55 protein-coding genes and 1 pseudogene (2 of these 56 running past the window's edge) are annotated in these 56754 nt (G+C 63.8%); 26 read left to right on the top strand and 30 right to left on the bottom strand.

All coding sequences use genetic code 11. From position 1 onward, the window contains the following. Together G8O24_RS04410 and G8O24_RS04415 are read left to right on the top strand one after the other, a co-directional pair. Positions 1–236 carry the final stretch of an FAD-dependent oxidoreductase gene (locus tag G8O24_RS04410; protein ID WP_188096831.1) on the top strand. The gene continues 1360 nt to the left of window position 1, outside the view, so the window shows 236 of its 1596 coding nt (coding positions 1361–1596); the start codon falls outside the window, past its left edge; it ends in the stop codon at positions 234–236. Further along, complete coding sequence (locus tag G8O24_RS04415) at positions 233–619, top strand: 4Fe-4S dicluster domain-containing protein (RefSeq protein WP_188096833.1); 387 nt, start codon at positions 233–235, stop codon at positions 617–619. Before G8O24_RS04410 ends, G8O24_RS04415 begins: the two co-directional genes overlap by 4 nt. An 11-nt stretch (positions 620–630) precedes the next feature. Here G8O24_RS04415 and G8O24_RS04420 read toward each other — a convergent pair whose 3' ends face one another. Continuing rightward, positions 631–1029, bottom strand: coding sequence for a VOC family protein (locus G8O24_RS04420; protein WP_188096835.1), 399 nt, complete (start codon positions 1027–1029; stop codon positions 631–633). A gap of 208 nt (positions 1030–1237) precedes the next feature. Here G8O24_RS04420 and G8O24_RS04425 point away from each other — a divergent pair, with 208 nt between their 5' ends. Together G8O24_RS04425 and G8O24_RS04430 are read left to right on the top strand one after the other, a co-directional pair. Continuing rightward, positions 1238–2230, top strand: coding sequence for an NAD(P)-dependent oxidoreductase (locus tag G8O24_RS04425; protein WP_188096837.1), 993 nt, complete (start codon positions 1238–1240; stop codon positions 2228–2230). Positions 2231–2246: 16 nt separating this feature from the next. After that, entirely contained in the window at positions 2247–3029 is a 783-nt protein-coding gene (locus G8O24_RS04430) for a class II aldolase/adducin family protein (protein WP_244645729.1), read from the top strand. Here the strand turns inward: G8O24_RS04430 and G8O24_RS04435 are convergent. Both G8O24_RS04435 and G8O24_RS04440 read right to left on the bottom strand, forming a co-directional pair. Next, entirely contained in the window at positions 3022–4380 is a 1359-nt protein-coding gene (locus tag G8O24_RS04435) for an FAD/NAD(P)-binding protein (protein WP_188096840.1), read from the bottom strand. The two genes, G8O24_RS04430 and G8O24_RS04435, sit on opposite strands and share 8 nt — an antisense overlap. Positions 4381–4536: 156 nt before the next feature. Next, positions 4537–5484: a LysR family transcriptional regulator gene (locus tag G8O24_RS04440; protein ID WP_244645730.1), complete on the bottom strand. Its 948-nt coding sequence runs from the start codon at positions 5482–5484 to the stop codon at positions 4537–4539. Between the two features lie 53 nt (positions 5485–5537). Between G8O24_RS04440 and G8O24_RS04445 the strand changes: the two genes are divergently transcribed. Beyond that, positions 5538–6461 carry a hypothetical protein gene (locus G8O24_RS04445; RefSeq protein ID WP_188096842.1) on the top strand — a complete coding sequence of 308 codons (924 nt, stop codon included), beginning with the start codon at positions 5538–5540 and terminating at the stop codon, positions 6459–6461. Continuing rightward, the gene (locus tag G8O24_RS04450; protein WP_188096844.1) at positions 6458–7471 is read left to right on the top strand and encodes a DUF2891 domain-containing protein; all 1014 of its coding nucleotides are present in this window, start codon (positions 6458–6460) and stop codon (positions 7469–7471) included. The genes G8O24_RS04445 and G8O24_RS04450 overlap by 4 nt, the downstream gene beginning before the upstream one ends. Before the next feature lie 45 nt (positions 7472–7516). Here G8O24_RS04450 and G8O24_RS04455 read toward each other — a convergent pair whose 3' ends face one another. The 6 genes from G8O24_RS04455 to G8O24_RS04480 all read right to left on the bottom strand — a co-directional run bounded on the left by G8O24_RS04455 (position 7517) and on the right by G8O24_RS04480 (position 14237). After that, positions 7517–8092, bottom strand: coding sequence for a cysteine dioxygenase family protein (locus G8O24_RS04455; RefSeq protein ID WP_188096845.1), 576 nt, complete (start codon positions 8090–8092; stop codon positions 7517–7519). After that, on the bottom strand, positions 8089–8715 hold the full coding sequence (locus G8O24_RS04460) for a nitroreductase family protein (RefSeq protein ID WP_311972278.1): 627 nt from the start codon (positions 8713–8715) through the stop codon (positions 8089–8091). The genes G8O24_RS04455 and G8O24_RS04460 overlap by 4 nt, the downstream gene beginning before the upstream one ends. 279 nt (positions 8716–8994) lie before the next feature. Next, complete coding sequence (locus tag G8O24_RS04465) at positions 8995–10713, bottom strand: ABC transporter ATP-binding protein (protein WP_188096847.1); 1719 nt, start codon at positions 10711–10713, stop codon at positions 8995–8997. After that, positions 10692–11540: an ABC transporter permease gene (locus G8O24_RS04470; RefSeq protein WP_188096849.1), complete on the bottom strand. Its 849-nt coding sequence runs from the start codon at positions 11538–11540 to the stop codon at positions 10692–10694. Before G8O24_RS04470 ends, G8O24_RS04465 begins: the two co-directional genes overlap by 22 nt. After that, positions 11537–12547 carry an ABC transporter permease gene (locus G8O24_RS04475; RefSeq protein WP_188096851.1) on the bottom strand — a complete coding sequence of 337 codons (1011 nt, stop codon included), beginning with the start codon at positions 12545–12547 and terminating at the stop codon, positions 11537–11539. Before G8O24_RS04475 ends, G8O24_RS04470 begins: the two co-directional genes overlap by 4 nt. Positions 12548–12584: 37 nt before the next feature. Next, positions 12585–14237, bottom strand: a complete 1653-nt coding sequence (locus G8O24_RS04480) for an ABC transporter substrate-binding protein (protein ID WP_188096853.1) — start codon at positions 14235–14237, stop codon at positions 12585–12587. Between the two features lie 818 nt (positions 14238–15055). Here G8O24_RS04480 and dusA point away from each other — a divergent pair. Continuing rightward, on the top strand, positions 15056–16051 hold the full coding sequence (gene dusA, locus G8O24_RS04485) for a tRNA dihydrouridine(20/20a) synthase DusA (protein ID WP_188096855.1): 996 nt from the start codon (positions 15056–15058) through the stop codon (positions 16049–16051). A gap of 70 nt (positions 16052–16121) precedes the next feature. Here dusA and G8O24_RS04490 read toward each other — a convergent pair whose 3' ends face one another. From G8O24_RS04490 to G8O24_RS04510, 5 genes are all read right to left on the bottom strand, one after another. After that, a complete protein-coding gene (locus G8O24_RS04490) occupies positions 16122–16676 on the bottom strand; it encodes a TIGR02281 family clan AA aspartic protease (protein WP_188096857.1) in 555 nt (184 codons plus the stop codon). 28 nt (positions 16677–16704) lie between these two features. Further along, the gene (locus tag G8O24_RS04495; protein ID WP_018645472.1) at positions 16705–16908 is read right to left on the bottom strand and encodes a DUF1289 domain-containing protein; all 204 of its coding nucleotides are present in this window, start codon (positions 16906–16908) and stop codon (positions 16705–16707) included. Positions 16909–16952: 44 nt separating this feature from the next. Further along, positions 16953–18548: a sensor histidine kinase gene (locus G8O24_RS04500; RefSeq protein ID WP_188096859.1), complete on the bottom strand. Its 1596-nt coding sequence runs from the start codon at positions 18546–18548 to the stop codon at positions 16953–16955. Between the two features lie 139 nt (positions 18549–18687). Then, positions 18688–19965, bottom strand: coding sequence for a sodium:proton antiporter NhaD (gene nhaD, locus G8O24_RS04505; RefSeq protein WP_188096861.1), 1278 nt, complete (start codon positions 19963–19965; stop codon positions 18688–18690). 21 nt (positions 19966–19986) lie between these two features. After that, a complete protein-coding gene (locus tag G8O24_RS04510) occupies positions 19987–20919 on the bottom strand; it encodes an NAD(P)-dependent oxidoreductase (protein WP_311972281.1) in 933 nt (310 codons plus the stop codon). A 129-nt stretch (positions 20920–21048) separates the two neighbouring features. Between G8O24_RS04510 and G8O24_RS04515 the strand changes: the two genes are divergently transcribed. The 7 genes and pseudogenes from G8O24_RS04515 to G8O24_RS04545 all read left to right on the top strand — a co-directional run bounded on the left by G8O24_RS04515 (position 21049) and on the right by G8O24_RS04545 (position 27629). After that, the gene (locus tag G8O24_RS04515; RefSeq protein WP_188096865.1) at positions 21049–21486 is read left to right on the top strand and encodes a VOC family protein; all 438 of its coding nucleotides are present in this window, start codon (positions 21049–21051) and stop codon (positions 21484–21486) included. Positions 21487–21540: 54 nt separating this feature from the next. After that, the gene (locus G8O24_RS04520) at positions 21541–22683 is read left to right on the top strand and encodes an Mrp/NBP35 family ATP-binding protein (RefSeq protein WP_188096866.1); all 1143 of its coding nucleotides are present in this window, start codon (positions 21541–21543) and stop codon (positions 22681–22683) included. A 199-nt stretch (positions 22684–22882) separates the two neighbouring features. After that, the gene (locus tag G8O24_RS04525) at positions 22883–23974 is read left to right on the top strand and encodes a TRAP transporter substrate-binding protein (protein ID WP_188096868.1); all 1092 of its coding nucleotides are present in this window, start codon (positions 22883–22885) and stop codon (positions 23972–23974) included. Between the two features lie 343 nt (positions 23975–24317). Further along, a pseudogene (locus G8O24_RS46335) lies at positions 24318–24512 on the top strand (YunG family protein); the annotation flags it as partial. A 300-nt stretch (positions 24513–24812) separates the two neighbouring features. After that, positions 24813–25901 carry a TRAP transporter substrate-binding protein gene (locus G8O24_RS04535; RefSeq protein ID WP_188096872.1) on the top strand — a complete coding sequence of 363 codons (1089 nt, stop codon included), beginning with the start codon at positions 24813–24815 and terminating at the stop codon, positions 25899–25901. A 208-nt stretch (positions 25902–26109) separates the two neighbouring features. Beyond that, positions 26110–26583, top strand: a complete 474-nt coding sequence (locus tag G8O24_RS04540) for a hypothetical protein (RefSeq protein WP_188096873.1) — start codon at positions 26110–26112, stop codon at positions 26581–26583. A 188-nt stretch (positions 26584–26771) separates the two neighbouring features. Further along, the gene (locus G8O24_RS04545) at positions 26772–27629 is read left to right on the top strand and encodes a gluzincin family metallopeptidase (protein ID WP_188096875.1); all 858 of its coding nucleotides are present in this window, start codon (positions 26772–26774) and stop codon (positions 27627–27629) included. Between the two features lie 163 nt (positions 27630–27792). On the opposite strand, the gene G8O24_RS04550 is transcribed toward G8O24_RS04545, so the two are convergent. The 3 genes from G8O24_RS04550 to G8O24_RS04560 form a co-directional block, all read right to left on the bottom strand. Beyond that, on the bottom strand, positions 27793–28323 hold the full coding sequence (locus G8O24_RS04550) for a VOC family protein (protein WP_188096877.1): 531 nt from the start codon (positions 28321–28323) through the stop codon (positions 27793–27795). A gap of 103 nt (positions 28324–28426) precedes the next feature. Beyond that, positions 28427–29275 carry an alpha/beta fold hydrolase gene (locus tag G8O24_RS04555; protein ID WP_188096879.1) on the bottom strand — a complete coding sequence of 283 codons (849 nt, stop codon included), beginning with the start codon at positions 29273–29275 and terminating at the stop codon, positions 28427–28429. A gap of 51 nt (positions 29276–29326) precedes the next feature. Next, positions 29327–30151, bottom strand: coding sequence for an oxidoreductase (locus G8O24_RS04560; RefSeq protein ID WP_188096881.1), 825 nt, complete (start codon positions 30149–30151; stop codon positions 29327–29329). Between the two features lie 224 nt (positions 30152–30375). Between G8O24_RS04560 and G8O24_RS04565 the strand changes: the two genes are divergently transcribed. Then, the gene (locus G8O24_RS04565; RefSeq protein WP_188096883.1) at positions 30376–31230 is read left to right on the top strand and encodes a LysR family transcriptional regulator; all 855 of its coding nucleotides are present in this window, start codon (positions 30376–30378) and stop codon (positions 31228–31230) included. Between the two features lie 109 nt (positions 31231–31339). Here G8O24_RS04565 and G8O24_RS04570 read toward each other — a convergent pair whose 3' ends face one another. From G8O24_RS04570 to G8O24_RS04585, 4 genes are all read right to left on the bottom strand, one after another. Continuing rightward, a complete protein-coding gene (locus G8O24_RS04570) occupies positions 31340–32200 on the bottom strand; it encodes an NF038132 family protein (RefSeq protein WP_188096885.1) in 861 nt (286 codons plus the stop codon). 214 nt (positions 32201–32414) lie between these two features. Further along, the gene (locus G8O24_RS04575) at positions 32415–33227 is read right to left on the bottom strand and encodes an ABC transporter permease (RefSeq protein WP_244645732.1); all 813 of its coding nucleotides are present in this window, start codon (positions 33225–33227) and stop codon (positions 32415–32417) included. Beyond that, positions 33217–33981, bottom strand: a complete 765-nt coding sequence (locus G8O24_RS04580; protein ID WP_311972280.1) for an ABC transporter ATP-binding protein — start codon at positions 33979–33981, stop codon at positions 33217–33219. The genes G8O24_RS04575 and G8O24_RS04580 overlap by 11 nt, the downstream gene beginning before the upstream one ends. A 45-nt stretch (positions 33982–34026) precedes the next feature. Then, a complete protein-coding gene (locus G8O24_RS04585) occupies positions 34027–35079 on the bottom strand; it encodes a cytochrome-c peroxidase (protein ID WP_244645733.1) in 1053 nt (350 codons plus the stop codon). A gap of 687 nt (positions 35080–35766) precedes the next feature. Between G8O24_RS04585 and G8O24_RS04590 the strand changes: the two genes are divergently transcribed. From G8O24_RS04590 to G8O24_RS04605, 4 genes are read left to right on the top strand one after another with little or no spacing between them, the layout of a single operon-like run. Further along, the gene (locus tag G8O24_RS04590) at positions 35767–36537 is read left to right on the top strand and encodes an EAL domain-containing protein (RefSeq protein WP_188096889.1); all 771 of its coding nucleotides are present in this window, start codon (positions 35767–35769) and stop codon (positions 36535–36537) included. A gap of 43 nt (positions 36538–36580) precedes the next feature. Continuing rightward, positions 36581–36766 (top strand): hypothetical protein, encoded by a 186-nt coding sequence (locus G8O24_RS04595; protein ID WP_188096891.1) that lies wholly within the window; start codon positions 36581–36583, stop codon positions 36764–36766. 57 nt (positions 36767–36823) lie between these two features. Then, positions 36824–37093, top strand: coding sequence for a hypothetical protein (locus tag G8O24_RS04600; RefSeq protein ID WP_188096894.1), 270 nt, complete (start codon positions 36824–36826; stop codon positions 37091–37093). 34 nt (positions 37094–37127) lie between these two features. After that, positions 37128–37886 (top strand): sulfite exporter TauE/SafE family protein, encoded by a 759-nt coding sequence (locus tag G8O24_RS04605; protein WP_188096896.1) that lies wholly within the window; start codon positions 37128–37130, stop codon positions 37884–37886. Between the two features lie 73 nt (positions 37887–37959). Here the strand turns inward: G8O24_RS04605 and G8O24_RS04610 are convergent, their stop codons facing one another. Genes G8O24_RS04610 through G8O24_RS04620 form a run of 3 tightly spaced genes read right to left on the bottom strand, consistent with a single transcriptional unit; the run spans position 37960 to position 44030 of the window. Further along, a complete protein-coding gene (locus tag G8O24_RS04610) occupies positions 37960–39522 on the bottom strand; it encodes an efflux transporter outer membrane subunit (RefSeq protein WP_244645734.1) in 1563 nt (520 codons plus the stop codon). 10 nt (positions 39523–39532) lie between these two features. Next, positions 39533–42784 (bottom strand): efflux RND transporter permease subunit, encoded by a 3252-nt coding sequence (locus G8O24_RS04615; protein WP_188096899.1) that lies wholly within the window; start codon positions 42782–42784, stop codon positions 39533–39535. Between the two features lie 46 nt (positions 42785–42830). After that, the gene (locus G8O24_RS04620; RefSeq protein WP_244645735.1) at positions 42831–44030 is read right to left on the bottom strand and encodes an efflux RND transporter periplasmic adaptor subunit; all 1200 of its coding nucleotides are present in this window, start codon (positions 44028–44030) and stop codon (positions 42831–42833) included. Between the two features lie 263 nt (positions 44031–44293). Between G8O24_RS04620 and G8O24_RS04625 the strand changes: the two genes are divergently transcribed. The 4 genes from G8O24_RS04625 to G8O24_RS04640 all read left to right on the top strand — a co-directional run bounded on the left by G8O24_RS04625 (position 44294) and on the right by G8O24_RS04640 (position 48265). Then, on the top strand, positions 44294–44968 hold the full coding sequence (locus G8O24_RS04625) for a response regulator transcription factor (protein WP_188096901.1): 675 nt from the start codon (positions 44294–44296) through the stop codon (positions 44966–44968). A gap of 1 nt (position 44969) precedes the next feature. Beyond that, positions 44970–46322 carry a sensor histidine kinase gene (locus G8O24_RS04630; RefSeq protein WP_188096903.1) on the top strand — a complete coding sequence of 451 codons (1353 nt, stop codon included), beginning with the start codon at positions 44970–44972 and terminating at the stop codon, positions 46320–46322. Positions 46323–46473: 151 nt separating this feature from the next. Beyond that, complete coding sequence (locus G8O24_RS04635; protein WP_188096905.1) at positions 46474–47103, top strand: PEP-CTERM sorting domain-containing protein; 630 nt, start codon at positions 46474–46476, stop codon at positions 47101–47103. Positions 47104–47173: 70 nt separating this feature from the next. Further along, a complete protein-coding gene (locus G8O24_RS04640; RefSeq protein WP_188096907.1) occupies positions 47174–48265 on the top strand; it encodes a phospholipase C/P1 nuclease family protein in 1092 nt (363 codons plus the stop codon). A gap of 76 nt (positions 48266–48341) precedes the next feature. On the opposite strand, the gene G8O24_RS04645 is transcribed toward G8O24_RS04640, so the two are convergent. From G8O24_RS04645 to G8O24_RS04670, 6 genes are all read right to left on the bottom strand, one after another. After that, positions 48342–49625, bottom strand: coding sequence for a M20/M25/M40 family metallo-hydrolase (locus tag G8O24_RS04645; RefSeq protein ID WP_188096909.1), 1284 nt, complete (start codon positions 49623–49625; stop codon positions 48342–48344). A gap of 266 nt (positions 49626–49891) precedes the next feature. After that, complete coding sequence (locus G8O24_RS04650) at positions 49892–51493, bottom strand: TRAP transporter large permease (RefSeq protein ID WP_188096911.1); 1602 nt, start codon at positions 51491–51493, stop codon at positions 49892–49894. Next, complete coding sequence (locus G8O24_RS04655; RefSeq protein ID WP_188096913.1) at positions 51490–52029, bottom strand: TRAP transporter small permease subunit; 540 nt, start codon at positions 52027–52029, stop codon at positions 51490–51492. Before G8O24_RS04655 ends, G8O24_RS04650 begins: the two co-directional genes overlap by 4 nt. Before the next feature lie 312 nt (positions 52030–52341). Then, the gene (moaA, locus tag G8O24_RS04660) at positions 52342–53376 is read right to left on the bottom strand and encodes a GTP 3',8-cyclase MoaA (protein ID WP_188096915.1); all 1035 of its coding nucleotides are present in this window, start codon (positions 53374–53376) and stop codon (positions 52342–52344) included. A gap of 106 nt (positions 53377–53482) precedes the next feature. Next, entirely contained in the window at positions 53483–53950 is a 468-nt protein-coding gene (locus G8O24_RS04665) for a hypothetical protein (RefSeq protein ID WP_188096917.1), read from the bottom strand. Between the two features lie 158 nt (positions 53951–54108). Beyond that, complete coding sequence (locus G8O24_RS04670; RefSeq protein ID WP_188096919.1) at positions 54109–54798, bottom strand: HAD-IA family hydrolase; 690 nt, start codon at positions 54796–54798, stop codon at positions 54109–54111. A 155-nt stretch (positions 54799–54953) separates the two neighbouring features. Here G8O24_RS04670 and rpiA point away from each other — a divergent pair, with 155 nt between their 5' ends. The 3 genes in view from rpiA to gor are tightly spaced (at most 47 nt apart) and all read left to right on the top strand, a layout consistent with a single transcriptional unit that may run on beyond the window. Beyond that, a complete protein-coding gene (rpiA, locus tag G8O24_RS04675; RefSeq protein ID WP_188096921.1) occupies positions 54954–55667 on the top strand; it encodes a ribose-5-phosphate isomerase RpiA in 714 nt (237 codons plus the stop codon). Between the two features lie 2 nt (positions 55668–55669). Further along, on the top strand, positions 55670–56191 hold the full coding sequence (locus G8O24_RS04680) for a DUF2059 domain-containing protein (RefSeq protein WP_188096923.1): 522 nt from the start codon (positions 55670–55672) through the stop codon (positions 56189–56191). 47 nt (positions 56192–56238) lie between these two features. Continuing rightward, on the top strand, positions 56239–56754 hold the beginning of the coding sequence (gor, locus tag G8O24_RS04685) for a glutathione-disulfide reductase (protein WP_188096925.1). The gene runs 873 nt beyond the window's last position; only the first 516 of its 1389 coding nucleotides appear in the window; the start codon lies at positions 56239–56241; the stop codon falls past the right edge of the window.

Here is a 56754-nt window from a genome sequence, read left to right on the forward strand (position 1 = left end):
ATAAAGGCACTATCGCCTCGCGCGAGACGGCGGCTCTATTGGCAACAGCGCGCTGGTCCGTCGCCACGGCGGGGGCACGCAAGGAGAGCAGGGGCCTTCATCGCCGCGAGGATTTTCCCTCCCAGGATGCCGGATTTGCTACTCGCTTGCTCAGTGGGGGTCTCGACCAGGTCTGGGTGACTGCCGATACGACGTCCGTAACCGCCAAAGCGGGCCGGCTCGAGGCGGCATCATGATCGAGCTCATCGTCGCGGACCGCTGCACGGATTGCGGGGCATGCATTGAGGTTTGTCCAGCTAATGTGCTCGACGCCGGGCAAGGCGGCCTGCCGGTCCTCGCGCGTGCCGAGGATTGCCAGACCTGCTTCATGTGCGAGCTCTATTGTCGGGCGGATGCCATCTACGTCGCACCCGATTGCGACCGCCGTGTTGCCGTAAGCGAGGCAGAAGTGCTGGCGTCCGGCCGTCTCGGCCAATACCGCAAGCACTCCGGTTGGAACGAATGGGCGGAACACTATCCCAACGAGCAATGGCTGATGGAGACCGTCTTCCGCCGCGCCGGCGAGGCTGCGGCGCAAACGCGGGCAGTGAGGCCTGAGGGCCTTGGCGGAAAGGAATAGAAGCAGTCAGATCAGCGGGAGGCCGACGACAGCACATCTGCCGGATGCTTGTCGGTGTGCTCGACATATTCGACCAGCGTCTGGTCCGGATGCCGCACCAGCATGTTGCGGCCGGTCGGCACTGGCTTTGGTGCCTCCAGGATCGTCGCGCTGACCGTCGGCAGATGCGCGGCAAAGGCCTCAATGTCCTCTACCATGAACGTCATGTGCGTTGCGGTGAACCGGCTCAGGCTTTGTTCGGTTCCGGCGATGAACAGGATCGAGGCGACCTGCGCGAGCCGTAGATCGTACTCGGGATAATCAAAGCGGAGGCGCGCTTTCTGGCCGATCAGCGTTTCGTAAAAGGTGACGGCCGCATCCAGTTCTTCCAGCGGCAGGCACCGCCGGGTCAGGATGTTGAGGATTTCCATGGGTGAGCTCCTTGATCTGCAGTCAAGATCGGATCGCTCGTGACGTTGTCAAGCTGCGAGCGTACCGACCGGCAACGAGCAGAGACGATTCCTTATGCCTCGATCGGAGCTGTCGTCCTGTTGTTGCCCGATGCCGATGATCTTTGAAAAGACTATCTTTTGCCAAGCGCTTAGCATGTCACTTCGTTATCATCTCGAGCGTCGCGACATGAACACTCCCCGCATTGAAAGCAGGCATGCCTCCACCAGCGTGCGGTCGCCGATCATCGTCAATCAGCTCGGCGCAGAGGTTCGTGCCGTCCTGGCCGATCATTGGTCACGTCCGCTGATCATCGATCATCCTGCCGATCGCGTACCATGGGAGATCGCGCCCGAGGCTGACGTGTTGCTGACGCGGCCGTTGGCGGGTTGGCAAGGCGCGCCCAAGGAGAAGCCGGCCGGCTGGCCGTTTGGCCTGCGCTGGATCCAGACCGCCTCGACGGGCGTCGATTTCTTTCCGGCGTGGCTGCTCGATGGGCCCGTGGTAACGGTCGGCCGCGGCATCTCGGCCGATCCGATCGCCGAATATGTTCTCGCGGCAATCCTCGGCTTCGAAAAGCGCATTCACGCGCTCCGCCCGCGCAGCCGCGAGCAGTGGAAGATCGCCCCACTGGGGTCGCTCAGCGGCAAGACAATCGGCATCGCAGGTTTCGGTTCGATCGGCCGTGCCGTCGCCGAGCGGGTCAAGCCGTTCGGCGTCAACATCAAGGTATTGCGGCGCTCGGCCTGGCCTTACGTTCTGCCGGGCATCCAGCCTGTGGACAGCATCGAGCAATTGGTCGAGGTCTCCGACCATCTCGTCCTGGCGCTGCCGGCGACAACGAAGACCGCCCGCCTGATCAATGCCGACGTGCTGGCGCGGGCCAAAAAATCGCTGCATCTGATCAACGTCGCGCGCGGCAAGATCATCGATCAGAAAGCTCTTCTGCAGGCGCTCGATGACGGACGGATCGCCGGCGCCACGCTCGATGTTACCGATCCGGAGCCGCCGCCGGATGGCGATCCCATTTATAACCATCCCAAGGTCGTCCTCACTCCGCACGTCTCGTGGACGGGTGGCGAGGACGCTAGGCGGCTGGCCGACAAGACGCTGGTGAACCTCGACGCCTATGCGCATGGCGTGGCGCTGGCCGATGTCTTCGACAAGAATCTCGAATACTAGAAAAGGAGCCGCAACAATGAACAAGGTCGTCGAGAAGCCCAAAAAGTACTCTCTGGTCGAGCGCACACCGGCCGCGACATTCGCGGAAGAGCGGCTGCACCGCAAGCAACGGCTTGCTGCGACGTTCCGGCTGTTTTCGCGTTACGGTTTCGATCAGGGCCTCGCGGGCCATGTCACCGTGCGAGATCCGGAGTTTCCGGAACGGTTCTGGATCAACCCGTTGTCAAAGCATTTCAGCCAGATCAAGGTGTCCGACCTTCAGCTGGTCGACCACGACGGCAACATCCTGGTCGGTGACAAACCGATCAATCAGGCCGGCTTTGTCATCCATTCTGCGATCCACGCTGCGCATCCGGAAGTGATCGCAGCGGCCCACACCCATTCGACTTACGGCAAGGCCTGGTCGGCGCTCGGCCGTCTGCTCGATCCGCTGACGCAGGATTCCTGCGCCTTCTACCAGGATCACGTGCTGTTCGATCCCTTCTCCGGCGTCGTGCTGGAGGCCGAGGAGGGCCGCAAGATCGCACAGGCGCTGGGATCGAAGAAGGCGGCGATCCTGCAGAACCACGGCCTGCTCACGGTTGGGCCGACCATCGAGGCGGCCGCGTGGTGGTACATCGCGATGGATAACGCCGCGCGCGCCCAGTTGCTGGCCGAGGCCGCCGGCACGCCAAAGCCGATCCCGCACGAGATCGCCAGCCTGACCTCGCGGCAGGTCGGCACGCACAAGGGCGGCTATTTCAGCTTCCAGCCGCTCTGGGACTGGATCACCGAGGCGGAGCCGGATTTGTTCAACTAATGCCGTCGAAGGCGCGGAGACGCGCAGCCAGCTCCGCGCATTGCTGTCGGATGTCGGGAACGGCAATGATCTCCCAGAACGCGGCCCGCGTCAGCGGGCCGACGGCGTAGAGACGGCGAGAGGGGGACCCGTCGCGATTGACGATCGCGCAGTCGCGCGTGACGTCGATCCCAATCCGCAGCGGGTCGATGCGGGCAAGGCCCTCGTCGAGCAGGCTGCGCACGGCCGGGTTGGTGCTGGCGCGGGGATCGCGGACGATACCGGTGCAGTCGATGATGGCTCCGACCTGCAACTCGGACGTCTCGGCTTGGCCGCGCCGGCGATAGCGAACGAGCGCACCGCCGGCGTTCGGTGTGACGGCAGCGAGCTTGCCGGCGATGACCGTCAGCCGCCCCATCGCAAGGGCCTCCGCAATGCGAGCCTCGACCTCCGGCGCGGTGCGGTGGCGATGCACATCCCACCAGGCGCGGGCGTGTTCGAGGAAACGGCGCCTCGAGCTCATCGGCAGTTCGTACCAAAGCCGTTGGGTGAAAGGCCGGATCGCGTCGATGGCGCCGCGCCAGTCGCCGCCTTCGGCGACATGTCTCTCGATGCGGCGGCGAAACCAGCGGAGCAGCGTTCCTATCTCGGCGCCGAACGGAATTTCGCTCTCGGCAAAGCGCATGGGATCGACGCGCCGATGCGCTCGCGGCAGCAGGCCGCGCCGCGACAGTGCGACGATCCGCCCCTGATGTCCGCAACGGAGCAGCGACAGCACATAATCGACCATCGAGAGACCCGTGCCGAGAATGAGCACGGTGGCCTTCGTTTCGATGCCGGCGTCGGCGGGTGAGGCCCAGGGTTCGGCATGGCCCGCCAGCAGCGGCACTGCGGCGTCATGGCCGGTCGCGAGGATGGCCGTGCTCCCGGTGATGCATGTTCCGTCGGAAAGGGTGACGGCGACGTCGGAGGGATTTTCGCGGATCGATACGCACTCGCCGCGCACGATGGTCAGGCCTTGAGATCCGTCGCGAGATTTCAGCGGCGCAATCAGTTCGGCGAGATAGTCGCCGTAGGTTTGCCGCGGAACGAAGCAATAGGGATCCGGACACAGCGGCCCGCCGGGCCGTGCACATAGCCAGTTCCAGAAATGGTCGGGATCTTCGGGCAGCGCGCTCATATTCGTCACGCGCACATTGAGGAGATGTTCGGGATTGCCTGCATGATAGGCAAGTCCGCGTCCGACTTCTGGCCGCTTCTCGATCAAGGTCACGCGGAGATCGGATGGATTGGTCTTCAGAAGCTGGAAGGCGAGAAGGACGCCGCTGGCGCCTCCCCCGATAACGATCGCGTGCCGCCCCTCCGGACCCATCGTGCGTCCCCGTTCTGATCGTTCAGCCAACGTCGCAGGATCGGGCAAGTTCTACAGCTCAAATGCGTTGATAGTCAGACGAGTGCAATATTCTATTGTTCATCAAATCAAGAGTAGCGATGCTCCGTTGAGGCGCCATTTGCTGGAATGATTCTGTCAAATTTCCTTGCAAACGCGACCGACCACTTCGATGAACCAGCGCAGCGCCGGATCCGCCGCGGCGCGACGGGTATGGAGCAGGTCGATATTGAACGCGTCGACATCGTAGGGAACCGGAACGACGGATACACCGGCAGTGGCCGCGAAGCGGCGCGCGATGCGCTCGGCCATGGTCGCTACCAGATCGGTGCCGGCAACGGCAAACGGCACCGCGACGACGTGGGCGAGCGTAATCGCCGTCCTGCGTTTGCGGCCATGGCGGCTGAGCATCGTGTCGATAGCGCCAGGAAGTCCGTCGCCGCCGGCGGATGAGAACAGCACATGCGGAAGACGCGCGTACTCGTCCTTTGTGAGCCGTTTCCCTTTGGCGCGCCTGGCGTCGCGAATGCAGACGAAGTTCTCCGCGAACAGCGTGTATCTGGTGATGCGCGGGGAGGCGGGAAGGTGGCCGCCGATCAACACGTTGACATCGCCGCGCTCGAGGCTGGCGACACTCGCGGCCGGATCGATGATGGGGCGCACCACGAGATCGATCCTTGGCGCCTCCCGCCGCAGCGCCTCGACCAACCGAGGCACCACGATGAGGTCGCCGTAATCGGTCGCGGCAATCGCCAGGCGACGGTGGGATGTTGCGGGGTCGAACATCGATTTGGGCGCGAGCGCGCTTCGGATCTGCGCCAACGCGTCGCTGATCGGTTGGGTCAGCGCCAACGCTCTGGCCGTCGGTTGCATGCCCGAAGCCGAACGCAGGAAGAGCGGATCGTCAAACAGCGCGCGCAGCCGCGTCAGCGCGCTGCTCATTGAAGGTTGCGCGAGGCCGATGCGTTCCCCGGCGCGGGTCACGTGGCGTTCCTCCATGAGCGCCTCGAAGGCGACCAGGAGGTTGAGGTCGACGGAAGCCAAATTCATATGAGCGATAATAGATATGGTAATAATCGATTTCAAGAATGACGCGGGATGTGGTCTATCGACGGCGAGGATATGATTGGACGAGGCGTATGCGACCTTCACTCCTGCGCGTCATCCCGCGCGGACCGACACTGCTGGCGCTCGGCGTCCTGCTCGGATTGGCCTTTCCGGCTCTTGCGGACCTCGCTCGCCCCTTGATGCCAATGACGATCTTCCTGATCGTGCTCGGAACGCTGCTGCGGATCGATAGCCAGGCTGTGATCGCCGCGCTGCGGCGGCCATCGCTCTCCCTGCTGCTTCCCGCGATCGTCATGGTTGCCTGTCCGGTGCTGGTCGGTGCAGCCGGATACGGCCTGAACCTTGCTCCGGAAATCACGCTTGCAATCGTGCTCGCCGTCTCGGCGCCGCCGTCGAGCGGAACGGCGGCGGTGGCGCGCATGCTCGGCCTCGACGGTGCGGTACCGCTCGTGGTGACGGTATTGTCCATGGTGCTGGCGCCGATCACCGTGCCGCTTCTCGCGAGCTGGTTCGGCGGATTGGAGATCAGCTCGCTCGAGCTCGCGCTGCGTCTGGCGCTGCTGATCGGCAGCGCCGAAGGCGTCGCGCTCCTGGCCCGGCGGCAAGCGGCCTCGATGCTGGCGGCCCATGGCGAGGTGGTTGACGGGATCATCGTCATGGCGCTCCTCGTCTTTGCCGTCGCGACCATGGCCGGCATTCGCGCGCAGATCGCTGCCGATGTGCAAGCCGCCCTGCTGTGCCTCGGGCTCGCCTTTGCCTGCAATCTCGGCCTTCAGGCGACGGGCGTCTTGCTGCTGCCGGGCAACCTCGGCCAGCGCCTGACCGTCGGCCTCATCCTCGGCAATCGCAATGTCGGCCTCGTCTGGTCGGCGCTGGGTACTGCCGCCTCGCCACGCATCGCCCTATACTTCGCCGCGGCGCAATTTCCGATCTACCTCCTGCCGCGCCTGATCGAAACATTGATCGGCCAAGATACTGGAAAGGCCAAGCTGTGACCACGTTCCATCTCACCCTCGATCACGCCCAGCACTTCGCCCGCATCGCGCTCGGCCATGTCAGGCGGGAGTACCCCAACAATGTGGACCACGCGCTGGCCGAACCCTCGGACGCCTGCACGCCGAGCCAGCTGCACCCGATCTTCTACGGCAGCTATGACTGGCACTCCTGCGTCCACAGCTACTGGATGCTGGCGCGACTGCTGCGCCGCTATCCTGATTTTGCGCCAGCAGCTGACATCCGCGCGCTGTTCGACACGCAGTTCGTCGCCGACAAGGTCGACGCCGAGCGTGCTTATTTCGCTCGTCCAACTGCCCGTGGTTTCAAACGGCCCTATGGCTGGGCCTGGCTGTTGAAGCTCGCGACCGAGCTCGCGCTCCACCGCGACGATCGCTGGAGCCGCAATCTCGCACCGCTGGCCGACGTCATCGCGCAGCGCTTTCGCGACTTCCTGCCGCGTGCAACATATCCGGTACGGGTCGGCACGCATTTCAACACCGCGTTCGGCCTGCGCATGGCGGCGGACTATGCCGGCGTCACAAGGGACGAAGCGCTAGCCACGTTGCTACGCGAGACCGGCCAGCGCTGGTATGGCGAGGATCGCGATTGTCCGGCCTGGGGTGAACCGAGCGGTGACGATTTTCAGTCGTCGGCCCTGATCGAGGCGGAGTGCATGCGGCGCCTGTTGACGCCGAACGAGTTCTTGCCCTGGTTCGATCGGTTCCTGCCGCGATTGTCCGAGCGGCAGCCGGAAACGCTGTTCCGGCCTGCCTCGGTCAGTGATCGCACCGATGGCAAGATCGCTCATCTCGACGGACTCAATCTTAGCCGGGCCTGGTGCTGGCGTTCGCTTGGCAACGCATTGCCGGCAGCCGATCCCCGTCGCGCCCTAGCTCACGAAGCCGCGCGCGAGCATCTGGCCGCAGGTCTTCCTCATATCGCCGAGCATTACATGGGCGAACACTGGCTGGCGAGTTTTGCTGTGCTGGCGCTTGAGGATGAGGATTAGGCGCGCGACAGCGAGAATAGACCTGCAGACGATCCCCGGCGGGCCTCAGACCCAGAGATTGGGCACGAACTCGTTGGAATATCCCGAGACGAACTCGTGCTCGGCTCCGGTCGTTGCATCGAAGACGGAGCGGTGAATCCTGCCGATGTTGCCGCCATAGACGTGAATGCTGATCGACGACTTGTCCGCCAAGCCGTTCGAGATGGCATGAATGTCGCCGATGTCGGGCGAGACGGCGGCCACCGTGCCTTTGGCCAGGCGCTCGGTGGGGCCGGGCCGCAACGAGCCATCGGGTTGCCGCGCATAGCTCACCGAGAGTTCTTCCCCCCGCAATACGCCCACCAGTCCCCAGACCCGGTGGTCGTGGATCGGGGTGCCCTGTCCGGGCCCCCAGACGAAGCTGACGATGGAGAAACGGTCGAGCGGATCGGCGTAGAGCAGGTATTGCCGATAGGCCTTGCCGTCAGCCGCAGCGTAAGCGTCCGGCAGCCAGTCGTCCGCGGTGACCAGTTCCTTGAGCTTCGGCGCAAGCCGAGCAAGGGTCGCGCTCTCATCCAGCTTCGCATCGACGATCTGGGCGACCTCGGCGACGAAGGTCCGGAGTTTGGGCAGGCCGGTCATCGTGCCACCTCGAACCGCTGTGGAAACAAACCACGCGCGGCGAATTCATCGACGGAGGCGCGCGGGCTTGGTTGTTCGCGCTGAAGCAGGGCTGGCGCCAGATGCGCTCCATCGCCCTTGCGACCGAGCGCGACCACAATCTCGATGTCAAATCCCTGCGGGACGCCGAAGAGCGTGCGCGCCTTCTCGACGTCGAACCCGCTCATGCCATGAGCGGCCCAGCCGCTGATTGCAGCCTGATTAGCAAAATTGGCCCATGCGGCGCCTGCATCGAAGGAATGGGTTCGCGAAAATTGTGCTTCGGTCTTGCCAGGCGGCGTGAACTCCTTCTTGGAGAGAAGATAGATCAAGGCCGCCGCATGTTGAGCCCATCCGCGATTGAACTCGATCAACGGAGCAACAAAGGTATCAAAATCCGCCTCGCCTCTGAGAGCGTAGAGAAACCGCCAGGGCTGCGAGTTATAGGCGGAGGGTGCCCACCGCGCGGCCTCGAACAACGTCCGAAGTTCGCCTTCCGAAATCTGCTCCTGAGAAAATCCCCGGGGGGACCAGCGATCGACGAAGATGCGCTCGGCTGGGTGGTCAGCGACGCGGTTCGTGCGCGGCGATGTCTGGACTGTCACGGTATCTCTCTCATTGCAACGAGGCATGTTCAACATGGGGTGCACGAGCAGATATCATGGCCAGCATCGCGCCGGACACTGCAGACTCGCGACGGAAACAAGTTTGGCAGGATCTCCGCGAGCGCGACAAGTTCTTGAGAACGACATTTCTGCATTGGCCACATGCGGGACAATTCTTTGCCGCCGCCGCAGGCAGGCACGACGATCGTCGGTGGTATTGTGTTACAAGCAGCGCATGAAGCGTAATTGCGGCGATCGAGTTAAGTCCTTTTGCGGACTTCAGCCCGCGGTCACGCGCGGACGTGCATGCGCCGGCTGCGCGACACCAGCGCCTCCCGACGGAATGGATTCCAGCAACGACCTCGTATAGGGCTGCTGTGGATTGTCGAAGATCTCGGCGACGGTGCCGTGCTCGACGATGCGCCCACGGTGCATGACTGAAACGGTGTGAGCGAGCTGGCGCACCAGCGCCAGATCGTGCGAGACGAACACATAGGTCAGGCCCAGATTGGCCTGCAGCGTGAGCAGGACTTCGATGATGCCGGCCTGGACGCTGACGTCGAGTGCGGAGGTGGGTTCGTCGAGCACGATCACGTCAGGCTTGAGCACCAGCGACCGCGCGATGGCGACGCGCTGGCGCTGGCCGCCTGACAGGGCTCCCGGTTTGCGGGACAGCAGGTGCTCGCCGAGCCCGACGTCGGCCGACGCTTCGCGCACCCGCTCGTCGCGCTCCTCGCGCGCTCCGACCTTGAAGCGGTCGAGCGGCTCGCGCACCAGCTGCTCGACCGTCCAGGTCGGATCCAGAGAAGTGAACGGGTTCTGGTAGACCAGCTGAAGGTGGCGCCATGCCGAGCGCAGTGCCTCCGGCGACCGACCGGTGACCTGCTCCCCTCCGACCGAGATGGTCCCGCTGTCGGGTTGCTCAAGCCCGAGCAGAAGTCGCACCGCCGTCGTCTTGCCCGAGCCGGACTCGCCGACCAGCGCGTGTGTGGTGCCGGCCGGAACGGTGAACGACAAATCGCTGGCGGCCGTCAGCGTCTTGCCGTCGACGGTGAAGGTCTTCGTGACGGCGTTGACATCGATCTTTGGTGTTGAAGCGTCGCCAGTCTTGAGGGTGTGGAAGCGTACGTCGCGCAGCGGGGCGTAGCGGTCAGGATTGAGCGCCGGAACGTCGGCGCGCAGCTTTCTCGCGTAGCTAGACGCCGGCGAGGAGAAGACCGAAGTGGTCCGGCCGGCCTCCTGAATGACGCCGTCCTTGAGCACCACCAGCGCGTTCGCCCGTTCGGCGGCAATGGCCAGATCGTGGGTGATGAGCAGCAGGCTGATCTTGAGGTCGTGCTGCAGCCGCGTGAGCAGGTCGAGGATGCGCTTTTGGATCGTGACGTCGAGCGCCGACGTTGGTTCATCCGCCACCAGCAGTGCCGGCCGCGGAAGGATGGCAAGGCCGATCAGCACGCGCTGGAGCATGCCGCCGGACAGCTGGTGCGGATAGGAGCCGTAGACACGCTGGGGATTGTCGAGCCCGACCTCGGCGAAGGTGTCCAGGATGAGTTGCTTGCGGATCGCGCTGTCGGGCTCGTCGAGCAGCGCGGCGGCCTCCTGGGCCTGGGCGCCGATCGTCCGCACCGGATTGAGCGAGTTGGCGGGGTCCTGCGGCACGAACCCAATGGCGCGCCCCCGCAGCGGCCGGAAGCCGCGCTCGGAAATCCCCAGCACCTCCTGGCCGTCGAACGCGACGCGGCCGGTGGCGCGTCCGCCGCTGGGAAGCAGCCGCAACACCGCGCGGGCGATCGTCGATTTGCCCGAGCCGGACTCCCCGATGAGAGCGAGGCTGTCGCCGCGACCGAGTTCAAAGCCCACATTGGTCACGACCTCGTGCGGCCCGTAGGAGACCGAGAGGCCATCGACCCGGAGTAGCGGGAGCGGGCGCAGCGGCACTGGCGCGGTGAGCTCGGCGCGTGTGAATGTGTTTACGGTCAGTCTGTCTTGCGCAGCCATCGGCTGATCCTGTTCACGGAGAGGACGGTCGCGATCGTCACGAAGGCGGGCGCGTAGACCAGCCACGGCCATTTGAGGTAGTCCTTGCCGATCGAGATCAAGAGGCCCCAGTCGGAAGCGGGCGGCGGATCGCCGTAACCGAGGAAGGCAAGGCTCGCGATCACCAGGATCGACAGGCCGAATTGCAGCACGGCGAGCGGGAGCACCGAGCGCGATGCGTTCGGCAGCACGTGCCGCAACAGAATGTGCCAGCGCGAGCCGCCCATCAGGAATGCCGCCTCGACAAAAACCGCCTGCCGGGTCTTGATGACTTCCGAGCGCATCACGCGCGCGAACACCGCCACCGCCGAGACGCCGGTCGCGATCGCGGCGTTGGTGGTGTCAAAACCGATCGCGGTGACGACGATGACCGCCAGCAGGAAGTTCGGGATCGCCAGCAGCACGTCGACCAGGCGAGCGAGCACGATGTCCACCCAGCCGCCGAGGAAGCCGGCCAGCAGGCCGATGAGGCCGCCTGAAACAGCGGCAATGACGACGGCGATGAGCGAACTCGCCACCGAGGACGCCGTGCCGTAGACCACGCGCGCATAGAGGTCGCGGCCGAGATGGTCGGTGCCGAACCAGTGCGCGGCGCTCGGACTGAGCAGTTTCTCAGCGGGAACGCCGACGATCGGGCTGTGACTCGTGAACAAGCCCGGCGCCAGCGACCAGGCGATCACCAAAGCGATGATCATGAAAGACAAGGCGACGGTCGGCGGCACCCGACGAGCTGACAGCCAGCCAATCGACCTATCGCGCGAAGCAGAGGAAAGGGAGGCTAGGCTCATGATGTCACCGCCGCGGATGTGGCAGTCGCGCTGTCGTCAGCGGTGGTCGGGCGCACGCCTTGACCGCCGATCAGCTTTACGCGCGGATCGAGTAGCGGGTAGACCAGGTCGGCGATCAGGTTGACGAGCACGAATACGACTGCGGCGAGCGAGACGACCGCCTGTAGGACGGGCAGGTCCTGCGTGCTCACCGAGCGCTGCACCAGGCTGCCGATGCCGGTGCGGCCGAACACCGTCTCGGTAATCAGCGACCCGCCCAGCAATTCACCGATGGCGAGTGCGATGACGGTGACGACCGGGAGCGAAGAGGGCTTGAGCAAATGCCTGGCAAACAGACGCGCTGGTCCCAGTCCACGGCTGCGCGCAACAGCGGCATATTCCTGCTCGGATTCTTTGTCGAGGTTCGCGATCAGCACCTCGGTGATCCGCGCGGAGATGGGCACTCCGAGCGCGATCGCGGCGAAAAAGGTCGCCCAGAAGCTATCCGGCGCAATCACGCGAAACAGTCCAAGCTGGAAGCCGAAGATGTGGATCAGCGCCAGGCCGATCACGAAATTGGGCACTGACAGGAACAATGACGGGAAACCGCGCAGCAAGCCCTGACCGAATCGTTTCGGAAGGAACTGCGTGCCGTAGCCGATCGTCAGCGCCAGCAGCAGCGCGATGGCGAACGCAGCGGATGCGAGGGTCAACGTTGACGGGAGAACTTCGGCGATCAGGGTTGTCACCGGCCGGCTGGACCGCATCGACAAGCCGAGGTCGCCGGTCACGAAGTTGGATAGCGATGTCCAGAGCTGGACTGGAATCGGCCTGTCCAATCCCTGGGCAGCAATGATCTGCCTGATCTGGTCTTCACTAAACCCGTTCTGCGGGTCGCGTAGCACGTTGGTGATGGGATCGCCGGGCAGGATGCTGACGACGACGAAAGTGAAGACGTAAGCCAGCAGAATGACGACGACGGCCTGGGCGAAACGCTTTGCAGCATACGACAGATAGGCGCCTCTCATTCCGGTCCGCTCCTCGCATTGCTCGGTTGCACGGCGCCTACTCGCCGATCGTCGCCGTGTAATAGCTGGCGTAGGCGATGCCGTTGTAGACCTCTCCCTTGAGCTTTGGCGATAGCACGTAGATCCTCTGAACGATCTGCGTGCGTGGAATGAAGTAGCCTTGCTCGAGAACGTAAGCCTGCAGCTCGTCGAGCAGCGGATTGCGAACGTCGAGAGAAGCCGCGCCGGCAATCTTGTCGCGAAGCTCGTTGAGCTTCTTGTCGCTATCGCCGAGATTGAACCAGTTCTCGCCGTTGTTGGCATCGGTGAGGATGCTGGCGACCGTACCGGCGTCGATGAAGCTGCGCGTCACCTCGTAGGCCGGCACGGTCGGGCCGCCGAACCGGACCTTTTCGCCGAAAGTCACGACGTCGTAGGCCCGGATGGTGACCTTCCACCCGATCTTGCCGAGTTGTTGGGCGATGAGCTCGTCGATCGACTTCGCGGTCGCGAGGTAGGGGTTGGAGTGGAGCGTGAGCGACAGCTGCTTGCCATCCTTGGTGCGGATGCCGCCAGCTCCCTTGATCCAGCCAGCTTCGTCGAGAAGCTTCGCGGCCTTGTCGGGATTGTAGGTCAGGAGATCGCTGTGGTCGGTCGCACCGGGCACGTTGCTCTGGATGAAGGACGTTGCCGGTTTCCAGTCGGGCGTGTAGACGGTGTCGATGATCTCCTTCCGGTCGATCGCGGCCTGGAGCGCCTGGCGTACCCTGACATCATTGTACGGCTCCAGCTTGGTGTTGATCGCAAGGCCATTGACGAAGCCGAGATAGCGCGGCGTCGCGATCGTGAACCCGGCCTCCTTGAGAGACTTTAATTCCTGCGGCGAGGGGCTGTAGGCAACATCGGCTTGTCCCGACTGGACAGCGGCGACGCGCAACGATGGTTCGGACACGATCTTGTAGGTGATCGAATTCAGATAGGCCGGGCCGGTGTGTCCGACGGCGGCCGGACCCCAATTGTAGTCCTTGCGCTTGACCAGCTTGACGAAGTCGCCCTCTTTCCAGGAGGCGACCACATAGGGCCCGCTGCCGGATGTCTTGGAGAGGTCGGCCTGCTGGGCGGCAGGCTGCGCGAGCGTCTTTGGGGAGATGAGGATCGAGCCATGGTAGCCGAGTGTCGGGACAAACCCGAGCGTCGGCGCCTTGAAGAAGACTTTCACCGTGGCTGCGTCAACGGCCTCGGCGCGATCGTAAGTCTTCGGAAAGAGTCCAACCGGGTTGATGCCATCGTTCCTGCGGCCAGCATACCAGATGTCGAGATTGGCAACGACAGCCGCTGCGTCAAGCGGAGTGCCGTCGGAGAAGGTGACGCCCTTCTTGAGGTGCAGGGTGAACTGGGTGGCATCGCCGCTCTGTTCCCAGCTCTCCGCGATCCAGGGACTGACCTTGCCGTCGGCATCGACATAGACGAGCTTGTCGGTCACGTGGCCCCAGATGTGGCCCTGGAAACTGGAGATGGAGCTGTTGTTCGGGATCCACGTGCCGCCGAGCGAGTCGATGAGGAAGACGATGTCGCCACCATTCGGCGGGGCGCCGGCACTCCGCACCGGAGACAGTCCCGCCATCGCTGTCAAGGCGACGGCTGCCACTGCGGAACTCGCGGCCAACAGGCGACGCCGGGTGAGCGAGAGCGAAGGGAAACGCGCGGTCATGGAAGGCCCCTGATGATTGGTGGCGTCGATCGCGGCACTCGTGGAGATGCTTCGCCACGACCGGCGTTTCTGCGTAGGAGAAGCGAAACGAACGGATCTGGCCATTCCAAATTTCGCTGGAGATGGACAACAAATGCTTCGGGATCGGAGCGATGTGAGTGACAGCTATGTTGTCGTCAGTGCGAACGCACTCGGCCGTGGTTGTCTTGCGACCAAATACGTATCGATTGTCGCACTTGGTCGCATGTCAGTTCGAGACGCATGCCACGGGCGGCCTCACTGGAGCGGGGCTCGATGCTTTCTGCAACTTGTTGAAACTGCTATGGTAAGCTGCGCGCCTCAGCCCATGCGAGATGGGGCCTCCGCTCGAATCTGCCGTTCTCGCCGTCGACTTTGCTTGCGGGGTCAAAGGCACGCTCGCGACGGTTCGCGCGACACGACGTTTTAGCGCGTCCCCGCGTTCCGAACGAACGGTCCGCCGAGGTGCTGGATGACCTGACGCATGTGAGACGTCGTTCGGAGCATCACCAGAGACGATTGTCTATCTGCGAGCAGATGTCCGCGTGAGCGGATAGTTCCTCGTTGGGAGGGCGAAATCCGTCCGTTGCAGAGCGACACTGCCCTTTGGGTTGTGGTTCCACCATAATGGCGCCAATGCGCGGCGAATAACCGGCAGAGGCGTCTCATTTTCTCGGGTGGCTTGGGGAGAATGCGATACCACGACCGCTGGCCATAGGCAGCATGGTGATCAACGGTAGCTATACTATTTTCGCGGAAGTAGTATAACCGGGCGACTGCCAAGCGGGTGTTGTAACCAATTGAAATCGCGAAACTATCTCTTTTCCGTTGCACCCATGATGGATTGGACCGACCGGCATTGCCGGGTGTTCCACCGTCATCTGGCGCGGCACGCGCTGCTCTATACGGAGATGCTGACGACCGGCGCCATCATTCATGGCGATCGGGAGCGGCTGCTGGGTTTCGATGCGGTCGAGCACCCGGTGGCACTTCAGCTTGGCGGGTCGGATCCCGGCGAGCTCGCGAAGGCTGCGCGGATCGGCGAACAGTTCGGCTATGATGAGATCAATCTGAATGTCGGCTGTCCCTCCGATCGCGTGAAGGATGGCCGCTTCGGCGCCTGCCTGATGGCGGAGCCGGAGCTGGTGGCAAGGTGTGTCGAGGCCATGAAGCGCGCGGTCGCCGTGCCCGTGACGGTCAAGTGCCGCATTGGCATCGACGAGCAGGATCCGGAAGTCGCGCTCGATGCGCTCGCGCGTGCCGTCGTAGGTGCCGGCTGTGATGCGCTGATCGTGCACGCCCGCAAGGCTTGGCTCAACGGTCTGTCGCCGAAGGAAAATCGCGATATACCGCCGCTGGACTATGATCGTGTCTATCGTCTCAAGCGCGCGATGCCTGACGTGCCCGTCATCCTCAATGGGGGCGTGCCGAGTATCGAGGAGGCAAGGGCACACCTCGACCATGTCGACGGCGTGATGCTCGGCCGCGCGGCCTACCAGGAGCCGTGGCGGCTTCTCGCTGTCGATTCCCACATCTTCGGCGCGGCGGCGTCGCATGCGACCATGCAGGACGCATTCGAGGCGATGATGCCCTATATCGAGGCGCAGCTTGCACGCGGCACGCGGCTGCACGCCATCACGCGGCATTTCGTTGGCGCCTTCCACGCCGTACCTGGCGCGCGCGCCTTCCGCCGGCATCTGGCCGAGCAGGGCGTGAAACCAGGGGCGGGCATCGACGTCCTGCGCGATGCGATCGCTCGCGTCGGCGCCCATGCGCCGGCAGAGGCGGCCGCCTGACCCGATACTCGGTCTTGGTCGATCATTTCGGCGCGAAGGGCGCGGCACAGCGTGGTGCTGGGAGCCGTCCCTAATCGACCGCCGTGCGCGAGCGGCGGTGGCTACTCTGGAGCTCCGGATAGCCGGTGAGCATCAGCGTGTCCGAGCGTACGCCCCAGCTTTCCAGGCGATCGAGAAAGCTCATGCCGAGCAGGTTTGTCTTCATCAGTCCGCGCGGCACGACGAGGGCCGGCACCGATTTCTCGACCAGATGGCCGACGGCGAGACGATCGAGCGTCAGCCGGGCCGCCTTGGTGTGGCCGCCGGCGGTCTCGAGGTCGACGTCATATTCGAGCATATCGAGCGGCAGCCCGATGGCCTTCGCGGTCTCCCAGGTCAGCACCACCGAGGTGGCGCCGGTATCGATCACCATCGGCGCGGCAACGCCGTTGATCTTGGCGCGCAGTGCGAACTCGCCGCCTTGACCGCGCTGGATCTGCACGGCCGGGGCGGGTGTCACCGTCTGTGCGCGAAAAATGTGCGAGACCTTGTGGCTGGCGCGCGCGATCTGGTCGGGATCGCCATAGGCCACTACGGCGCCGGCCGTGCCGGCGAGCATGACGAGAACAAGCATGAAGCGGATCATTGTGCGCCTCCGAAGGCGTCCAGGCCCGTCAGGTGCGCTTTGGCGATCCCGCGATCGGTTGCAACCCGGCGTCCGCCATGCGCGCCGGCAACAGCGCCATGACCGAGAGACGTTCCGCGCTCTCCATCGCATGCCAGCGCGCGATCTCCGGCAAGGTGCGGCCGCAGCCGAAGCACAGCTTGGTCTTGGGATCGATCATGCAGACGGCGACGCACGGCGTTTCTTTGCTCATACGGACATAGTGAGGGATCGTCGGGCATGTCTGCAAGCATCTCGTTAAGAGCCCGTGCCGGCGCTCATGATCGGCTTGTGGCGCGGCCGGCGCTTCTCGTCGGGCGCCGTGAAATTCTCGGGTTGCAGCGGCGGCGAATCCTCGGAAAGCGGCGCCAGCGCGCTCATGACGCGCTCCGGCGGGAAAGTGACGATCACCTCGGTGCCGATGCGCAGCTTCGATTTCAGCGTGAACGTGCCGCCATGCAGGTCGATCAGGTTCTTGGCGATTGGCAGTCCCAGACCCGCGCCCTGTTCGGCCGATTTGATCGAGTTGGAACCCTGGCCGAACGATGCGAGCACGACCGGGATTTCGTCCTCGGGAATGCCGGAGCCGGTATCCTTCACCGAGAGATATTGTCCGCCCGAAGCGGTCCAGCCGGCCTTCAGCCAGATCTCGCCGCCTTGCGGGGTGAACTTGATTGAGTTGGAGAGCAGATTGAGCACGACTTGGCGGATCGCACGCTCGTCGGCCCAGAGCCGCGGCATGGCCTGCTCGAACACCTCGTGGATGGTAATGCCGCGGCTCGAGGCGCGAAGCTTCATCAGATGATGGCAATCGGCGACAATGCCGACCAGCGACACCGCTTCCTCGTTCAGCTCATAGCGGCCGGCCTCGATCCGCGACAGGTCGAGGATCTCGTTGATCAGGTTGAGCAGATGCACACCGGAATTGTGGATGTCCGCCGAATATTCCTTGTAGACCGGCACCGCATGCGCGCCAAAGATCTCGCTCTTCATCACCTCGGAGAAGCCGAGGATGGCGTTGAGCGGCGTGCGCAGCTCATGGCTCATCTGCGCCAGGAAGCGCGATTTGGCGACGTTGGCGGATTCGGCGCGGTGGCGAGCTTCGTCGGAGATTGCCTTGGCCTGTTCGAGCTCGCCGATCAGCGCATCCTTCTCGGCGCGCGCCTCCAGCGTGGCGAAGGTCGAGGAGTGCAGGCGATGCGCCAGCAGCACGAAATAGCCTTCGGCCGCCAGTGAGAGCGCGCCCAGAATGTAATTGTCCAGCGAGCCGCTCATCACGAAGCTCAATGCCATGGCGACCGCAACCGGCGCGGTGGCGGCCAGCGCTGCGATCGGCAGATTGGCGGCCAGCATGCTCGATACTGCGATCACCAGCAGCATCAGGAACATCATCAGCGTTTCCGTGACCATGTCGAGCACGGGATGGATCAGGATCGCCATCCAGCACAGGCCGTAGAGCAGGTCGAGCACGACGAAGCGCGTTCGCCAGGCACGCGTGGCCATGGGCGAAGCCGGCTCGGCCAGGAAGCGGCGGCAACTGCGGATCATGGCGGCGTGGATGCAGAGCATCCCGATGGTCCAGAGCGCTGCCGGGATCGGCTGCATCCACAATCCGAACAATGCGCCGGTAGCGACCACCAACAGCATCACGACATAGGAGGCCGAAAGCCGCGTCTGCGCATATTGGCGCAGCATCTCGGCGTCGAAGGCTGGCCGGGTTCCGCTGGTCGACGTTAACTTATCGCGCGCCTCGCGCACCCGCTGCGCCGCAGCCCTTCGGCTGCTCGCTGATGGAGCACTGACCGGCTCGGCCGGAAGCTGCACTACCTCAGGCTTTTCAGCGGGGTTACTCATCAAGCAACAACGATTCCTGCCCACGTCGGACGCGGGCCTTCTGCATTGTCTATCTCTGGCAAGAAATCCTTAAGAGGTGACTTAAGGAGCTAAAAAATTACGTTAACCCCGCGTTAATTTGAGATCCGGCAGACGCCGCTCAGTGCAGCCACGCATGCTGCGCGACATAGACCACGGCGCCCGCCAGATAGCCCGCCAGCGCCGCACCTGCGATGCGGCGCGCATACCAGAGGAACTCGATCCGCTCGAGCCCCATCGCTGCAACGCCCGCGGCCGAGCCGATGATCAGGATCGAGCCGCCAGTGCCGGCGCAGTAGGCAATGAACTCCCAGAGGAAGCTGTCCGACGGATAGTGGCCGAGGTCGTACATGCCCATGGTCGCTGCGACGAGCGGCACGTTGTCGACGACGGCGCTGAGCAGGCCCAGCACGACGACGATCACGTCCTGGCGGCCGATCATCGTGTCGAGCCATTTCGCCAGCATGCCGAGCAAGCCGGCATGTTCGAGGCTTGCGACTGCAAGCAGGATCCCGACGAAGAACACGATGGAACCCATGTCGATCCGCGTCAGCGCATGGGCAAGCGACAGCGGCCGGCGGACGTGCTCGTCCTTGTCGCGATGGACGACTTCCCCGACAAGCCAGACGATGCCGAGCCCAAGCAGAACGCCCATGAAGGGCGGCAGATGTGTCAGCGTCTTGAACGCCGGCACGGCGATCAAGACGCCGAGCCCAAGATAGAACATCAGGTTGCGTTCGTACCGGTCGACCGCCAGCAATCCGTTGTCCCGCTGCGGGGCCGCGATTGTCTTGCCCTTCAGCGAGAGGCCGATGAAGGCGAGCGGTACCAGCAGATTGACGAACGAGGGCAGGAACACGGCCCTCATGATTTTCAGGGGCGAGATCTGTCCGCCGATCCACAGCATGGTCGTGGTGACGTCGCCGATCACGGTCCATGCGCCACCGGCATTGGCGGCAATGACGATGAGGGATGCGAACAGCAGGCGGTCGTCTCGCCGCGCAATCAGCCGCTGGATCAGGGAGACCATGACGATGGTCGTGGTCAGGTTGTCGAGAATCGCGCTCAGGAAGAATGTGACGAGCCCGACCAGCCACATCAGTTTGGTCTGGCTCGTCGTGCCGATGCGGGAGGTGATGACCTCGAAGCCATCATGGGCGTCGACCACTTCGACGATGGTCATCGCGCCGATCAGGAAGAACACGATCTGGGCGGTGGCGGCGACGGATTCGTCGAGCTGACGGCCGACCAGCGCATGGTCGCCCGTCGTCAGCGCGTAGATCGTCCAGAGCGCGCCCGCACCAAGCAGCGCGGACGCGCTTTTGTTGACCCCGATGGGGTGTTCGAGCGCGATCGCCGCATAGGCCAGAACGAATATGGCGGCGAGCGCGATCAGCAAGGCGTGGTCAGTCCGTCAATGTCAGCGTGACAGGCGTGCGAGCAGGCTCGACGTATCCCAGCGCTTGCCGCCCATCTTCTCGACCTCGGCGTAGAACTGGTCGACCAGCGCGGTGACCGGCAGATTGGCGCCGTTGCGGCGCGCCTCAGCCAGCGCAATCGAGAGGTCCTTGCGCATCCATTCGACGGCAAAGCCGAAATCATACTTGCCTTCGTTCATGGTCTTATAGCGGTTCTCCATCTGCCACGATTGCGCGGCACCCTTGGAGATGGTCTCGATCACGGCGGCGACGTCGAGGCCGCTTTTCTTGGCGAAGTGAATGCCCTCCGAGAGGCCTTGCACGAGGCCCGCAATGCAGATCTGATTGACCATCTTGGTGAGCTGGCCGCTCCCAGCGGGCCCGAGCAGTTTGCACATCCGCGCATAGGCGCCCATGATGATCGGTTCAACGACGGCATAGTCGGCCTCGGCACCGCCGCACATCACGGTCAGCACGCCGTTCTCGGCGCCGGCCTGGCCGCCCGAGACCGGGGCATCGATGAATTTGAAGCCGGCCTTGATCGCGGCGGCGTCGAGCTCCCGCGCGACTTCGGCGGACGCCGTGGTGTGGTCAACGAAGGTTGCGCCCTTCTTCATGCCAGCAAAGGCGCCGTCAGCGCCGATCGTGACCGCGCGCAAATCGTTATCGTTGCCGACACAGCACATCACGAAATCCTGGCCTTCGGCTGCGGTCTTCGGGGTCGCTGCGGTCTTGCCGCCGAACTTGTCCGCCCACTCCTTCGCCTTGGCCGCGGTGCGGTTATAGACGGTGACCTCATGGCCCCCTTTTTTCACGAGGTGTCCGGCCATGGGGAAGCCCATCACGCCGAGACCGAGGAAAGCGACTTTAGCCATGTGTGTGTCCGTAGCTTGAGTTTTACGGTTGCGACCGGGCGAGGGGTGCCAGCCGGGGATCCTGAGGTTCCGCTGGGAGGCGGACTGGCCGCACCATAACCCGTTAGGGGCGGAGGGCAACGGCTTCGTTTGGCGGCCCCCTGTGCTAGGATAGGGGACCTCAAGGACTTCAAAACAGGGAGCGAAAGCATGGGCGGCGTGAGCGTTGGCGTGCTCGATCATTTCAATATCCGGACCCGCAGGCTGGCCGAGACGGTCCGCTTCTACGAGGATGTGCTGGGGCTGGAAAAAGGCCCTCGTCCGAATTTCGCCTTCCCGGGGGCCTGGATGTACAGCGAGGGCAAGCCGGTGGTGCACCTGGTCGACATTTCGCCGACGCAGGAGCCACAAAAGCCGGACTCCGGCGTTGTCCACCATGTCGCCTTCGTCAGCCGCGGCTTCGACGGGATGAAGCGGCGGCTGGCATCCAAGGGCATGGCGTTCGACGCCCGCCAGGTGCCGGGCGGCGACCTCTGGCAGATTTTCGTCCACGACCCCAACGGGGTCATGATCGAGCTCAATTACGAGGCGGCGAAGGAGCAGGGGGCTGCACCCGCCGAGATGGCTGGCGATATCGGCAGGCAGTAGCCTTTTGGCCGTTTCCGCTCTAATGGGGCATCTTGAACTTCCAGGAGATGCGCTTTGAGCGTGACGCAGCAACAGGTTCTCGACGGCCTCGCCAAGATCAAGTCGCCCCGCGGGGTCGCGCTCACCAATGCCCATGTGCTGAGCGCGATCAGCGTGTCCGATGGCAAGGTGTTCTTCTCGATCAATGTCGATGCCGCCGAGGCGCGGGCCTGGGAAGCCGTCCGCGCCGAAGCCGAGGCTGCCGTGCGCGGCATTCCCGGCGTCACCACCGTAATGGTGGCGCTGACGGCCGAACGCAAGCCGGGCTCCGCGCCGCCGCCACCCCCGCAGCCGAGCCGCGGCGCGCCCGGCGTGCAGCCGGTCCATGCCCACAAGCCGCCGCCTCAGGGCGGCGCCCAATCGCCGATGGCGCGGCAGTCCGAAATTCCTGGCGTCACTGCCGTGATCGCGGTGGCCTCCGGCAAGGGCGGGGTCGGCAAATCGACCACGGCGCTCAATCTGGCGCTGGGCCTGCGCGATCTCGGCCTTAAGGTCGGGCTGCTCGACGCCGACATCTACGGCCCCTCGGTGCCGCGGTTGACTGGCCTGCACGAGAAGCCGGAGCTGGATGGCGAGCGCAAGATGATTCCGCTCCGGCGCTTCGGCCTCGCCATCATGTCGATCGGCTTCCTGGTCGAGGAAGAGACCGCGATGATCTGGCGCGGCCCGATGGTGATGTCGGCGGTGACACAGATGCTGCGCGACGTCGCATGGGGCAAGCTCGACGTGCTCGTCGTCGACATGCCGCCGGGCACGGGCGATGCGCAGCTCACGCTGGCGCAGAACGTGCCGCTGAAGGGGGCGGTGATCGTGTCGACCCCGCAGGACCTGTCCCTGATCGATGCGCGGCGCGGCCTTGCCATGTTCAAGAAGGTCAACGTGCCCGTGCTGGGCATCGTCGAGAATATGAGCTACTTCCAGTGCCCGCATTGCGGCACGAAATCGGACATCTTCGGCCATGGCGGGGCGCGCCACGAGGCCGAGAAGCTCGGCGTCCCGTTCCTGGGCGAAATTCCGCTGCACATGGCGATTCGCGCCAGTTCGGACGCCGGCAATCCGGTCGTGGACAGCGAGCCGGACGGCCCCCATGCGGCGATCTATCGCGCCATTGCGGGACAGGTGCGGGACCAGCTCAAGGGCGCCATCGCCGCCGCCTGAAGCCGATCGTCTGGGGACATGCGACTTTCGTCGCCCCCCGTCATGCCATTGTCGCGTTCCGCGCCGGTGGCTTCCGTGTTAAACGCCCACGGCAGCGAAGCCCCCTTCGGATCGACGCAGGGCCAGGACCCGCGTCGCCGGAACGAGCGGCAGCAAAGAGGAAGTTCGGGGAAACGCCCCAGCAAGGAGAGACCTGAAGATGAAGCGTCGTGATTTCCTGAAAGTGTCGGCAGCAGGCGCGGCGGCGACCGCCGCGGTGGCCTCGCCGGCGATTGCGCAATCCTCGCCCGAGATCAAGTGGCGCCTGACGTCGAGCTTCCCGAAGTCGCTCGATACCATCTATGGCGGCGGCGAGCAGGTGGCGAAGTACGTCGCCGAGATGACCGACAACAAGTTCCAGATCCAGGTGTTCGCGGCGGGCGAAATCGTCCCCGGCCTGCAGGCGCTCGATGCGACGTCGAACGGCACGGTCGAGATGTGCCACACCGTCTCCTACTACTATGTCGGCAAGGACCCGACCTGGGCGATCTACGCCTCGGTGCCGTTCGGCCTCAACGCGCGCCAGCAGAACTCCTGGTGGTACCAGGGCGGCGGCGAGCAGCTCGGCAACGAGTTCTTCAAGAAGTCGAACGTGATCGGCTTCCCATGCGGCAACACCGGCACCCAGATGGGCGGCTGGTTCCGCAAGGAGATCAAGACCGTTGCCGACCTCTCGGGCCTGAAGATGCGCATCGGCGGCATCGCCGGCCAGGTCCTGCAGAAGGTCGGCGTGGTGCCGCAGCAGCTCGCCGGCGGCGACATCTACCCGGCGCTGGAGAAGGGCACCATCGACGCCGCCGAGTGGGTCGGTCCCTACGATGACGAGAAGCTCGGCTTCGCCAAGGTTGCGAAGTACTACTATTATCCGGGCTTCTGGGAGGGCGGTCCGACCGTCCACGCCTTCACCAATCTCGACAAGTGGAATTCGCTGCCGAAGAACTACCAGGCGATCCTCACCAATGCGATGGCCAACGCCAACAGCTGGATGGCCGCGCGCTACGACATGCAGAACCCGGCGGCGCTGAAGCGTCTGGTCGCCGGCGGCACCCAGCTCCGTCCCTTCACCAACGAAGTGCTCGAGGCCTGCCTCAAGGCGACCAACGAGCTGTGGGGCGAGATCTCGGCCAAGAACGCCGACTTCAAGAAGTCGATCGACGCCATGCAGGCCTACCGCTCCGACGAATATCTGTGGTGGCAGGTCGCCGAGTACACCTATGACAGCTTCATGATCCGCTCGCGCACCCGCGGCTAATCGTCGAGCACGTCGCATCACGAAAGAGCCCGGCCTCGTTCGCGAGGCCGGGCTTTTCTTTGCGGCGAGGGGCGCTCGAACCAAAACGTGAAAACAACCCCATGCACAGTAGAAATGGGGGAGGGCGGCGTCGCCGGTGGCTGCGGCCTCGCCAGGCGCTTCACGTTGCTCGGGCCCAACCGATTGGGGGGACCGATTGACTCGTCGGGCAAAACAGTGGCATAACGGCAATACCGAAAAATCCGAAATCGCGCGCGGCCTGTGTGAGGATGTCGATGGGGTTCGATCCAGATGGGGTTCTCGGCGCGCTCCGCAAGGCGTGGTCGTCCTCGACGTCAAACCAGTGGGCTGCGGGCAACCCGGCGGCCGGCAATGCAACGTCACTGCGCTGCTGATCCACGACCTCTTCGGCGGCGAATTGCTCAAGACGCCGCTGCCGGCCGGCGATCATTTCTACAACCGGATCGATGGGCAGAGATACGACTTCACGGCGAGCCAGTTCGACCAGCCGATCGCTTACAACGATGTGCCGACGGATCGCGCCGATGCGGAGCAGGGAGCAACGAGCGCGCAACTGGCCGCACTGAAGGACGCGTTTGTGAGGTGCAGCTCGAGTCCACGTAGGATGGACAGAGCGCAGCGAAACCCAGCGCTTCACCCGGTGCTGTCGCAAGTAAGCAAAAACCGGTGGTTCGGACGCGACCGGGCCTCGCGCGGAGGCCGGTTTTCTCTTTGCCGCAGTGCGATCATGATGGCGTTCGGTCAGGCGCTGCGCCATGCTGCGCTCCAAGCCTCGGCAAGAAGGCTCACAATCATCGATACATCAGGGCAGGACATCATGAAGAGACGAGATTTCATCAAGGTCACGGGACTTGGCGCGGCCGGCGCCGCGGCGCTGGCAGCGCCAGCGATCGCGCAGTCGATGCCGGAGATCAAATGGCGCATGCCGACGAGCTGGCCGAAATCGCTCGACACGCTCTATGGCGGCGCCGAGATGATGAGCAAGATGGTTGCGGAGGCGACCGACAACAAATTCCAGATCCAGACCTTCGCGGCCGGTGAGATCGTACCGGGCCTCCAGGTGCTGGATGCCGTGCAGAACGCCACCTGTGAGATTGGCCACACCGCATCCTATTACTATTTCGGCAAGGACCCGACCTTCACCTTCGGCTCGTCGGTGCCGTTCGGTCCGAACATGCGCATCAACCAGGCCTGGTACGTGCAGGGCGGCGGGCGCGAGGTCCTCAACGAGTTCTACAAGAGCTACAACGTCATCTCGCTGCTGGCGGGCAACACCGGCTGTCAGATGGGCGGCTGGTTCAGGAAAGAGGTCAACACGCCGGAGGATCTCAGCGGCATGAAATTCCGCATCGGCGGTTTTGCCGGCCGCGTGCTGCAGAAGCTCGGCGTGGTGCCGCAGCAGCTCGCCGGCGGCGACATCTATCCGGCGCTGGAGAAGGGCACCATCGACGCCGCCGAATGGGTCGGCCCCTATGACGACGAGAAGCTCGGCTTCTACAAGATCGCGCCGCACTACTACTATCCCGGCTGGTGGGAGGGCGGGCCGATGCTGCTGGCCTTCGTCAATCTCGACAAATGGAACGCGTTGCCGAGATGTTACCAGAGCGTGCTGGAGCAGGCCGGGCACTACGCCAACAACTACATGATGGCGCGCTACGACGCGGCCAATCCGCTGGCGCTCAAGAAGCTGCTCGCGAGCGGCACCAAGCTGCATGCATTCTCGCCGCCGATCATGGACGCCTGCTACAAGGCGGCCAAGGAGCTGCACGCCGAAGTCGGCGCGACCAACGCCAGCTTCAAGAAGGTCCACGATTCCCTCGCGAAATTCTCCAGCGACGGCTACGCCTGGTTCCAGGTCGCCGAGGTCGGCTACGACGTTTTCATGGCGCGGCGCTCGCAGGGCTGAGCGCGGCATGTTGCGGATGCAGGCCCCGGAGCGAAAGCTCCGGGGCCTTTGCGCGAGCGGGCTTCGCGAGATAGGACGTGAAATGTAATACTTGCCAAAGCCACCAGAGAGGTAAATCCTTGATTCATAGGAAACCTCCGCCGTTACGCATCGCACGCATTTCATTGGCGAAAGCTAACCTCCGCGCGATCGGGATCGAGCGATAGCGATGTATGTTCTAGATCAGAGCATCAAGTCCGATCCGCATCGGCAGTGGTCGCTTCCGGACCGTATCTTCTTCGGGTACGGCGCCTGCCATATTCTCGCTGGTGTTTTCCTGGAGCAGCCTCCACTTCCCGATTTTTATGCGGAGCGCGTTATCGCGGCCGAAGGCTTTCTGGGAAATCATGTCTATGTAACCAACGGCGTCATCACGTTCGATTATCACGGCTATTCGACCCGTGACCGATTGCTGCAGCACCACGAGCGAGTCTGGTCCAGCCAATGTGACGGCTGGCTTTGCTCCATCGAAAAGGTCGACTTTCGGCTTCTCTCGACGGCCGACCTCAACAAGCGGCGGATGCGAGGGCCAGATCAGTACTTGCACGATGCGATCCCTCGCGCTCGTCGATTTATTGAGCAAAAGGATCACGCCAGCGCAGCGGCCAAGGCGCTTGCGATCGATGCACGCAGATCAGCTTAGGGTCAATCGCGACGGTTTGGCCGGTTTAAGTTAGGCCCGGTCGCCCCTGACAACAGACATATCCTCGAAGGCAGGCGGCAGCGATGGGCCACAGAAGCGGAATTGGGGGCCCATCGTGTGTCTGAATTGACCGCAACGACATTTAACGGTAATGCTACGAATTGTAACATACATCGCCTGAGGTCGCGATGATGCGCGGTCGCATTGTGAAAGTGGTTGTCATATTGCCGTTGGCGCTGGCAGCGCTTGCGGTGGGCACGGCCGCGGCAATGCCTGCGACGCGTCATCTCGCGTCATCCTTATGGAACGCACCCGATTACTTGCCAGCTCTGACCGCTAATGGCCAAATCCACTTTGAGCCAGGTGCCGAAGAGTATGCGCGCGAGGTTCTGACGCTATTACCGGCGGCATTGAACAAAATAGAAATAGCACAGGGACGGCGGTTCGTTCGCCCCGTGACGATTGGGGTTTATGCCACGCGGGAGAAGTACGCGGCAGCAAATGCAAGCGGTGATCCGGGCGCGGTGGGGGTCGGAGCTTTCGGACGCGTCGTGTTGTCTCCAACGCTGTATGAACTACAGAACGAACGATTGCCGGGAATCCTAGCACACGAATTGTCGCACGTTCACTTACAAGGTTACGTGTCCGCTTACAGATGGGTCCGCCTTCCTAATTGGTTTAAGGAGGGGCTTGCTGTTATGGCATCAGAAGGGGGAGGCGATGAGTATGTGAGCCAACGGGAGGCGCAGCGCGCAATTCAACGCGGCTATCACATAGACATCGAGGATGCTGGAAGCTTCTTGAACCTCACCGAAATCCGGTTTGAACGAGCACCTCCCGGAATAACACCGTCCCACCGAACCGTGATGGCTTATCGACAAGCTCATATGTTCGTACAATTCCTCCACGACTCAGACAGGCAAGCGTTTGATCGCATGGTGAACGCGATTTTTGATAACCAGCCCTTTGTCGAAGCTGTAGGGGCGGGTTATCGAACCGACATTCAATCGCTTTGGGAAACGTTCGCTGCTGCCGAGCAAAAATAGTTCCACCAAGGCCGACTGCCCTGATCACGGCTGCTTTGGGTCAAAACGCGGCGAACTCAGGTCGAGCAAATCTGGCCCGCTCTGCCGCGATGAGCGGATCTGCCTCACATCCGCCGCAACTTCGCAGATGAGCCAGATGCGCTCGGGTCCCGTTTCGCCCTGCTCAGTCCTCGTCCTGCCACCTGCGCAGATCCGTCTGGTCGTGATAGGCCATGCGGTCCGGCGTGGTGATGAATTCCATCGTCGTGCCCCACGGCATGCGGCAGTAGCAGACCTTGTTTCCAGGACCTTTCTCGGTTGCATAGGGAATGGCGCGCGGCGCGGTGAGGGGGGTGCCTCCCGCCTTCTCGAAACGCTCGACCGATGCGTCGATGTCGTCGGTGTAGACGCCGAAGTGCGTAATACCGAGGTCGCTGGCCCGAACCGGCTGGGCTTGTTCGGGGCCGTGCATTTCGAAGAGCTCGATATCGGGGCCGATTCCGATCTTGACCATCGCCTGCGCGCGCACGACCGTTCCGGGACAGGCGCCGACGGCCCGCTCGAATTCGGGTCCCTGCCGCGGCGGATCCTGCGGTCCGAAGGACTGGTAGATCACCTGGCCACCGAAAGCTTCCACCAGGAACGACTTTGCTGCTTCGATGTCAGGCACCGTGATGCCGATATGATTGACGCCGCGAATGACGGGTGCGGTCATGATAGTCTCCTTTGCTATTTGATCGATCCATCGCGATCGCTGAGGCCGCAAGCGCCCGCAGCCTCGCGATCCGCCCGGCCCATGACGGCCCGGGCGCCGGGTTTCAATTGGCCTTGGCGAACGCGATCAGCGCGGCTGCGACGTCATCCGGCCGCTCGTCCGCGACATAGTGGCTGCACCGCGCGATCGAGCCGCCGCTCACATTGGCGGCGAACTCCTTGAGCATCGGCACCATCTGCGCACCGAACCGCTGGTCCCCGCCCAGGCCAAGCACCGGCATCTCAAGCGGTCGCTTCTTGTACGCGAGCGCAGCCGCATGATCGGTGGCGAAGGTGCGATACCATTCCATGCCGCCACGCGTGCGGCCGGGAAGCGCCATCGCCCTGGCGTAGATCTCGATATCAGCCGGGTTGAAGGTGCTGTGATCGTAGAACCGCTCTGCCATGAAGGTCGAGACATAGTCGTATTCACGGCCATGAATCAGGCGCTCGGGGAGGTCCCGGTTCATATGGAAGCCGAAGTGCCAGAGCCTTGCGGTCGTCGCCTCCCATCCGGTCCAACCGGGAAGCGGAACGTCGAGAACGGCAAGGTGGGTAACGGCCTCCCGATAGATGGCGGCCTGCGCCAAGGCGACCATTCCGCCGATGTCATGTCCGCACACGGCGTAGCGTTCATGCCCAAGGGCGACCATCACGTCATGCGCGTCGCGCGCCATCGTCGCCTTGTCATAGCCGCCCTGCGGACAGTCGGAAAAACCCGCGCCGCGCAGATCGATGGCCACCATGCTGAAATGCTCGGCCAGCAGCGGCATCACATGGTGCCATTCCCACCATGTTTCCGGCCAGCCATGAAGCAGCAGGAGCGGCGGGCCTGAGCCTCCCGTGACGGCGTTGATCTTGATGCCATTCGCCGGCACCAACTGCTGGGTAAACCCCTTCAAAGTCGCGATCATGATCGCTTTCCGGTCAGATGTTGACGTTCAAACAGAGCTCGTGGCCAGCGCTCAGGGCTGGTCGAAATCGGTGGCGATCGTGATGTCGCGCCAGCGGTCGATATCGCTGCGGAAGGCAGCGAGCTTTCGCTCGGCAATCGCATGCGCGATCGGGCCGAGCGGCAGATGGAGCGGGGCATCATCGGCGTCGACCGCTTGCAGGATCACCGCGATCGCCTTGTCGGGATCGCCCGCCTGATTGCCGTTGTTGGTTTCGCGATAGTGCCTGCGCGAGCTCGCGGCGTATTCCGGCATCTCGTTGGCCGCCATCGTGATCGAACGGCCAAGGAAATCGGTGCGAAACGGCCCGGGTTCGACGATCAGCACGCGAATGCCGAACGGCTCCAACTCGCCGGCGAGCGCTTCGGAAATCCCTTCCACGGCAAACTTGGCGGCGTTGTAATAACCTGCGCCGCCGCTGCCCGCGATGCCCGCGCCGGACGACATGTTGACGATCGTTCCGCCCGAACGTCGCAGGACCGGCAGCGCGGCTCTGGTGGTTTCGATCAGACCGAAGACGTTCACCTCGAACATCGGCCGGTACTCCTCGGGCGTGCCTTCCTCGATCGCGCCGAACAGTCCGTAGCCGGCATTGTTCACGAGCACGTCAAACCCGCCAAAGGTCTCGACCGCCTTTGCGACCACTGCCTTGGCTGCCGCCGCATCGGTCACGTCGAGTGGCAACGCAATCATGCGGCCGCCGAAGGGCTCGGCCATTTCCCCGATCGTCTTGACATTGCGGGCCGTCGCGATGACCCGATCGCCGCGCTGTGCCGCAGCGAGCGCGAGCCGCTGGCCGAAGCCGCTCGAGCAGCCTGTGATCAGCCAAGTTTTCATGAGTTCTTCTCCAAGTTGTTTTTCCGACGACAGCCACGCTGTCGCCGCCGCGAACCGTTGAGCTTCCCCAGGGTTCCACAGCCCGCGGCACCCAAGCGCCGCCCTCACGGATCGGGGATCCCTAGAAGGACGCACCAGACGTTGGCGGGGATCTAGGTGCTTAGATTTGTTCTTTAACTGACATAAATGTACTCTCCGCGTTCAGTTTTGTGCGGGTGGTCGCGATGGAATGGAGTGACGTCAGAATCTTTCTTGCCATTGCGCGATCCGGCACGCTCGGCGGCGCCGCGCGTTCGCTTCAGACAAGCCATCCGACCGTCGGCAGGCGCCTTCGCGCACTCGAGCAGGCAATCGGTCACACGCTCTTCCAGCGCACGGCGGACGGTCTTGTTCTGACCGATGAGGGCCACGGGATCATCGCGCTGGCCGAGCAAATGGAAGAAGGCGCGCTGGCCATGCAGCGCCGGCTTGCGGGGCGGGAGCAGAATCTCAAAGGCAATCTGCGCATTTCATCGACGGACTGGTTCGGGGCCTATGTCCTGCCTCCCATCCTGGCTGACTTCTCGAACGCATACCCCAATGTCGACGTTGAAATCCTGACCGGCACGCGCCGGTTCAGCCTCGCCCAGCGGGAGGCCGAAGTCGCTTTTCGTGCCGTTCCGTTCGACACTGCCGATGTCGTTCAGCGGCGGCTCTTCAGGGTCGAATACGGCGTCTACATCGCGGAGGAGGCGGCTGATCCCAAATATGGCGATGGGACTGGTTTCCGGTTGATCACGCCATCCACGCCCCACTTCCCCGACATCGCGTGGCTCATCGAGAGTTTCCCCAACGCAAGACCGGTCCTGCGATCGAACAACCGCAACGTCCAGGGGCGCATGTGCAGGCAAGGCGTCGGCATCGCTGTCCTACCTCGCGTGGTCGGCAATCAGATCCCGGGTATCCGCAGACTGGACCTGCCGACGCCGCCGCCCGCGCGAGACATTTGGATGGGATACCACCGGGACCTACGGCGTCTTGGGCGTCTTCGCGCGTTCATCTCGACGGTATCGGACCATCTCGCGAACGCGACAGCATGATGAGCGGCCCGGAGACCACGGCCGCCGGCAGCGATGGGGTGCGGGCGAAGATCGGAAGTCAACGAAAGGCTGCTTCGAGGCGCCTTCTCGCATTTCGGTCCTTCGATGGTCAGGCCGCGAGCACTGCGCTGTTGCGATGACGATATGCCATGAAAGCGAGGCTGCAGAAGCCGATCAGCATCATGGCCCAGGTGGAGGGTTCGGGAATGCCTGTGATGGGTTCGTCCTCACGCTCACCGGGCAAGGGCTGGCCGCCCACCGTCAATCCACTGAAGGCAAGCCCGGAGTCCCATAAAGTGTCGCCCCAATTCGTGACTCCAAACACGAGAACATAGGTGCCTGCCGGCCCGATCGTGTATTTGGAGTTCACCCAGCCTGTGTGGCCGCAACCATCGCCCCAGCACGTATTGTTGTAGGTGGGTCCCAGAGGAGACCAGTTGGGAGCGCCTGCAATGATAGGGACCGAACCGGGCGTCAGGCCGGCGTTCACCGGCCCGAGCTCTGCGCCCGGAATAATCGAGGCAGGTGCGGGTTCGGTTCGCGCGGTGAGCAAGGTCGCGATCACCTGATGTGAGGTTGCATCCCGCAGTTGAGCCCAGGCGTAGTCCTTGTAGATGAACTGACCCGCCTGGGCCTGTCCGTCCGAGGTCACGTAGTTGAAATTGTAGTTGAGGATCGTGTTCGCGCCTGCCGTGAATGGACTCGTCGTGTAAACGCTGCCGTTTGTAGCTCCCGAATTGTCGACGGAAAAATCGGTACGACTGAGCTGCCCAGCGCCACCGGTCCCGTTGTAGGTCGAGATCCAGCGATAGAAGCCGGACCCGTCGGGCGGCAATGAGACAATTCCATCGACGGTGTTGATCTGACCACAATTGCCGACGCAGTTCGCTGCGGATGCGGTGTGACTCGAAACGACCGATAGCCCCAGCGCGATGAAGATTGCAGTCAGCCTGGTATTGAGCCTCTTCATTGACGTCCCTCCACGTCTCCAACTCCGAAGCCCCCTGGCAGGCTCGCACGTGAAGGAGCATTGATTGGCGTCAATCCGAGAAGCGGGCTTTCCTCACCAGCTATTGCGAATGACTTGCGGTCGCTCGATCTTCGGACGTCGAGCCGCAACCTTGAAGGCGACGCGGCCGCCCGAGCACCAACGGAGCCGCGGGTCAGTGGCGTATGTCGCGCGGCTAGCTTGACGTCGACACCTCTGTGGGCCGGAGCACCAATTGCGCTGCTGAAGAAAATACCCGCGAGCGCATCAGAACGGTGGCGACAAGGCCGGTGATACCTGACGCCGCCAGGATCATGGCAACGATGACGAATTGATAGATCGCCGCGTAAACGGGACTAGCGCCCGAGACCATCATGCCGGCCATGACTCCCGGAATCCACACCAGGCCGAGCGATTTGAGCATATCGAGGCGAGGCAGAAGGCTCGCATAGACAGCGCTCTGAAGATAAGGCGCAACCGTGACCGCAGGCTCCGCGCCCAGCGAGAGCCCTGCCTCGATCTGGCCGACATGGGCCAAGATCTCGGCGCGGAAGCGCTCTGCCGCCTGCGCGCAGGCATTCATCGCATTAGCAATGATCATGCTGCCCACAGGCACGAGTATGGCGATATCCGCCTGAAGGCTTCGGGTCGCCAACATCGCCGCGATCACCGTCCCCGCGCCGGCGGCAATCGCCCAGAAGCAAAGCAGCAGCGCGCCACTCATTCCCCTGAGGCGGCGGGAGGCCGTGAACGCCGCGGCAACCATCATCGCCAGCAGGATGAGCGAGCCGACCATCAAGCTGCCGTGCAGCAGCACGGCCAGAACCATTCCGACAAACACCATCTGAACGAGGCCACGTGCCATCGAAATGGCGGCCTCGCGCTCCACGCGGACCGCTTGCCACCGGCAGAGGGCGACTACGGCCGCGCACAGCACGATGGCGGCGACGGCCTGGGCCAGCCCCATCATCACGTCGCGACCTATGCTGACGTGCAATTCAGGCATCATGCAGGACCTCCCCCGTGGCGCCGATCCTGACCATCCGGCCTGCTTTCAGGACCATCGTCCTGTCCGCGAGCCGGGCGGCTTGCTCGCGGTTGTGGGTAACGATCACACAAGCCACACGACGTTCCCGAACAACTCCCTGCACCAGCTCTTCGACCCCGCGCACGGACGATTCATCGAGCGCGGAGGTCGGCTCGTCGAGCAACAGGACCTCAGGGTCGTTTGCCAGCGTTCGAGCCACCGCCACGCGCTGAGCCTCACCCCCGGAGAGGTGGCCGACGTCGCGGTCAGCGAATCCCGACAGGCCGACTCGCTCGAGCAGTGCCGTAATCCGCGCGGACGCCATGGCTTCCCGCCGTTGCCGCGGTCCGAAAGAGATGTTCGCGGCGACCGTGCCAGGAAAAAGAAAGGCCGTCTGCATGACCATGCCGACACGCCGCCTCAACTCCCGCGGGACGATTGAGTGGTAGTCCGTGGATTTGAGCAAGACCGTGCCGGCCGTGGGCTCGTCCAGGCGGTTGAGCAGCCGGAGGAACGACGATTTCCCGGCTCCGCTCGGACCGACGACGGCAAGGATCTCGCCGGCCGAAACCTGGATATTGATCTCCTGGACGAGCAGCCGCGGTCCAACGCGTCTCGACAGGTTCCTGGTCTCCAGCACCGTGAGCCCTCGCGGAGAGCCACCGTCGCCCGCGCGAGATATGTCCATCGGCGCGACCGTCTCGACCGGTTCATTCGATGTGGGATTGTCCGTCACGTCGCTTCTTTCTGTACACATTCGAACGTCTTCGCGGCTTGTGAATCAAAATGGCGGCCGCTTCGGCTTCGGGCCGAAAGCCCGCGCGGTATCGCGCTGTGGGCGATCGGTTCTGGACACCGCGAATTGCCGCGCGAATTCCTCGTCACCGGCCGTCTTGTATGGGGCGCTCGTCAGCGAAGCCAAGAACGCCACCAGATCATCGATTTCCGGTTCAGTCATGGCCAATGGCTGGATATCCTCGTCAAGCCAGGGGTCCGTGAGACCGTCTCCTTTGTTGTAGTGATCCATGACATCCCACAACGTCTGCATCGATCCGTCGTGGAAGTAGGGCCCCGTGACCATAACGTTACGCAAATCAGGCGTTTTGAACGCCGCGATGTCGGCCGGCCGCTTCGTGACGAGAAAGCGCCCCAACACAGACATTTCGCTCGTGATCGCCGCAGTATCGAGAGCCGGCGGGTGTCCTTGTGCAAGCTCATGTTCCGCTTGCTCCGCCAGTGGACCGACCCGATGGCGTAGGATTCCGATGCCGATGTTGTGGAAATCGTTGTCTGTAAAAGTCGTCACGTCCCGTTTGTCGGCCGAGAGGGCGTGGCAGAGGTTGCAGCGCGCCTTGGTGTTGAACAATTCCCAGCCGCGCTTGGCCGCTGCACTGACGGCGTCGTCGTCTCCGGCGATGAAATGGTCGAACGGCGAATCGAAGGAGGCCAATGTCCGTTCGTAAGCCGTGATGGCTCGCAACATATCCTGTTCGTTCACACCTCGGCCGAACGCCAGCATGAACTGTGCCTGATAGTCCCTGTCGCCGGCGATTCCGGACGCGGCATCGGCGAGGCTGGTCGAGCCCATCTCGAACGGGTTGGTGATCGGCATTGCGGCCTGCTGCTCCAGCGTAGCAGCCCGACCATCCCAAAATTGCGTCTTGTTGTAGAGCGCGTTGAGTACGGTCGGCGAATTGCGTTGGCCGACGCGTCCGTGGATCCCGATCGAGACGGATCTGCCGTCGGTGAAAGCGCGCGCCGGATCGTGACAGGTGGCGCAGGCGACAGTGCCGTCACCCGAGAGGCGGACGTCGAAGAACAGCTTCTGGCCCAAGGCAACCGCGGCAGGCGTAGGCGGAGTGGCCGGCGGGGTCACCGCTGCCGTCAGAGCCGTAGGGAAGCCTATCTGGCCTGGTGAACGGGGTGCAGCCAATAGCCCTTGCCCGGGCAGTGGAGGCGCCTTGCCCGGCTCAAGCGCAGGCGGCGGACTGATGCCGGTCTCTCCGTTCGCCGGTGAGGCGACCATCGCAAGATGTGAGATGAATAGCAGGGCTACGAATGATTTGACGCACATCCGATCCGTCCTTGAATTCGTCACACAATCCACGCGACGCAAATCCGGAAGTGAACCGTGCTCAAAAAGCGAGCGACAGCCTCACTTGCTCGCCCTTCGCGGCGGTATCACGGCTCTGGCGCGTCAATGAAACCCAAAGCGACACGATGTATTCCCAATCTGCATGCCGATTGCGCGAACGAACGTGCAGTTCGGATAGCCTGGTGACGAGGCCGCAACCATTTTCAGCGCGTTTGCGCAAGCTGCCGCCGTTTCAGGCAAAGCTTCATCGGACCAATTGCGGCTGACACGGGCATTTTTCAACACGACATATTTGAATACACCGGTCGTAGTCCCGGGAATTTTCGACCCCGTGCGGATACGGCCCTGGGCCGCGACAGCTCTAGTGCTTCTCGCTTCGTTAAGACGTGGGGCGGTAGGCTTTCGAGATATCGGTCGGAGGACGGGATGACTGTGAAATGCGCAGGCTGCGCCGACGGGATGGAACTGCCGTTCGAATTCAAGATGGCGTTCCAGCCGATCGTCGATGTCGCGGAGCATCGCATCTGGGGCTATGAGGCGCTGGTGCGTGGTCCCAACGGCGAAGGCGCGCATAGCGTGCTCAGTCAGTTGACGGACGCTCAGCTCTATCGTTTCGACCAGGCTGCTCGCGTGATGGCGATCGAAACGGCAGGCAAGCTGTTCGACGACCACACGGCGCGGCTCTCGATCAATTTCATGCCGAATGCGGTGTACGAACCGAGGGCGTGCATCCAGAAGTCGCTCGAAGCGGCGCGCCGGGCGAGCTTTCCGGCGCAAAATCTCATGTTCGAATTCACCGAGAATGAACGCATGAGCGATCCGGCGCATGTGGAGAACATCGTTCGCTCGTACAAGGCGCTCGGCTTCTGGACTGCCTTGGACGACTTCGGAGCCGGATATGCCGGCCTCAATTTGCTCGCGCGCCTGCAGCCCAATCTGATCAAGATCGACATGGAGCTCTTGCGCGACATCCATCTCAGTCATGCCAAGCAGGCCATTGTCGCAGGGGTCGCCTCGATCGCGCGCGAGCTGGATATCACCGTCCTGGCCGAGGGGGTCGAAAGCGAGGCCGAACTCACGGCGTTGCGGGCAGCCGGTATCGTCCTGTTTCAGGGTTATCACTTCGCCAAACCCGGCTTGATGTCGCTGCCGGCGGTCCGCGGCATTCAGGCGGGCGCCACGGCCTTGGCCAGCTAGCGCAGCGACGGCGTTTGCCTCCGCGGTCGGGGCCGGCCTATCCGTGAGCGCGCACTCCCGCCAGACCGGCGTCTTGCGTTCGGCCAGCCGGCTGCCGCCGAGCGCCATGAACAAGGCGGCGATGTCGGCCTTGATCGCGGCCTGGACGGAGCGGGCGAACAGCCGATCGGTCGCGCGACGGGCTTCGCTTCGCCGCATCGTCGATCGCCGCGAACGGCTTCTGCCATGAGCTGATCTGATCACCCAAAGGCGAGCCGCTGCCCTCAAAGCGGATCGCCGGCGTGAATTGCTCGATTTTGACGCGCCCGTGAGCAGGATGCGCGCGGGGAATTGCACCGAGATCAATGTTGCTATTGTACCGATCAATATATCGGATCATATTCCGGGCAATCGTCGAATTGCACCGGGCCGTCCCGGGACGTACGGAGCCATGACCATGCACCTCAGTTATTTCGACCTGTTTCTCGCCTTCATCGGATTGTCGTTTGGCGTGCCTTCGGCGCTGCCCCGCGTGTTTTTCCGGATCGATGACACGCCGCGCCGGAAAGCTTCATAAAGGAGCGGATTGTGAGGTGATCGCGGAGACGCACATGGATCTGACGGTCACCACCATCCTCATTGCCTTCGCCGGCGTGTTCCTGATCTGCTTCATGAAGGGCGCCTTCGGCGGCGGCTTCTCCATCGTCGGCATTCCGCTGCTGTCCTTGGTGATGGACCCGGTGACCGCCGGCGGCCTGCTCGCGCCGCTGTTCATCGCGATGGACCTGTTCGCGCTGCGCTACTGGAAGCCGTCGACCTGGTCCAAGCCCGACCTCGTGCTGCTATTGCCCGGGCTCGTGATCGGCATCGGTGTGGGCTATCTGCTGTTTCGCGTGCTGGACCACCGCGCCGTCGCCATCGTGATGGCAGTCGTGACGTTGATCTTCGTCGGCCTGTGGTTCTCTGGCGATCCCAAGGTGATCATTCGCCCGCGTTCGACGCCGAAAGCGGTCGCTGCCGGTCTCGCCTCGGGTATCACGACCATGGTCGCGCATTCCGGCGGACCGCCGCTGGCGATGTATCTGCTCCCCCTTGGCCTCACCAAGGAGGTCTATGCGGGAACGACGAGCCTGTTCTTCACGGTCGGCAATGCCACCAAGGCGGTGCCCTGGCTGCTGCTGACGAGGCCATCAGGCAACGAATGGATTGTGATGGCGATTTGTCTCCTCGCCATTCCCGCCGGTGTCTGGCTCGGCTGGCGCCTGCACGGGCGGCTCGACCAGCAGCAGATCTTTCGCGCCTGCTACGGCCTGCTGGTGGTGACCGCGCTCAAGCTGCTATGGGATGGGGTGTCCGGCTATTTCGCGTGAACGCCACTGCGCGACCGGCTTGCAGTTGGATCTACATGCATCTGGTCTGTAGCGCCCGAAGGTCCGCAACGTCTTACTGCGATAGCGACGTGGCCTCGCTCACCTTGATCGCAGCCGCATGCGGATCGGCGAATATACACTCCCGCCAGACCGGCGTCGTGCATTGTGCCGGCCAGCTGCCGCCGAGCGCCATGAACAAGGCGGCGGTGTCGGACAGGCGGGTGGCTTCGGCCTGGACGCGGGTGATGGCGGCGTTGAAATAGGCCTGCTGTGCGTTCAGCACCGTCACTTGCGTGATCTGGCCGAGCACGAGCTGCTTCTGCACGATGTCCAGGCTCGCCTTCGCCGCGGTCTCGGCCTTGATCGCGGCCTGGACGGAGCGGGCATCGGCCTGCAGGGAGCGGAGCGCGTCGGAGACGTTCTGCAGCGCCGTGATGACGGCGGATCGATATTGCGCCTCGGCCTGGTCGAGCGCGGCTTCCGCGGCCTTCTGCCTGTGATACAGCGTGAGACCGTCGAACAGCGGCTGCGTCGCGCTCGCGGCGACCGTGTAGAACAGAGTGCCTTGCGTGAACAGCTGCGCGGCCTTGAACGCGCTGCTGCCGGGATTGCCCGACAGCGTCAGGTTCGGCAGCCGCGCCGCGATGGCAACGCCGATTTGAGCGCTGGCCGAATGCAAATTGGCCTCGGCGGCGCGCACGTCCGGGCGCAGCGCGACCAGCGTGCTCGGCAGGCTCACCGGCAGATTGGCGGGCAAGGCGAGGTGGCGGAGATCAAATTTTTGCAACACCTCGTCGGCGGAGAATTGCCCGGCGAGCGCGGTGAGGAGATCGCGCTGCACGGCGAGCTGCTTTTGCAATGGCGGCAGCGTCTGCTCGGCCTGGGCGAGCGCCGTCTCCTGCGTCAGCACGTCGACCTGGGCGGCCTGGCCCGCCTCGAACTGGGTCTTGAGAATGCCGAGAATGTCGCGCTCGATCTTGACGATGCGTTCGGTTGCGGCGATCTGGCCGCGCAGCGAGGCTTCCTGGATGGCGGCGGTGACGACGTTGGCGGTGAGGGTGACGTAGGCGGCCTCGAGCTGGTATTGCGCCTGCTCGGTCTGGGCATCGAGGCTCTCGACCGCGCGCATGTTCTGGCCCCAGATGTCGGGGGTGAAGCTGATGTTGAGCTGCGCGGTGTGCAGCGTGTAGCGGTTCTGCGGCGAGCTCACCGGATCGGACGTCGCATTGTTGGACGTCTGCTGGTCGGACGGCGTGTAGTTCACGCCGAGTTGCGGAAAGAACAGGCCGCGCTGCGCCAGCGCGTTGAAATTGGCGACCCGGATCGCGGCCTCCGCCTGCTGCAGCGACGGATTGCGCTCGACCGAGAGGCGGATCAGTTCGTTCAGCGGCTGTGAGCGGAACGCCGCCCACCACCGCGCCGGGATGTCGGCCCCGCCGAGGAATTGCTGCCGCGGCACGCGCGGACCTTCGATCGCGACGCCGGGCGAGGCGAGCGGCTCCGGCGTGTAGCGGGAGACGTCGGGCGCCGGCGGCGTTTCGAAGTTCGGGCCGACCGCGCAGCTCGCGAGCAGCAGGCTCGCGGCGCTGGCGAGCAGTGATTTGCGGGCCCCTCGATTGATCATCACGCAACGCATCGCAACCATCCTAATGGGCCGCTTCGGGCGGCGAGGCGGCCGCGCTGTCCTCGTGTGACGGCGCTCTCTCCCGTGACAGAAAGACCTTGCGCAGGGCCGGTGCGACCACGAGCAGCAGCAGTGGACCGATGAACATGCCGCCGACCACGACGGTTGCGAGCGGCCGCTGCACCTGGCTGCCGATGCCGTGGGACAGCGCCGCGGGAAACAGGCCGACGCCGGCGGACAGCGCGGTCATCAGCATCGGCCGCATGCGCTGCTCGGCGCCGTGGAACACCGCCTCCGCGATGCTCATGCCGGAGGCACGCAGCTCGCGGAAATAGGTGATGTTGAGAATGCCGTCCATGACGGCGACGCCGAACAGCGAGATGAAGCCGATCGCGGCCGAGATGCTGAAATCGAGGTCGGCGAGATAGAGCGCGATCAGCCCGCCGCCGACCGCGAAGGGAATGCCGGCGAGCGCGAGCAGGCTGTCGCGCACCGAATTGAACAGGCTGTAGAGCAGCACGAAGATCAGCAGCAGCGTTACCGGCACCACGACCATCAGCCGCGCCTTCGCCGCCTCCAGATTGTCGAACTCGCCGGACCAGACGATGCGGTAGCCGGGCGGAAGCTGCACCTTCTCGGCGACGCGGGCTTGCGCCTCCGCCACGGTGCCGCCGAGATCGCGGCCGCGCACGCTGAACTTGATCGGGATGTAGCGCTGGCTGCGTTCGCGGTAGATGAACAGCGCGCCGGTGTCGAGCGTGATGTCGGCGAGCTCGCTCAAGGGGATGTAGGCGTTGATCCCCGACGGCGTCGCATAGGCGACCTTGAGATCGCGCACCGCGTCGATGCTCTCGCGGAACTTCGGATCGAGCCGAACGGCGACGGAAAAACTACGATCGCCCTCCAGAACGTTGGTGGCGATGGTGCCGCCGAGCGCGGCCTGCACCACCGCAGTGATGTCGCCGGTGTTGAGGCCGTAGCGCGCAGCCTTCTCCCTGACGATCTTGATGTCGAGGTTGGGCTGGCCGACCAGGTGGAAGACGCCGAGATCGGCGACGCCGCGCACCTCGCGCATCACGTCCATGATCCTGGTCGCGGTCTGCTCCAGCACGTCGAGATTGGGCCCGATCACCTTGACCGAATTGGCGCCCTTCACGCCCGACAGCGCTTCCTCAATGTTGTCCTGGATGTATTGGGAGAAGTTGAAGGTGACGCCGGGCAGCTCCTCGTCGAACTCCTTCTGCAATGCCTCGGTCAGCTTCTCCTTGGTCAGGCCCTTTGGCCATTCATCGAACGGCTTGATCGGCGCGAACAGCTCGACGTTGGAGAAGGGCGAGGCGTCGCTGCCATTGTCGGGACGGCCGTGCTGCGAGACCACGGTGATGATCTCGGGGTGGCGGAGCAGGATCTCGCGCATCTTGCGCGTCGCCTCGGTGCCGGCCTCGAGCGAGATCGTCGGCGGCATCGCCGCGCGAATCCAGAAATTGCCTTCCTCCAGCGCCGGCAGGAATTCGCTGCCGAGCCGGCTTGCGGCCAGCGTCGAGAGGGCGAGGAAGATGCCGCCGGCGACGAGCGCAAGCTTCACGCGGCCGAGCGCCCAGCGCAGCACCGGCGTGTAGGCCCGGCGCAGGGCGCGGACGATGGCGGTCTCGGTCTCCTCGATATGCTCAGGCAGCAGCAGGGAGGCGAGCACCGGTGTCACCGTGAAGGTCGCCAGCAGTGCGCCGGCGAGCGCATAGCCATAGGTGCGGGCCATCGGGCCGAAGATCTGCCCTTCGACGCCCTGCATCGTGAACAGCGGCACGAAGGCGGTCACCGTGATGGCGGCGGTGAAAAACACGGCCTTGTCGACCTCGAGCGCGCTGACAAAGATCATCCGAAGACGCGCGGTCCAGCGCGCGGCCGACGGCTGGCCGTGGGTGGGGGCGGTCGGGTCAGTGCCCCAATAGCCCTCGGCGAGATTCTGCAGGACGCGCGCCCGGCTGTCGGCGCTCGATTGGAAGTTTCGAAAAATGTTCTCCATCATGATCACGGCGGAATCGACGATGATGCCGAAATCGACCGCGCCGAGCGACAGCAGGTTGGCGTCCTCGCCCTGCAGCACCAGGATGATGATGGCGAAGAACAGCGCGAAGGGAATGTTGGCGGAGACGATCAGCGCGCTGCGCAGGTCGCCGAGAAACACCCACTGGATCACGAACACCAAGAGACAGCCGAACACGAGATTGTGCAGCACGGTATGCGTGGTGACGCCGACCAGCGAGGAGCGGTCGTAATAGGGCACGACCTTGACGCCCGGCGGCAGCGTGCCGTCGCTGTTGATCCTGGCGACCTCCTCCTCGACCTTGGGAATGATCTCGTTGGTGTGCTGGGTGCGACCCATCACGACGATGGCGGCGGCGATGTCGTCCTGCTTATCCTTGCCGGCGATGCCGAGCCGCGGCACGAAGCCGACCGAGACCTTGGCGACGTCCTTGATCTGGATCGGCAGCCCGTTCGACTGGGTCAGCACGATGTTCTCGATGTCGCTGACCTTGTAGCCCTTGGTGACGTCGTCGGCGCCGCCGGAATCGATCAGGCCGATGCCGCGGATGTTGACCGATTGCTGGCCGATCGAGATCTCGCGGCCGCCGACATTGACATTGGCGTTGCCGAGCGCGGTGACGAGCTGCGGCACGGTGACGTTGTAGACTTCGAGCTTCTGCAGGTCGGCATCGACCTTGAACTGTTTCGTGGTGCCGCCCCAGGAATTGATCTGCACCACGCCCGGCAGCGTCATCAGGCGGCGGGCGACGACGTAGTCCTGCAGCGTGCGGAGGTTGGTGAGCCCGAAATTCGGCGGGCCGACCAGCTGGTAGCGGTAGATCTCGCCGACCAGGCTCGACTGCTGGATCGTCGGGACCTGGTTGCCCGGCAGGGTGATGTTCTGCTGGATGCTGTTGGCCGCCTGCGTCAGCGCGAAATAATAGTCGATGCCGTAGCGGAAGGTGACGCGGACGAAGGAGAGGCCATAGAACGAGGTCGAGCGGATATTGACCACGCCCGGCGTCGGGTAGAGCCCGACCTCCATCGGGATGGTGTAGTACTTCTCCATCTCTTCCGCCGACAGCCCAGGCGCCTGCGCGGTGATCTCCAGGATCACGGGCGCCGGATTGGGATAAGCCTCGATGTTCAGCTTGCCGAAGGCGGCAAGGCCCGCCGCGCAGAACACGACGAGGCCGAGCACGATGATCGCGCTGCGGGTCAGGCCGAAGGTGAGGATGCTCTTGACCACGATCTCTTGACTCAGGGCCGGCGCGCCGGATCACGTGACGCCACGGTCAGCCCGTGACCGCAGTGGCGAATTTGTTCGAGAGGAAGATCGCACCGCTCGCGGCCACGAGCTCGCCCGGCGCAAGCCCGTCGAGGATCTGGTACCAGCCGTCCTGCGCAATGCCGACCGAGACGCTGCGCCGCGCGAAGCGGTGGCGGTCGGCCGTCACCCACACCGTCATGCTGCCGTCGCCCTCGCGCACCACGGCATCGACGGGAACGGCGACCGACTGTTTGGGTCCTCCGGTCTCGATCGCGAAGCCGGCGAGCATGCCGGCGCGCAGCTTGTGCGCGGGATCGTCGATCACCGAACGCACCAGCTGGCGGTGCGTGGTGGAATCGATGTTCAGGCCCAGCGTCGTGACGTGGCCGCGAAAGACCTCGCCGGGATAAGCGGGGACGCTGACGGCGACGGATTGGCCGAGGTGGTAGGCCGGTGCGTCGGTCTCGACCACGTTGGCGACCATCCACATGGTCGAGAGGTCCGCGAGCGAGTAGGGCGCCGGCGCATTGCCGGGCTGCACATAGAGGCCGGGCGCGGCGTTGCGCGTGACGATCTGGCCCGAGATCGGGCTCGGCACGATCAGGATGGAATCGACCTTGCGATCGGCGACGATGCGGTCGATCTCCTCGTCGGTCTTGCCGAAGATGCGCACGGCGTTGCGCGCGGCCTTGTAATTGCCCTCCGCGGTCTGCTGGTCGGACGTAGCCTGATCGACGTCCTTCTGCGCGCCGCCGCCGGTCTTCAGCAACTGCCTGACGCGCGTCAGCGTGCGGCTTTGCAGCTCCAGCACGCCTGCACTCGCCAGCAGCGTGGATTCGGCCTGGAGCAGGTCCGGGCTGTCGATGGTGAACAGCGTCGCGCCCTTGGTGACCGTGTCCCCGACGTTGAAGAACGTGTCGACGATCTTGCCGGGGTTGGGAGTGAACACCTGCACCAGCATGTTCTGGTTGAAGTCGATCGAGCCGACCGCCTGCTTGACGATGCGGAAGGCGCGCGCCTCGGCCGGCTGGATCTTGAGCGCGCCGGCCTGCTTGTCCGTCATGGTGATGGTCTGCTGCGCGATATCGACATCGCCCACCGCCGCCGGCTGCTCCGCCTTGGCGGAGCGTACCTCGCCGGTATGCGTCAGGAGCCAGGCACCGCCGGCAATCATTGCGGCGGCGATGCTGGCCGTCATGCCGGCAAGCTTGATGCGAAATGCCATCACTGTTGCTGCCCTGATCTGATCGTGTCGAATAGGCATGCGCGTGATCTTGCGGTCGCCGAGCGCCGTGGGGCGGTGCGATGGTCGCGCGAAGACGGAATGCTGTTACCAGCCCTCGCTGACGCTCACCTTACGGGTCGGCCGGCGCGCGTTAACCTCGCAAGTGCCATTTTTCGCTGGCCCAATCGGCCGAATGGTGGGAGAGATCGGCAATCACGGCGCGTGCCGTGAGATTCGGAAATGACGTAAGTCAGGTTGATGCAATGCGCCTTCTGATCGTCGAGGACAATGCCGAGCTGTCGCGGCTCGTCGCCAACGGCCTGGCGGCGGCCGGCTATGAGAGCGACATCGTCAGCACCGCGGGCGAGGCGCGCGAGGCGGTGCACAATGTCAGCTATGCCGCCATGATCCTCGACCTCGGCCTGCCCGACGGCGACGGCCTGTCGGTGCTGCGCGAGCTGCGGCGGCAGATGGAGCCGCTGCCGGTGCTGGTGCTGACCGCGCGGGGCGGGGTGCAGGATCGCGTCAGCGGCCTGCGCAGCGGCGCCGACGATTACCTCGCAAAGCCGTTCGCGACGGAGGAGCTGGTGGCCCGGCTGGAGGCGATCCTGCGCCGCCCCGGCCAGCTGCTCGGCCGTTCGCTGCGGCTCGCCAATCTCGTCTACGACACCGAGAGCCGCCAGATCTTCGTCGACGACAAGCCGCGGATCATATCCTCGCGCGAGACCTCGGTGCTGGAGATCCTGCTGCGGCGGCAGGGTCGCGTGGTGCCGAAGAAGAACGTCGAAGATCACATCTTCGGGCTGGAGGGCGAGGTCGCCTCCAATGCGGTCGAGGTCTACGTCTCCCGGCTGCGCAAGCAGCTCGCCGAGCACGGCGCCAAGGTGGTGATTCACACCATCCGCGGCGTCGGCTACATGATGGCCGAGGAGAAATAGCGTGGCCGGGCTCGGATCCCAGGCCGGATCCAAAGTCCGGTCGCCCTCGTTCAAATCGCTGATCTCGCGCATCGTGTTCCTGCACATCATCGCGGTCGCGGTGGTTGCGATCTTCCTGCCGCTGGTCCTGTTCTGGCTGTTGAGCTCCGAGATCGACCAGCTGCACCGGGCCGCGATGCGGGCCCAGGCCGAGACGCTGGCCGAGCGCATCGCAGTCCAGCCGGACGGCAAGGTGACGTTCAATCTGCCCGACAGCCTTCGCGGCCTCTATTCGGAGGCCTATGGCCGCTACCAGTACGACATTCGCAATGAAGACGGGCGCCTGCTGTTCTCGTCGCACAAGAAGACCGGCGGCGTTGAATCGCAGTCGATTTCCGGGGCCGACGTGACCCAGACGATCGGCGACACCACCTTTCGCATTCAAGTCGCCGAAGACCTGTCGCACCGCGACGTCATCACCGACGACATCGTCTCCAATTTCTTCCGCCGCGTCGGGTGGATCACCATTCCCATTCTGCTGGTGCTGCTCGCCATCGACATCATCATCTTCCGCCGCGCGATCGCACCGTTGTGGAAGGCCTCGGAGAAGGCGAGCAATATCGGCCCTGCTCGCACCGACATTCGCCTGCCGACGGAGCAGATCCCGCGCGAGATCGTGCCGCTCGTCACCGCCGTCAACCAGGCGCTGGATCGTCTCGAGGACGGCTTTCGCGTGCAACGCCAGTTTACCGCCGATGCCGCGCATCAGCTGCGCACGCCGCTGGCGATCCTGCGCACGCGGGTCGAGACGCTCGGTGACAATGCGGTACGGCAGGCGCTGCATGACGACATCGAGGGCATGAGCCGGATCGTCGCCCAGCTGCTGGAGATCGCCGAGCTCGACACGCTGGTGCTCGATCCCGGCGAGACCGCCGATCTGCGCGCCGTCTGCGTCGAGGTGGTCGGTTCGATCGCGCCGCTCGCAATCGCGCAGCACAAGGACATCGCGCTCAAGGGCGCCGATGCGCCGGTGATGATCCACGGCAATTTCGAGATGCTCCAGCGCGCGATCTTCAACCTCGCCGAAAACGCCATCAAGTTCACCGCCAAGGACACTTCCGTCGATGTCGAGGTTGGCGAGGATGGTTCGGTGCGCGTGCGCGATTGCGGTCCCGGCGTGACCGAGGCCGAACGCGAGCTGATCTTCCAGCGCTTCTGGCGCCGCGACCGCCAGCGCAGCGACGGCGCGGGCCTTGGCCTTTCGATCGTGCGCGGCGTCGCCGACGATCACGACGCCACCGTTGCGGTCGACAATCTGCCCGGCGGCGGCGCCGAGTTCACGCTGCGATTCAGGCTGGCGGAAGCGGAGGCCTGAGCCTGATCGCGGAGACGACGCCTGGAAACACCGGGCGCGTGAGGCTCTCACATTTCAAGCGATAATCCCGTCTTCACATGGTTAACATAATTTGATGTTACTTATAACATGCAACTTGTGATGTTCCCTGTTGGTGATTGGGAGAAGTTTGTTGACCGCCAGAAACCGTCTTTTCTGTGCAATGGCCTGCGCGTTGATCGCTGGCTCAGCCTTGTTGCCGTCCTCGGCCCGTGCCGCGCTCTATGATTTCGAGAACCAGAGCATCGGTACCGAGACGCCATTTACGCTGGTCTCCGCGGGGCTGTCGGCGACCTTCGCCGGTCCAGCCGGGGTCGACCCGGGCGCCTTCGGGATTTCGTCCAACTTCCTGACTCCGACCGGCTTTCAGTATCGCCTGATGAATGGCGATTTCCTGACGATCGGCTCGGCCTTCGGCGCCGCCGGCAGCGCGCTGACCATCGTGTTCAGCGCACCGGTCACGGCCTTCAGCCTCGACTTTGGTCTCGACGATCCGAGCCATGCGACGACTTTGGCATTCCTGACCAATGCGTCCGGCAGCGGCAGCGCCGACGGCTCCCTCACGAGCGGCTATCGTTATCCGGAAGGCACCTTGTCCTACGCGGGCGGGCCGTTCACGACGATCACGCTTCAATCGAATGCCATCGACTTCCAGATCGACAACCTCCGGGTCACTCCGGCGGTGCCGGAGCCCGAAAGCGTCGTGCTGTTCGCGGTCGGTCTTGCCGGTCTGGTGCTGAGGCGGCGTCAGGCCAAGGCCTGACGCCTCTCGTCCTTCCGCAAAACCTCCTTTGTCTCTCATCGAGATCCTCTGGGATCCGAAAGGATAGCGCATGTCCAAACGTCACCCCCGAGTCACGCCTTGGCTGGCCAGCGCGGCCGGCATCGTCATGGTGCTCGCCCCGCAGAACGCGTGGAGCTGGGGCCACACCGGCCACGTCGGCATCAGCCAGATCGCGATGCAGGCGCTGCCGCCCGAAATTCCGGCTTTCGTCCGTAGCGCGCAGGCGATCGCGCAGGTCGGGGAACTCGGGGCCGAGGCCGACATCTCCAAGACGACCGGCCTCTTGACCTCAGCCACCGGCAACATCACGACGACGCGCACCGTGCACGACTCCGAGCGCGACCCCGGGCACTTCATCGACCTCGATGACAACGGCGTCGTCATCGGCGGCGTGATCCCGATCAGCCAATTACCGGCGACCCGCCAGGATTTCGACACCCAGCAGCGCAGTGCGACCAATCCTGCTGGTCAGACCCAATATGGCGGTTATCTGCCCTACGCCATTCTCGACGGCTTTCAGCAGCTCCGCAAGGATTTCGCCATCTGGCGCGCGCTCAGCGTGGGCCTGATGACGGCGACAACCGATGCCGACCGGGCCTATTTCCGTTTCCAGCTGCAACTGCGTCAGGAGTTGATCATCCGCGATATCGGTTACTGGAGTCATTTCGTCGCCGATGCGAGCCAGCCGATGCATGTCTCGATCCATTTTAACGGCTGGGGCAACTATCCCAACCCGAACGGTTATACGACGGCCGCGATCCACGCGCCGTTCGAGGGCGCATTCGTCCGCAACAACATCAACTTCATCGCCGTCGCCGGCCAGATGCGTCCCTACACCAACCGCGGCGTCGCGACCATGGAGCAGCGCGTTCCGTTGTATCTGGAAGAAACGCTGGCTCAGGTGGCCTCAGTCTACCAGGCGGCCAAGGACTCCAATAACGACAATTACAAATCGGCCCAGCCGGCGGAGATCGCGATCGTCACGAAACAGCTCGCCGCTGGCGCTTCCGAATTGCGCGACGAGATCGTCGACGCCTGGCGGCAGAGCGCGTCGGTCACGGTCGGATTTCCGCTGGTGCGCGTGAGTGACATCGAATCGGGCCTGGTCAAGGTGACGCCCCTGACGCTCGGTTCGGACTGAGGCAGGTCTCGATGCTGACACCCCGGCGCGCGCTGGGCTCGCGCGCCGGGGATGTCCATTCGCTCGCCGGAGGACGCTATTTCAGCTTGCCGGTCGACAGATCCATGATCATCCGCGTGGTCAGGTAGAGACGCGGGACGATGCTGTCGAGCTTGACATATTCGGCATCGTTGGAATGGGCGCCAAAGCCCGACAGGCCCATGCCCTCGACCACGGCGCCCTTGGTCTTGAGCGCGGCGAAGGCCGCATCGGTGCCGCCACCGGTCGCCTTCTCGGCAACGTTCATGGACATTCCGATCTCCGCGTAGATCGTCTTTCCGTAGGCAGCTACGCGGCGCGAGGCGTCGTTGGCCTCGAGCGGCGGGCGCCGCACCTCGAATTTCAGTTCGACCTTGGAATCGGGCAGCAGATGGTTCTTGATCTTCTCCTGCAGCGCCTTCTCCAGCTCGTCGAAATCCGACACCTTGAGGGCGCGCGCATCGGCCTGGGCGGTGGCTTCGGCCGGAATCACGTTGCGGTTGGTTCCGGCCTTGGCGACGGTCCAGTTCAGCTTCAGGCCCTGCTCGGGCTTGGACAGGTCCTTCATCTGCAGCACCTGGTGCGAGAGTTCGTAGAGCGCGTTGATGCCGCCCTCGGGCCGTGCGCCCGCATGCGAGGATCTGCCTGTCACCGTGAGATAGGCCGAGCCGATGCCGCTGGTGGCGAGCCGCACCGAGCCATCGCTGCCGCCACCCTCGAACGAGAACACCACGTCCTGGTCGGACGCGAATTTGGTGATGGTGCTGCGCCAGCCGGGAGATGAGATCTCCTCGTCGCCATTGGTGAGTACCGTAAGGGTGCCATAATCCCTGAAGTTCAGCTTCTGCAGCATCGCCACGGTGTGGAGAATGAGCGCGACGCCCTGCTTGTCGTCGGCAATGCCGAGGCCATAGGCCTTGTCGCCGTCGATGCGGAACGGCTGGTCCTTCAGCATGCCCTTCAGGTACACCGTGTCCATGTGGGCGATCAGCATGATCTTCGTGGTGCCGGTGCCCTTGAACGTTGCGTGCACGGCCGGGCCGATCTTCTCCGGCGTGTCGTCGAGGCGATAGATGACGGCCGGCTGCAGGATCTCCACCGTGCCGCCGAGCTGCTTGAGCTGGTCGGCGACGCGGCCTGCGATCACGTTCAGGCCCTCGACATCCTTGCTGCCGGATTCGATGTTGACGAGATCGCGCAGCGTGTCGAGCAGCGGCTGCTGCTCCTTCTGCGCCAGCGCCTGAATCTCGGCCACCGGCTCGCCGTGTGCAACGGCGCAGGTGAGCCACAGCGAGGCAATCAACGAAGCAGCGAGCGAGGGAGCAGAGTGCGATCGAAGCATGGCGCAGCATTCCCGTAGGCTAGAGGAGCGTCCGGTATGCCTGTGTTTGCGGCCCCTGTCACGCTCTTCACCCTCTTGCGGGAGAGAGGGGCTCTATCCGTTAGCTCGGTATCGTAGGGTGGGCAAAGGCGCACTTGCGCCGTGCCCACCACCTATCAATGATTTCGAGAGAATGGTGGGCACGCTTCGCTTTGCCCACCCTACGATACTGTGGTCGGGGAGAGTCCGCCCACAAGAGGAGAAGACGCCTCGCACCTTGTGCTTCGCTACTTCTGCGGCGGGCCGAGATCCAGCGGCGGCAGGTCGATCTGCGGCACCTCGATCTTGACCTTGTCGAGGTCGACATTGACAGGCTTGTCCAGGAGGCCCGTCACCGTGATCGGGAAGGCGATCACGATCAGCACCATGATCATCTGCAGGCCGATCCAGGGCATCGCGCCCCAATAGATGTCCGAGCTCTTCACTTCCTTCGGCGCGACGCCGCGCAGATAGAACAGCGCGAAGCCGAACGGCGGATGCAGGAACGAGGTCTGCATGTTGACGCAGAGCATGACGCCGAACCAGATCAGCGCCGGTCCGTCGCCGACCACGGGCCCCAGGATCTTCTGCGCGATCGGCGCGATCATCGGCAGGATGATGAAGGCGATCTCGAAGAAGTCGAGGAAGAACGCCAGGAAGAAGATGAAGAGGTTGATGAAGATCAAAAAGCCCCAGACGCCGCCGGGCAGCGAGGTCAGCATGTGCTCGAGCCAGACGCCGCCGGAGACGCCGAGGAACACCACCGAGAAGCAGGTCGAGCCGATCAGGATGAAGGTGACCATGCAGGTGATGCGCATCGTGGTCTCGTAGCCCTGCTTGATCAGGTCGCGCAGGTCGGGAATGCGCGCGGCCTGGATGCAGATCCAGGCCACCGCGAGGTACGTCACCGCGAAGGCGAGCTTGAAGATCAGATTCTCGGTGAACAGGATCGCGATGATGGTGCCGATGCCGGCGGCGATCACGCCCAGGATGAGCACCTTGCGGTCGGTCGAGGTGAAGTCCTTGTGATGGATCGCGGCGAGCACGATGGCGCCGACCGCGCCCATGGCGCCGGCCTCGGTCGGGGTCGCAAGGCCCATCATCATGGTGCCGAGCACGACGAAGATCAGCACGGCCGAGGGGATGATGCCCATCAGGCACTTCTTCCACAGCGCCCAGCCGGTCAGCGTGCGCGCGTCCTTCGGCACAGGTGGCACGTGGTCCGGCTTGATCAGGCCAAGAATGAAGGTGTAGCCGGCGAACAGCAGGATCTGGAACACCGAGGGGCCCCAGGCGCCGAGATACATGTCGCCGACCGACTTGCCGAGCTGGTCGGCCAGCACGATCAGCACCAGCGAGGGCGGCACCAGCTGCGTGATGGTGCCGGAGGCCGCCAGCACGCCGGTGATGTAGCGCATGTTGTAGCCGTAGCGGATCATCACCGGCATCGAGATCAGCGCCATGGCGATGACCTGCGCCGCCACCGTGCCGGTGATGGCGCCGAGGATGAAGCCGACGATGATGACGGAATAGCCGAGGCCGCCTCTGATCGGGCCGAACAGCTGGCCCATCGAATCCAGCATGTCTTCGGCAAGTCCGCATCTTTCCAGGATCGCGCCCATGAAGGTGAAGAACGGGATCGCGAGCAAGAGCTCGTTGGAGAGCACGCTGCCGAACACGCGGCCGGGGATCGCCTGCAGGAAGTTGAGGTCGAAGAATCCGAGATGGATGGCGAGGAAGCCGAAGGAGAGCCCGACCGCGGCGAGCGTAAACGCCACGGGGAAGCCGAGCAGCATCACCAGAACCAGGCCGCCGAACATCAGCGGCGGCATCATCTCCAGCGTGATCATTGAGTCGGCCTCTCGTACTTGGCGTCGATCGTCACATAGCCCTGGAGAGCCGCGATACGCTTGATGACTTCGGAAACTCCCTGCAATGCCAGCATCACGAAGCCGGAGGGGATCACGAATTTGATGGGCCAGCGGATCAGGCCGCCGGCATTGCCCGACATCTCGCCGACGTCATAGGCCTGCATGAAGAACGGCCAGGACAGATAGGCGAGCAGGAGGCAGGAGGGGATCAGGAAGAACAGCGTGCCGATCAGGTCGAGCCAGAGCTGGCCGCGCTCGGACAGCATCAAATAGAGAATTTCGACCCGGACGTGCTCGTTGCGCTTGAAGGTGTAGGACGCGCCGAACATCACCAGGATCGCGAACATGTACCATTGCAGCTCCAGCCACCCGTTCGACGAGTAGCTGAAGGCGTAGCGGATCATGGCGTTCGCTGCGCTGACCAGACAGGCGAAGAGCACGAGCAGGTTACAGACGTACCCAATCTTTTCATTGAGGGTGTCGATGGCGTTGCTCACCGCCAGCAATGGACGCATGTTACCTTCTCTCCGTCGCGGCCTAACACTGTGTGGGAGGCTTCAGCACGCAAGGCCCGGCCGGCGTGCGAAAGCACGCGGCCGCACGGATCGCAGTCCGAAAAGCGATTGCGGCGTCAGTCCTCCCCTCGCGCCTTGCCGTCTTGACCGCGACCGCCAACGGGCGGGCCGGCTTATGCTGCCGGGCAAGCAAAGGCGGTTGCACCAAATCAGCGGCTTTCAGCGCCGTCAATCGGAAAATGGACAAATTGACGCCGGGTCAAAAGCTTAAGACCGCAAAAGCTTAAGACGGTTGGACGGAGCGGCGAATCCTCAGCCGCCGGTGACGCTCATGTGCCTGGAGACGCTGGGGCGGTCGTGGCGGCGGTCGATGATGAAATCATGGCCCTTGGGCTTGAGCCCGATGGCGCGGTCGATCGCATCCGCAAGCAGCATGTCGTCGCTGGATGCACGCAAAGGCTTGCGCAGGTCGGAGGCGTCCTCGTGGCCGAGGCAGGTGTGCAGCGTGCCGGTGCAGGTGATGCGCACCCGGTTGCAGGATTCACAGAAATTGTGGGTCATCGGCGTGATGAAGCCGAGCTTGCCACCGGTCTCGGCGACGCTGACATAGCGTGCCGGCCCGCCGGTGGATTCGGCGAGATCCGTCAGCGTGAACTGCTGGGCGAGGCGTGCGCGCACCAGCGACAGCGGCAGATACTGGTCGATGCGGCCAGCGCCGATCTCGCCCATCGGCATCACCTCGATCAGGGTGAGGCCCATGTTCTTGCCATGGGCCCAGCGCAACAGATCGGGGAGCTCGTCCTCGTTGAGGTTCTTCAGCGCCACCGCGTTGATCTTCACAGCGAGGCCCGCGGCACGCGCGGCCTCGATGCCTTCCAGCACCTTGTCGATCTCGCCCCAGCGGGTGATCTCGCGAAACTTCCTGGGATCGAGCGTGTCGAGCGAGACGTTGATGCGGCGGACGCCGCAATCGGCGAGTTCCTGGGCATGCTTGGCCAGTTGCGTGCCGTTGGTGGTCAGCGTCAGCTCGTTCAGAGCGCCGCTGGTCAGATGGCGCGACAGCGAGCGCACCAGCGACATCACGTTGCGCCGGACCAGCGGCTCGCCGCCCGTCAGCCGCAACTTCTTCACGCCCTTGGCGATGAAGGCCGTGCAGAGGCGGTCGAGTTCCTCGAGCGTCAGCAGGTCGGCCTTGGGCAGGAACGTCATGTCTTCCGACATGCAATAGAAACAGCGCAGGTCGCAGCGATCGGTGACCGAAACGCGCAAATAGGAGATGGTCCGTCCGAACGGATCGGTCATGGCGCTCGACAGCGCGGCGCCGGGGCTCGCAAAAAGTCCGTTCATACCAAATGCCTTGTCACTTACGGCGACGGGCGCACCATCATTTCAGCGGTGCTGTCCGTGCAATCTAAGCATCGGATACCGCTGACACAATCGGTTGGTACGCAGACTAACGCTTGCCCGCGTTCGGATCGGGGAACGGCGTGCCGGCTGCGGGCGGTGCAGCATCGGCTGGCGCCGCGGCGGGCTTCGGCGTCTTCGGCCGGTGCGGCTTCTTTTTCACGGGCTTTGACGGTACCGCCGGCTGAAGCTCCGCGAACACCGGGTTCGGATCGGTGGTCACCGAGGCGGGCGTGGTGAAATCGCCGGGGGTTTTGATCACATTCACCGGGACGCTTGCCGGCTGGTATTTCGGCAGCGCAAAAGCGACCGTGAACGGGGCGTCGGGCGCGGGAACCGAGACGGAGCAGGGGGTCTTGCAGCCTCCGCCCACCGAAGTCGTCGCATCAGCGCCCGGGGGATTGGATTCGAGCCGGACCTGGACGGTCGGCGGCGCCGATTTGAACATGTCCCAAGACATTGAGGAGCAGCCACCAAGGCTCGCCCCCGCTACCGCAATCGCGATGACACGACGCATGACCCATCCACTTCTACTGCGACGAACCGCCACATAACCCCGCGCGGACCTTAGGAGCGTCGCCTGGGGCAAGCAACCGGCGGACTGCGCATAGTTAATAGATGGTTAACGCGGAACTAGATGGAATAATCAAGCTGTTTCAGTGGCTTGCCAAATCTCTAGGTGGTCATCAGGCTGTGGGCGGCCGCCGGCAGGTCGCGCATGTGGTGGATCAGCCGATCCGGCTTCAGCTCGGCAATCGGTACGTCCGTATAGCCGAAACTGACCCCGATCACGGGGACGCCGGCGCGCCGGGCCACCCCGACGTCGGTTCCGGCATCGCCGACCATGATGCTGGCTCTGACGTCGCCGCCGGCCCGCGCCACGGTCTGCCGGAAAATGGTCGGATCGGGCTTCTGAACCCCAAACGTATCGGCGCCGCAGATCGCGGCGAATCGGCTGGTCAGATCGAGCTGATCCAACAGCCGTTTGGACAGCCATTCCAGCTTGTTGGTGCAGACCGCGAGGCGATGGCCCTGCGCCGCAAACAGGTCGAGCGCCTCCAGCAGCCCCTCGAAGGGACGGGATTCGACGGCAATGTGGTCGGCGTAATAGGCGATGAAATCCGCGGTCATCCGGTCCATGTCGGCCACGCTGACCGCACGGCCCTCGGCCTCCAGGCCCCGTTCGATCAGCTTGCGGGCGCCTGCGCCGATCATGTTGCGGGCGGATTGCATCGGCACCGGGGGCAGGCCTTCGCGATCGAGCACGTAGTTCAGCGCAGTGATGAGGTCGGGCGCCGTATCCACAAGCGTGCCGTCGAGATCGAAGACGAGGGTGTAGGGGCCGGTCTTGTCTGGGGATGTCATGCCAAAAGCGCTATCGGTCCGGCCTGTCAGGCGCAAGAGGCGGGCTCATAAGATCACCTTATAGGCCTGTTCCGGCGGGGAAAACGAGGCTACATAGGCCCGCCGCAATCGGGCACGACCGGGCGGCACTCCTGACCTTGAGAGGCAGCGCAAAGGTGGACATGGACCAGTTGAAGCGGCAGGCGGCGGCGCGCGCCCTGGAAGAGGTGCGTGACGGCATGCAGCTCGGCCTCGGGACCGGCTCGACCGCCAAGCATTTCGTCGAGCTGCTTGGCGCGCGCGTCGCCGCCGGTCTCAACGTCATCGGCGTGCCGACCTCCGAGGCGACCCGCGCTGACGCGGAGCGTTGCGGCGTGCCGCTGACCACGCTGGACGAGATCGACCATCTCGACATCACCGTGGATGGGGCCGACGAGATCGATCCCGACCTCAATCTGATCAAGGGCGGCGGCGGAGCTCTGCTGCGCGAGAAGATCGTGGCGGCCGCCTCGGATCGCATGATCGTGATTGCCGACGATACCAAATGGGTGCCGACGCTCGGCCGCTTTCCGCTGCCGATCGAGGTCATCCCGTTCGGGCTTGGCGCGACACGGCGGGCGATCGAGAAGGCATTTGCGCAATGCGGCGTTTCCGGGCAAATGGCGGTCCGCAGGGCCAAAGATGGCCACGTTTTCGTCACCGATGGCGGCCACTGGATCCTCGATGCCCAGCTCGGACGTATCGCGGATCCGGCCGGCCTCGCCAAGGCGCTGAGTGTGATTCCCGGCGTGGTCGAGCATGGCTTGTTCATCGGCTTGGCCAGCTCGGCCGTTTTGGCGGGTGGCGAGGGAATCCGCGTGATTGAACGGCGAAAGCCGAAAGGAGACTAGGAATGAAGAGCGTTTTGAAATTCTTGCCGGCCGCGACCCTTGCTGTTGGCCTCGCCCTTTCGGCCGTGCCGGCCATGGCGCAGCAGCAGGGAGCACCGCCCAAGGCCTCGCCCGCGGCGATTGCGGCCGCCAAGGAGATCCTCCAGATCAAGAACGCCGGCGCGATGTATGCCGGCGCAGTGCCGGGCCTCGTCGACAAGACCAAGATCGCGCTGATCCAGCAGAACCTGAACTACCAGAAGGACCTCAACGAGGTCGCGCCGATCGTGGCCCAGCAGCTCCAGGGCCGGCAGAACGAGATCGGCGAAGGCATGGCGCAGATCTACGCCAGCGAGTTCACCGAGCAGGAACTCAAGGATCTCGTCACCTTCTACAAGTCGCCGCTCGGCCAGAAGCTGATCAACTCGGAGCCGCGTGCCATTGGGCTCAGCATGGCCTTCATGAACTCCTGGGCCCAGAACTTCTCCGAGACCGTGATGGGCGCCTTCCGCGCCGAGATGCGCAAGCGTGGCAAGGAAATCTGACCGTACCTATCTGTCGAGATAGTCCTTGAGAGAGGTCGGAGTGAACCATGGCTGAATTCGACGTCGACCTCTTTGTCATCGGTGGCGGTTCGGGCGGCGTGCGTGCCGCCCGCATCGCAGCCGGCTACGGTGCCCGCGTGATGATCGCGGAAGAGTACCGCATGGGCGGCACCTGTGTGATCCGCGGCTGCGTGCCCAAGAAGCTGTTCGTGATCGGCTCGCATTTCCGCCAGGAGCTGGAAGACGCCGCCGGCTTCGGCTGGACCGTTCCGCCCGCGAGCTTCGACTGGCCGACGCTGATCGCCAACAAGGACAAGGAGATCGCGCGGCTGGAGGCGGCCTACACCACCAATGTCGAGAAGTCGGGCGCGCAGATCGTCAAGAGCCGCGCGGTGATCGAGGACAAGCACACCGTCCGCCTGCTCGAGAACGATCGGAAGATCACCGCAAAGTACATCCTGATCGCCACCGGCGGCGCGCCCAATCACGGCGCTTCGATCCCCGGGATCGAGCATGTGATCTCCTCCAACGAAGCGTTTCATCTGAAGAAGCTGCCGAAGCGG

The sequence above is a fragment of the Bradyrhizobium campsiandrae genome (assembly GCF_014529705.1).
Classification (GTDB): Bacteria; Pseudomonadota; Alphaproteobacteria; order Rhizobiales; family Xanthobacteraceae; genus Bradyrhizobium; species Bradyrhizobium campsiandrae.

What these genes read in the sequence shown, in the direction of transcription:
- G8O24_RS04415 (WP_188096833.1), top strand. Translation starts at nt 233, where the DNA reads ATGATCGAGCTCATCGTCGCGGACCGCTGCACGGATTGCGGGGCATGC.
- G8O24_RS04420 (WP_188096835.1), bottom strand. Translation starts at nt 1,029, where the DNA reads ATGGAAATCCTCAACATCCTGACCCGGCGGTGCCTGCCGCTGGAAGAA.
- G8O24_RS04425 (WP_188096837.1), top strand. Translation starts at nt 1,238, where the DNA reads ATGAACACTCCCCGCATTGAAAGCAGGCATGCCTCCACCAGCGTGCGG.
- G8O24_RS04430 (WP_244645729.1), top strand. Translation starts at nt 2,247, where the DNA reads ATGAACAAGGTCGTCGAGAAGCCCAAAAAGTACTCTCTGGTCGAGCGC.
- G8O24_RS04435 (WP_188096840.1), bottom strand. Translation starts at nt 4,380, where the DNA reads ATGGGTCCGGAGGGGCGGCACGCGATCGTTATCGGGGGAGGCGCCAGC.
- G8O24_RS04445 (WP_188096842.1), top strand. Translation starts at nt 5,538, where the DNA reads ATGCGACCTTCACTCCTGCGCGTCATCCCGCGCGGACCGACACTGCTG.
- G8O24_RS04455 (WP_188096845.1), bottom strand. Translation starts at nt 8,092, where the DNA reads ATGACCGGCCTGCCCAAACTCCGGACCTTCGTCGCCGAGGTCGCCCAG.
- G8O24_RS04465 (WP_188096847.1), bottom strand. Translation starts at nt 10,713, where the DNA reads ATGGCTGCGCAAGACAGACTGACCGTAAACACATTCACACGCGCCGAG.
- G8O24_RS04470 (WP_188096849.1), bottom strand. Translation starts at nt 11,540, where the DNA reads ATGAGCCTAGCCTCCCTTTCCTCTGCTTCGCGCGATAGGTCGATTGGC.
- G8O24_RS04475 (WP_188096851.1), bottom strand. Translation starts at nt 12,547, where the DNA reads ATGAGAGGCGCCTATCTGTCGTATGCTGCAAAGCGTTTCGCCCAGGCC.
- G8O24_RS04480 (WP_188096853.1), bottom strand. Translation starts at nt 14,237, where the DNA reads ATGACCGCGCGTTTCCCTTCGCTCTCGCTCACCCGGCGTCGCCTGTTG.
- G8O24_RS04490 (WP_188096857.1), bottom strand. Translation starts at nt 16,676, where the DNA reads ATGATCCGCTTCATGCTTGTTCTCGTCATGCTCGCCGGCACGGCCGGC.
- G8O24_RS04495 (WP_018645472.1), bottom strand. Translation starts at nt 16,908, where the DNA reads ATGAGCAAAGAAACGCCGTGCGTCGCCGTCTGCATGATCGATCCCAAG.
- G8O24_RS04500 (WP_188096859.1), bottom strand. Translation starts at nt 18,548, where the DNA reads ATGAGTAACCCCGCTGAAAAGCCTGAGGTAGTGCAGCTTCCGGCCGAG.
- G8O24_RS04515 (WP_188096865.1), top strand. Translation starts at nt 21,049, where the DNA reads ATGGGCGGCGTGAGCGTTGGCGTGCTCGATCATTTCAATATCCGGACC.
- G8O24_RS04525 (WP_188096868.1), top strand. Translation starts at nt 22,883, where the DNA reads ATGAAGCGTCGTGATTTCCTGAAAGTGTCGGCAGCAGGCGCGGCGGCG.
- G8O24_RS04535 (WP_188096872.1), top strand. Translation starts at nt 24,813, where the DNA reads ATGAAGAGACGAGATTTCATCAAGGTCACGGGACTTGGCGCGGCCGGC.
- G8O24_RS04540 (WP_188096873.1), top strand. Translation starts at nt 26,110, where the DNA reads ATGTATGTTCTAGATCAGAGCATCAAGTCCGATCCGCATCGGCAGTGG.
- G8O24_RS04545 (WP_188096875.1), top strand. Translation starts at nt 26,772, where the DNA reads ATGATGCGCGGTCGCATTGTGAAAGTGGTTGTCATATTGCCGTTGGCG.
- G8O24_RS04550 (WP_188096877.1), bottom strand. Translation starts at nt 28,323, where the DNA reads ATGACCGCACCCGTCATTCGCGGCGTCAATCATATCGGCATCACGGTG.
- G8O24_RS04555 (WP_188096879.1), bottom strand. Translation starts at nt 29,275, where the DNA reads ATGATCGCGACTTTGAAGGGGTTTACCCAGCAGTTGGTGCCGGCGAAT.
- G8O24_RS04560 (WP_188096881.1), bottom strand. Translation starts at nt 30,151, where the DNA reads ATGAAAACTTGGCTGATCACAGGCTGCTCGAGCGGCTTCGGCCAGCGG.
- G8O24_RS04565 (WP_188096883.1), top strand. Translation starts at nt 30,376, where the DNA reads ATGGAATGGAGTGACGTCAGAATCTTTCTTGCCATTGCGCGATCCGGC.
- G8O24_RS04570 (WP_188096885.1), bottom strand. Translation starts at nt 32,200, where the DNA reads ATGAAGAGGCTCAATACCAGGCTGACTGCAATCTTCATCGCGCTGGGG.
- G8O24_RS04575 (WP_244645732.1), bottom strand. Translation starts at nt 33,227, where the DNA reads ATGATGCCTGAATTGCACGTCAGCATAGGTCGCGACGTGATGATGGGG.
- G8O24_RS04590 (WP_188096889.1), top strand. Translation starts at nt 35,767, where the DNA reads ATGACTGTGAAATGCGCAGGCTGCGCCGACGGGATGGAACTGCCGTTC.
- G8O24_RS04605 (WP_188096896.1), top strand. Translation starts at nt 37,128, where the DNA reads ATGGATCTGACGGTCACCACCATCCTCATTGCCTTCGCCGGCGTGTTC.
- G8O24_RS04610 (WP_244645734.1), bottom strand. Translation starts at nt 39,522, where the DNA reads ATGCGTTGCGTGATGATCAATCGAGGGGCCCGCAAATCACTGCTCGCC.
- G8O24_RS04620 (WP_244645735.1), bottom strand. Translation starts at nt 44,030, where the DNA reads ATGGCATTTCGCATCAAGCTTGCCGGCATGACGGCCAGCATCGCCGCC.
- G8O24_RS04625 (WP_188096901.1), top strand. Translation starts at nt 44,294, where the DNA reads ATGCGCCTTCTGATCGTCGAGGACAATGCCGAGCTGTCGCGGCTCGTC.
- G8O24_RS04640 (WP_188096907.1), top strand. Translation starts at nt 47,174, where the DNA reads ATGTCCAAACGTCACCCCCGAGTCACGCCTTGGCTGGCCAGCGCGGCC.
- G8O24_RS04645 (WP_188096909.1), bottom strand. Translation starts at nt 49,625, where the DNA reads ATGCTTCGATCGCACTCTGCTCCCTCGCTCGCTGCTTCGTTGATTGCC.
- G8O24_RS04650 (WP_188096911.1), bottom strand. Translation starts at nt 51,493, where the DNA reads ATGATCACGCTGGAGATGATGCCGCCGCTGATGTTCGGCGGCCTGGTT.
- G8O24_RS04655 (WP_188096913.1), bottom strand. Translation starts at nt 52,029, where the DNA reads ATGCGTCCATTGCTGGCGGTGAGCAACGCCATCGACACCCTCAATGAA.
- moaA (WP_188096915.1), bottom strand. Translation starts at nt 53,376, where the DNA reads ATGAACGGACTTTTTGCGAGCCCCGGCGCCGCGCTGTCGAGCGCCATG.
- G8O24_RS04665 (WP_188096917.1), bottom strand. Translation starts at nt 53,950, where the DNA reads ATGCGTCGTGTCATCGCGATTGCGGTAGCGGGGGCGAGCCTTGGTGGC.
- G8O24_RS04670 (WP_188096919.1), bottom strand. Translation starts at nt 54,798, where the DNA reads ATGACATCCCCAGACAAGACCGGCCCCTACACCCTCGTCTTCGATCTC.
- G8O24_RS04680 (WP_188096923.1), top strand. Translation starts at nt 55,670, where the DNA reads ATGAAGAGCGTTTTGAAATTCTTGCCGGCCGCGACCCTTGCTGTTGGC.